Source organism: Bradyrhizobium manausense (genome assembly GCF_001440035.1).
Classification (GTDB): Bacteria; Pseudomonadota; Alphaproteobacteria; order Rhizobiales; family Xanthobacteraceae; genus Bradyrhizobium; species Bradyrhizobium manausense.
This window is the reverse complement of the sequence record NZ_LJYG01000051.1, coordinates 1-57671: the sequence shown is the minus strand read 5'-3', so window position 1 is coordinate 57671 and position 57671 is coordinate 1. Positions and strand designations below refer to the sequence as shown.

The window sequence follows — 57671 nt, the reverse complement described above, 5'->3', positions numbered from 1 at the left end:
GTCGAGCGGTTCGGGATGATGGTGTATTCGATGCCGTCGAGATAGGGCAGGTCCTTCTTCCAATAGTCCGGATTCCGCGTCAGCTTGATCGATTCATTGGCCTTGAACTCGACGAATTTGTAGGGGCCGGTCCCGATCGGGTGGGTGCGCATGTCCGCCGGCGAGACGTGGCAGGGATAGATCGGCGTATAGCCGGAGGCGAGCATCGCCAGCAGCGAGGGCTGCGGCCGCTTCAGGTTGAAGGAGACCTCGAAGTCGCCGTTTGGTGTGACGTCGTCGACATCGCTGTACCAGGCCTTGCGCGGATTCTGCCGCAGCTTCTGCTGCGACTTGCCCATGAGGAGGTCGAATGTGCATTTGACGTCGGCCGACGTGAACGGCTTGCCGTCATGCCATTTGACGCCCTGGCGCAGCTTGAACGTCAGTCTCTTGTTGTCACTGCCCCAGGACCAGCTCTCGGCCAGCTCAGGCCTGAGTGTATCAGGACTGTTCTGCGCGATATGCTGATCATAGATGACGAGATTGTTGAACACCCCCATGAAGGGCACGTTGACCGAATAGGTCGCGCCCTCGAGGATCGACGCATTCGCCGGGCTGTCGCGGTGATACATCCGCAGGATTCCGCCCTGCTTGGGCTCGCCGGCGAAAGTCGTGGTCGAAAACGCCAACAAAGACAACGCCGCCGCCGCGGCGAGTGCCCGCACGCTCCGCATCCTCGGTCCTCCCTGGACACCAGTCTCTTGGGCCGTTTACGGCCTGTTTGACCGGACGATAGCCGACGGGTGCAAGGTGAGGCAACGGGCTAAAGCGCTTGAGGGCCTTGGTAATTTGGATGACGTAACGCCGCAGGCATTCACATTTTCATAATGGGAAAGTGCAGGTGCGAAGGGTTCCGGAGCTGATGTCGTGCAATCCTTAACCAACAAACTCGATCGTCGTCCCTGCCCCCGTGCGGAATTGCGCACTAGGCCGGGACGACACCGAGTTTGTTGCGCCTAGCCGGGCAGGCAACGCAGTAGCAGCAAGCTTTCACACAATCCTTGACGTCTTGTTGCCCCAATACCGGTCCCGCAGCAGCCGTTTGTACAGTTTTCCCGTCGGCAGCCGCGGCAATTCCTTCTCGAAATCCACCGAGCGCGGCACCTTCTGCCGCGACAGCGATTTTGCGCAGAAGGCGATCAGCTCCTCCGCAAGCGCCTCGCCAGGCATTACGCCCGGCATCGGCTGCACGACGGCCTTCACCTCCTCGCCGAGATCGGCATTGGGCACGCCGAACACGGCGGCATCCGCAACCTTGGGATGGGTGATCAGCAAATTCTCGCATTCCTGCGGATAGATGTTCACGCCGCCGGAGATGATCATGAAGGTGGCGCGATCGGTGAGATAGAGGAAGCGGTCCTCGTCGACATAGCCGACATCGCCGACCGTGCTCATGCTGCCGTCGGCCGAGCGCGCCTCCTTCGTCTTCTCGGGGTCGTTGAAATATTCAAACGGCGACGCCGTCTTGAACCAGACTTGGCCCGGCGTGCCGGTCGGGCACTCCCGCATATTCTCGTCGAGAATGTGGAGGTCGCCCAGCAGCACCTTGCCGACGGTGCCGCGATGCGCCAGCCATTCCTCGCTGTTGCAGGCGGTGAAGCCGAGGCCTTCGGTCGCGCCATAATATTCGTGGATGATCGGGCCCCACCATTTGATGATGTCATCCTTGACCAGCGCCGGGCAGGGTGCCGCGGCGTGGATCGCGATCTCCAGCGAAGAAAGGTCGTAGCGCTTGCGCACCTCTTCCGGCAGCTTCAACATCCGTGAGAACATCGTCGGCACCAGCTGGGTGTGGGTGATGCCCCATTGCTGGACGAGTTGAAGGTAACGCTCGGGATCGAACGTCTCCATGATGATCACGGTGCCGCCCATCCGGATGGTGAGATTGACGGCAGCCTGCGGTGCGGAGTGGTAGAGCGGCGCCGGCGACAGATAGACCATGCCCTCGCGATAGTGCCAAAGCCTTGTCAGAAAATCGAACAGCGGCAGATTGTGTTTTGGCAGCTCTTCCGGCAACGGCCGCAAGATGCCTTTCGGCCGCCCCGTCGTGCCGGATGAATAGAGCATGGCCGTGCCGAGCCATTCATCCGCGATCGGCGTCTTCGGCAGGTCGGCGGTGACGTCGGCAAGGCCCACAATGCGATCGCTCTCCCCCGGGCCGTCGGCGACGATGCAGAGCTTGACATCGGGGCAGGCCTGGATCGCCTCGCGCGCGATGCCGAGCTTTGCCACCGACGTGATCAGGATCTTGGACTGGCTGTTGACGAGGAGATAGGCAAGCTCCCCCGGCGTCAGGAACGAGTTGATGCAGGTATAGTACAGTCCGGACCGCTCGCCCGCGCCGCAGGCTTCGAGATATCGGGAGTTGTTCTCCATGAAGATCGAGTAGTGATCGAGCCGTTTCAATCCGTGCTTGCGAAACAGATGCGCCAGCCGATTGCTTCGCGCGTCCAGCTCGCGATAGGTGACGGCCTCGCCGGTCGCCGCCATGATGAAGGCGGGCTGCAGCGGGCGCAGGCGGGCATGCAGACCAGGGTACATCAGTCCTCCTGCCTTAATATCATGCAGCGAGATCCAGGATTTCGCGTATCTGCGGCGGGCTCTCGATCTTGCGCGGATTATGCGGAATCCAGTTCGTGCGCATCGCCTGCTCGGCGATGGAGTCGAAATGCTCGGGCGAGACACTCACCTCAGCGAGGCTGCGCGGCATGCCCAGCGAGCGGATGAAGGCGTCGAGCACGTCGGCGGCGTTGTGACCGGGAAAGCCCATCGCGGCGGCGACGATCATCTGGCGCTCGGCATTGGCGCTCGCGTTCCAGCGCATCACCGCCGGCAGCATGATGCAGGAGGTGTGGCCATGCGGCACGCCGAAGGCGGCGCCCAGCACGTAGCCGATGCCGTGGCTCGCGCCCATCGGCACCCCGGCCGCGAGCGCGCCCATCGACAGCCAGGTGCCGATCTGCGCGTCCATCCGCGCGTCGAGATCTCTGGGGTCGGCCTTCACCCGCGGCAACGCGTCGGCGAGCATGGCGAGGCCCTTCACCGATTGCGCGTCGGCGTAAGGGTGGGTCTCGTGCGAGCAGATCGCCTCGACGCAATGGTCGATGGCGCGGATGCCGGTGGAGAGAAACAGCCATTCCGGCGTGTGCACGGTGATCGCAGGGTCGAGAATGGTCGCGCGCGGCACGGTGAGCGGATGCCGCAGCATCTGCTTCACATGCGTGCTGCTGTCGGTCACGCCGGCGATCGACGAGAACTCGCCGCCGGCAATCGTGGTCGGCACGCTGATCTGGCGCACGGTCGGCGCGGTCATCTCGGGCGCGACGCCCTTGCGCACACGGATGCGGTCGATGCCTGCGATATCGTCGATCCCATTGGCAAGGCAGAGCTGCACCGCCTTGGCGCCGTCGGTGATCGAGCCGCCGCCGACAGTGACGATGAGATCTGCGCCGGCCTCGCGTGCCGCATTGGTGGCCGCGATCACCGCCTCGCGCGGCGTGTGCGCAGGCATCGCATCGAACAGCCCGACACAGCGCGAGCCCAGCGCCTGCACGATCCTCGCGATCTCATCGGTCTGGCGGTTGAGCGTCCCTGACACCATCAGGAAGGCGCGGCGTGTTCCCAGCCGGTCCATCTGCGCGACGAGGGCCTCGGCCGCCGGATGGCCGAACACGACCTCCTCGATCGCGCCGTAAACGACACGTCCCTGGTGCACGCCTGTCCTCCCCGGACAATTCGTTTTGATTTGTTGGGGGTAGTCTAGCCAAGCCGGCGGCCTCCGTCATGTGCGAAGACGCTGATCTCTCGTCTCCCTCCCCCGCGAGCGGGGGAGAGGCGAAGGCAATGTCAACCCGTCATCAGGCTAGGACATCCGGCGGAGCATTGCGGGTGACGTAGTCTTGAAGATTTCATCATCGCCACCCATCTTGTGGCGCCCGCGGGTAGAGGACTACGCTGCATTTTCCGCGGCTTTCATGCGAGGACCAGGGATGAGTGGATCGGACGAAAGCGAGCAATTTGTCAAAACGCACGATTTCGTTCGGCCCAAGCCTTATGACAAGCCCTACGCCATAGCCGGCCTTCTCGTCGCCGCCTTCGCACTCAGTGGCTGTGGCCAGCCCACCTCGCAAGCGGCTGCGCCGCCGCCTCCAGCGGTGACCGTCGCCCAGCCGGTCAAGCGCACCGTCACTGATTGGGATGAGTTCACCGGCCGCTTCGAGGCGGTCGAGGAGGTGCAGGTGCGTCCGCGTGTCGGCGGCTTCGTCAACTCGGTCGAATTCCAGGACGGTGCCATCGTGCACCAGGGTGATCTGCTTTACGTCATCGACCCCCGGCCGTTCGAGGCAGTGGCGGCGCAGGCCGACGGCCAGCTCTCCGACGCCCGCGCCAAGGTGGAGCTGGCCAAGCGCGAGCTCGATCGTGGCCTGAACCTGGTCCAGACCAGCGCGGTCTCCGAGCAGGTCGTCGACCAGCGGCGCCAGGCCTTGCAGGCCGCGCACGCGGCGGAAACCCAGGCCGAAGGCGCACTGCAAGCCGCCCGGCTCAACATCGAGTTCACCCATGTCACAGCGCCGCTGACCGGCCGCGTCAGCCGGCACCTCGTCAGCCCCGGCAACCTTGTGCAGGGCAGCGACACCGGCACCTCGACGCTGCTGACCTCGATCGTCTCGCTCGATCCGATCTACATCTATTTCGACATGGATGAGACGACCTTCATCAAATACAGCAAGCTGTGGTTTGAAGGGAAACGTCCGAGTTCGCGCGATACTGCGAACCCCGTGCAGGTGACGCTCGCAGGCGAGACCAAGCCGTCGCATGACGGCGCCATCAACTTCCTCGACAACCGCCTCGATGTCTCCACGGGGACGCTGCGCAGCCGCGCGGTGGTCAAGAACACCGACCTCTCGATTCTGCCCGGCCAGTTCGGCCGCGTTCGCCTGATCGGCAGCGCGCCCTACGAGGCGCTGCTGATTCCGGATGCAGCAGTCGCGACCGACCAGTCGCGCAAGATCGTGTTCGTGGTGAAGCCGGACGATACTGTGGAAGCGCGCCCGGTGGTGCTCGGGCCCCTCGATGACGGCCTGCGCGTGATCCGCGAAGGGTTGAGGGCCGAGGACCGCGTCATCGTCAATGGCATCCAGCGCGCCCGTGTTGGCGCCAAGGTCACCCCGCAGACCGCTCAAGCGCCGGCCGGTGGCAAGGCTGGTGACAAGTCATGAATCTTGGCCGTCTGTCCATCAACCAGCCCATCCTCGCGATGGTGCTGTCGATCGTGCTCCTGATCGTCGGTACGCTCGCTTATTTTACGCTACCAATCTCCGAATATCCGCAAGTGGTGCCGCCGACCGTCGTCGTCACCACGCAATATCCCGGCGCCTCGGCGCAGACCGTGTCCGACACCGTCGCTGCTCCGATCGAGCAGCAGATCAACGGCGTCGAGGACATGCTGTATCTCTACAGCCAGGCGACCTCGAACGGCCAGCTCACCATCACCGTCACGTTCAAGCTCGGCACCGATCTGGACAAGGCCCAGGTGCTGGTGCAGAACCGCGTCGCGATCGCGCAGCCGCAGCTGCCGGACGAGGTGCAGCGCAACGGCGTCGTCACCCGCAAGAACTCGCCCGACATCCTGATGGTCGTGTTCATGCTGTCGCCCGACGACACGTTCGACCAGCTCTATATCTCCAATTATGCGCTGCTCCAGGTCCGCGACCAGCTGCTGCGCATCGACGGCGTCGGCGACATCCAGATCTTTGGCGCGCGCGACTATTCGATGCGGCTGTGGCTCGATCCTGATCGCATTGCCAATCTCGGCCTGACCTCGGCCGAGGTGCTGGCCGCGATCCGCGCCCAGAACGTTCAGATCGCGGGCGGCCAGATCGCCGAGCCGCCGATCGCCGACCGCGCCTTCCAGCCGAACCTGGTATTCACCGGGCGTCTGAAAGACCAGAAGCAGTTCGAGGACATCCTGATCAAGGCCGGCTCCGACGGCCGCACGGTGCGCCTGCGCGACGTCGCCCGCATCGAGCTCGGTGCTTTGGCCTATTCGACCAACAGCTTCCTGCTGCGCAAATCCGCGGTCGCCATGCTGGTGACGCAGCGGCCGGGCTCGAATGCGCTCGCGACGGCCAAGAACATCTCCGACACCATGGCGAGGCTCAAGCAGAGCTTTCCGAAGGGCCTCGACTTCAACATCGGCTACAACCCGACCGAGTTCATCGCGCAGTCGGTCCACGAGCTGATCAAGACCATCTACGAGGCCATGCTGCTCGTGGTCGTCGTCGTGCTGGTGTTTTTGCAGGGGTGGCGGCCGGCGATCATCCCGATCATCGCGATTCCGGTGTCGCTGGTCGGCACTTTCGCGGTGATGGCGGCGCTTGGCTTCTCCATCAACAATCTCACGCTGTTCGGGCTCGTGCTCGCCGTCGGCATCGTGGTCGACGATGCCATCGTCGTGGTCGAGAATGTCGAGCGGCATCTCGAGCACGGCCTCAGCCGGCGCGACGCGGCGCTGAAGACGATGGAGGAGGTCGGCGGCGCGCTGGTCTCGATTGCGCTCGTGCTCTGCGCAGTGTTCGTGCCGACGGCGTTCCTGGGCGGCATCTCCGGGCAGTTCTTCCAGCAATTCGCGGTGACCATCGCGGTTGCGACCGCGATCTCCTGCTTCTGCTCGCTGACGCTGTCGCCCGCACTGGCCTCGCAGATCCTCACCCCGCATGAGGAGAAGCGGCCGCCCGCCGCCTGGAATCTGCTTGCGCGGGGTTGGAACGCCTTCACCGGCGCCTTCAATCGTGTGTTCGATCGGCTTTCGCATGGCTATGCCGGCCTCGCCAATTTCGTGATCCGGCACGCGGTGGTGATGCTGCTGATTTATGTCGTGCTGATTGGCAGCGCAGGCTGGTTGATCGGGACGACGTCGCAGGGCTTCATCCCGGCCCAGGACCGCGGCTACGTCATCATCTCGGTGCAATTGCCGGGGGCGGCCTCGCTGGCGCGCACCACCGAGATCGTGCGGGAGATCGAGCGGATCTCGCTGGACACGCCAGGCATCATCCGTGTTGCGGCCTTCGCCGGCTTCTCGGGCGCGACACGAACCCAGGCCGGCAATGCGGCGGCGCTCTTCCCTGTGTTCGATGAGCCCGAGGTGCGGCTGAAGAAGGGCCTGACGGCGAATGCGATCACGGCCGAGCTGCGCAAGCGCCTCGCCGCGATCCAGGGTGCCTTCATCATCGTGATTCCGCCACCGGCCGTGCCCGGCATCGGCACCGGCNCGCCATCCGCATCCAGGACCGGCAGGGCCGTGGACCGCAGCTGCTGGCGTCAGCGACCGACGAGCTTGTCGCCGCCGCGCGCAAATCGCCCGCGCTGCTTGCCCCCTCGGTGTTCTCGCCGTTCTCGGCCAATACGCCGCAGCTGTTCGTCGACATCGACCGCACCAAGGCGCAGAAGCTTGGCGTGCCGATCTCGAACATCAACGACACGATCCAGACCTATTTCGGATCGACCTATGTCAACGACTTCAACCTGTTCGGTCGCACCTATCACGTCACCGCGCAGGCTGATTTCCCGTTCCGCAAGGAGCCTGCTGATCTTGCGCGGCTGCGCACGCGCAACGCCTCCGGCGACATGGTGATGCTCGGCAGCGTGGTCGACTTCAGGGACGTCTCGGGTCCGGATCGCGTGGCGCGCTACAATCTCTACGCGGCGTCCGAATTGCAGGGCGAGCCGGCGCCGGGGACGAGCTCGACCACCGCGCTCAACGCCATCAAGAAGCTCGCCGACGACACCTTGCCGAGCGGCTTCACCTTCGAATGGACCGACCTGTCCTATCAGCAGATCACCGGCGGCAATGCCGGCCTCTACGTGTTCCCGATCTGCGTGCTGTTCGTCTATCTCGTGCTCGCCGCGCAATATGGCAGCTGGACGCTGCCGTTCGCGGTGATCCTGATCGTGCCGATGTGCCTGCTCGCTGCCACCATCGGCGTGCGCATCATGGGCCAGGACGTCAACATCCTGACCCAGATCGGCTTCGTCGTGCTGGTGGGGCTCGCGGCCAAAAACGCGATCCTCATCGTCGAGTTCGCGCGCGACATCGAGAAGGAAGGCAAGCCGCGGCTGGAGGCCGTGATCGAGGCCTGCCGCCTGCGCCTGCGGCCGATCCTGATGACGTCCTTCGCCTTCATCCTCGGCGTGCTGCCGCTGGTGATCTCGTCCGGTTCAGGTTCCGAGATGCGCCAGGCCGTCGGCGTCGCCGTGTTCTTCGGCATGATCGGCGTCACGCTGTTCGGCCTGCTGTTCACGCCGATCTTCTATGTGGTGGTGCGGAACCTGGCCGAGGGGCGGAACGAGAAGGGCGTGGTCTCGTCATCTTGACCATCAGCCTATCCGCAATCTCGATGTCGTCCCGGCCTAGTGCGCTATTGCGCAAGGGCGGCCGCGACGACACCGACTGTTGGGCGTGCAGAAGCCATACTAACGACCAACACGAACCCCATGGGCACGCCCGTTGTTCTTCACTACACTCCGCGCGATTTCAAAACAGAACACTGCTGGGAGATAACGAATGAAATCAGGACTTTTGGCCGCTGTCGCAATTTCGGCTTTGTTGCTGGCCGCGCCGGCCTTCGCGCAGGGCGTCAAGATCGGCATTCTCAACGATCAATCCGGCGTCTACGCCGACTACGGCGGCAAATGGTCGGTCGAGGCGGCCAAGATGGCGATCGAGGATTTTGGCGGCGAGGTGCTCGGGCAGAAGATCGAGCTCGTCACGGCCGATCACCAGAACAAGCCTGACCTCGCCACCTCGATCGCACGGCGCTGGTACGACGTCGAGAACGTCGACATGATCACGGAGCTGACCACCTCCTCGGTCGCGCTCGCAATCCACGAGCTCTCCAAGGAAAAGAAGAAGATCGACATCGTGGTGGGCGCGGCGACATCGCGCCTTACCGGCGATGCCTGTCAGCCCTACGGTTTCCACTGGGCATTCGATACGCGCGCGCTTGCGGTCGGCACCGGCGGCGCGCTGGTGAAGGCAGGCGGCGACAGCTGGTTCTTCCTCACCGCCGATTACGCCTTCGGCTATGCGCTGGAGAAGGACACCAGCGAGATCGTCACCGCCAATGGCGGCAAGGTGCTGGGCTCGGTCCGCGTGCCCCTGAACTCGTCAGACTTTTCCTCCTTCCTGCTGCAGGCGCAGAGCTCGAAGGCCAAGATCGTCGGACTCGCCAATGCCGGCCTCGATACGACCAACTCGATCAAGCAGGCTGCGGAGTTCGGCATCGTCTCTGGTGGCCAGAAGCTCGCTGGTTTGCTGATGGTACTCTCGGACGTTCATGGTCTCGGGCTTCAGGTTGCGCAGGGCCTCGTGCTCACCGAAGGCTATTACTGGGATCTCAACGACAAGACGCGCGACCTCGGCGAACGCTTCTTCAAGCGCACCGGGCGGATGCCCAACATGATCCAGGCCGGGACTTATTCGGCTACGCTGAGCTACCTGAAGGCAGTCAAGGCGGCCGGCAGCAAGGACACCGAGGCCGTCGCCAGGAAGCTCAAGGAGCTGCCGGTCGACGACGCTTTCGCCAAGGGCAAGGTGCTCGAGAACGGCCGCATGGTCCACGACATGTATCTGTTCGAGGTCAAGAAGCCCTCGGAGTCGAAGAAGCCCTGGGACTATTACAAGCAGCTCGCCGTCGTCCCCGGCGACCAGGCGTTCTTCACCGCCAAGGACAGCGGCTGCCCGCTGACGAAGTGACGCGCGGCGTCATTCCGGGGCGATGCGAAGCATCGAGCCCGGAATCTCGAGATTCCGGGTTCGGCGCTGGCGCGCCGCCCCGGAATGACAGCTTACGATCATCCCTCACACCAACCTCATCACCACCGCCCCGAGCGCTCCCACCCACAGCGCAATGGCTGCCACGCCCTGGATCGCAAACCCCGGGCCGCGCTTGGCGGCGGCCTGCGAATAGCCGGTGAAATAGGCGATGCGGCCGATGATCCAGATCGCGCCGATCGCGGCCGCAATGGGATCGCTGATATAGATCGCGAACAGCCATAGCGACGGCAGGAAGATCGGCATCCATTCCAGCGTGTTCATCTGGATACGAAAGGCGCGCTCGAAGTCCGGATGGCCCGAAATGGCCGGCGCCTTCACGCCGGTCCTGGTCCGCGACCGCGAGACATTGATGCAGGTGAAGAAATAGAATGCCAGCGACAGCAGCGTGACGAGGGCGGTGAGGCGGTACATTGCGGGATCCCCCTAAACAGACCGCGCTTCAATAGCCGGTCAGCTCGAGATAGCCAACGCCATCATGCGTGCCGGTAAAGCTGATCGGTCCTTCCCAATATGAGAAGCCGGTGCCCATCCACGCCTTCGGATTGAGCGGCTTGCAGGAAATCGAGAACGAGCGCGACGGGATTGCGATCTGCCATTCCACCGGCAGCTTGCGGCCCGCCACGTCCGCATTTGCCTTTGGCGTCATCCGGATATCGCCTGCCGCGATCATCTGCGTCTCGCCGGTGGCGCTGATCCAGTTGCCGAACGGATGATCCTTGCCGTCCTTCTGGCGCAGCCGGTACAGCATCAGCTTGGCGCCGGAGGACAGATGCAGCGACAGCCAATCCCAGCCGGTCTGATCGGTGTCGAGCGGCTGGCTGCTCCATTCGCGGTCCATCCAGGCCTGGCCCGAGACCTCGACCTGGATGTCCTCGACGATGAGCGTGCCGCGCGCGCGGTAGAACGGCTGGCTGTAATAGTACGACGCCTGCCCGCGCTCCGACTTGCGGCTGTAACCGGCCTCGCCCTGCAACACGACCGGGCGATCGGCCTCCAGCGTCAGCGCGTAGCTGAAATCGTTGCCCGATGCCTTCAGCGTCACCGGTGACAGCGTGCGATCGTCGGTGCGCTCAACGCCCTTCATCTCCCAATCGTCGATCCACGCCGCGAACGGCTTTGCCGCGACGCCCGCCTGTCCGATGCCGCCGCGCGCAAACGCCTCGCTGAACCGATGGGTGTCGGCGCGCGTCACGGCGGCATGCGCCATCCAGATCTGCTGATTGGCCCAGCCTTCTGCTTGCGGCCCCGGCTTTGCGGCCTGGCGGAACAGCGTCCATTGCAGCCCGCAGGCCGCGCCGCTGCTGTCGACGAGGTTCGCCGTCAGATACCACCACTCGATGCGAAAATCCGGATGCGGCCCGTGATCTCCGGGGAAGGTGAACAGCCTTCCAGGCGTGACCTTCGCAAAGCCGTCGGCGGTCTCGCCCAATCCGGCATAGCCTTGCGCCTTGGCGCGATGCGCGAGAGCGAGCGTGGCGATGCCGCCGGCGAAAGCTCGCCGAGAAATCCGATCACCGCTCATTGGCAAACACCTTGACGAGGCTCGACGGCTGCATCCGCGCCAGCCGCAACACCGGCAGCAGCGCGGCCAGCAGCGAGGCGACCAGCGCCACCGCGACCAGCTCGACCAGTTGCAACGGAAACACATGGAACGGCAGCCGCCAGCCGAACGCCTTCACGTTCACGATCGCAATCAGGCACCACGCCACCAAAAGCCCAAGCGGCACCGCGAGCAGCGAGGTGAACAGCGCCACCGCCAGCGTCTTGGTCAGCTCGATGGCAGCGAGGCGCGGCCGCGTGATGCCGATCGCCCAGAGCGGCGCGAGCTGCGGCAGCCGCGAGTTCGCCAGCGTCAAGAGGCTGGTCAGGAGCGCAATGCCGGCGACCCCCAGCGTGAAGGCATTGAGTGCCGACGTCACCGCAAAGGTGCGGTTGAAGATGCGGATCGATTCCGCCTTCACCGTCGCCTGGTCGGCCACCGCGCGGTCATCGAGCGCGAATTGCTTCTGCAAGGCCGCGATCAGGCCGGGAATGTTATCCCGTGAAACGATCAGCCCGATCCGCGTCTGCGGCGTTTGCGGAAACTGCCGGATCAGCGCGGCGACGTTGACCGCGAGCTGGCCCTTGGGATTGCCGTAATCGGCATAGATGCCGACGATGTCGAGCTCCCAGGCCCCGCCCGGCGCCGGCACCTCGATGACATCGCCGACGCGGATATTGAGGCGGCGGCTGAGCTGCTCGCTGATGAAGGCGGCATTGCCGGGCACGAGCTGCGTCCAGGCGCGCGGCGCGGTCTCCAGCAGCGGCCAGCGCTCGCGGTAGAGCGGGTGATCGGGCAGGCCGAGCAACTCCACCGGCTGGCCCTGAACCTGCGTCTCCGCGCGCCCGCCGGACAGGATCGCCTGCACCTCGCTGCGGTCCTTCAGCCAATTGCGGATCGCCGCGCCTTGCGCGTTGTCGGCGGCGCTGATGTAGACATCGGCCGCAAGCCGTCCGTCGAGCCAGCCGACAAAGGTGCGGCTGAACGTTTCTACCATGGTCGAGACGCCGACATTGACTGATAGCGCGAGCAGCAGCGCCATCAACGCCAGCGATAGTCCCGAGAGCTGCTGCCGGCTGTCCGCCCAGAACCACATCGCCAGCGGCCGGCGCGCGAGACGCTGGCCGGTAAGCAGGAGGATCTCGAGGAAGGCCGGCAGGATCAGCGCCGCGCCGAGCATCAGCGCGGCGAGCAGGCCAAACCCCGCGATCAGCGATTGTCCGTAGAAGAGCAGCAGCGACGCGACCGCGAACACGGCGCAGGCAGCAAGGCTCTGCAGGATCAGCCACCGGCGCTGCCGCTGCTGCCAGGCCCGCGGCTGCGCCGTCGCCAGCACCGGCATCCTGATCGCCTTGATCAGGCTGGTCGCGGCCGCCACGATCGCACCCAGAACGCTGATGCCGACACCTGCGAGCCACCACTCGGGCCGAAGCGTCAGATGCCCCGGAATCTGCGCGCCATAGAGCCCGCGCAGCGACGCCGCGACATCGGGCAGCAGCGCCGCCGCGATGACATAGCCGCAGACCAGCCCGATCAAGCCGGCGACCAGCGCCAGCGCCACCAGCTCGACCACCAGCACGGTATTGACCAGCCGCGCCGAGGCGCCGCAGGCACGCAAGGTGCGCAGCATCGGCAGGCGCTGCTCGAAGGCGAGGCCAACGGCCGAGTTGACGATGAAGAGGCCGACGAAGAACGACAGCAGGCCGAAAGCGGTGAGGTTGAGATGGAAACTGTCGGTGAGCCGCTCCAGCTCGGTCTCCGCGGTCGGCTCTATCAATTGCAACTGATCGCCGACGATGCTTTGCAGCGCCGCCGGCTTGCCCCTGGCCTTGCCGATCAGCAGCCGCGAGACCTGGTTCGGCTTGTTGAGAAGCCGTTGCGCCACGCCGATGTCGACCACCAGCACATCAGGCACCAGCTGCGGCTGCACATGCAGCGGCGGCAGTCTTGCGCCGCTGCTGATCGACGGCGCCGCGCCTTCGCCTTCGTGCAAATCGGCCAGCGTCTCCCGCGCCACCAGCGTCTGCCCGGGCGCGGCCACGAAAGTGCCGAGATCAGCCGCCCCAAGCCGCGGCGCATTGCCGACGTCAACCGGCAGCGTCACCGGCTCGATGCCGAGCAGCCGGATCGAGCGCCCATTGATCTGAACCCGGCCTTCCAGCACCGGCGAGACCGGCCAGCCGGCGCGGCGAAGCTTGATGAAAAGCTCCTGCGGGAACGTCGCCGTATCAGGCGCGACCAATGTCGCCGTGCGCACGCCGCCAAAGGTCGCCGCCGCGCGGTCATAGGCGCTGCGGGCCTGCTGGTTGATCGCCTGCACGCCGCTCCACAGCGCGGTCGCCGCGATCAGCCCGATCAGCAGCGTGGCGAATTGCATCCTGTGCCGGCGCCAATGGCTCAGCAGCACCGCCAGCACCCACAGCGCGCGCTTCATGCGATCCGCCCCGCATGGAGTACGATGTGACGGTCGAGCGTGCCGGCCAGATGCAGACTGTGCGTCACCATCAGGAAGCCGCAGCCGGTGCGCGCGACGAGATCGCGCGTCAGCGCCAGCACCTCGTCGGCGGTGGCTTCATCCAGATTGCCGGTCGGCTCGTCGGCAAGCAGCAGCGACGGTCTTGTCGCCAGCGCCCTGCCGATTGCGACCCGCTGCTGCTGGCCGCCTGACAATTGCTCGGGATAACGTTTGAGCAGGCCGCCGAGGCCGAGCCGCTCGACCAGCTCTCTGGTCCAGGCCGCTTCATGCCGACCGGCGATGCGCGCCTGGAAGGCGAGGTTGTCGGCGACCGACAGGCTCGGGATCAGGTTGAATTGCTGAAACACCAGGCCAATCCGGTCGCGGCGCAACTCGGCGCGGCCGGCGTCCGCAAGCCTGGTGACCTCGGTGTCCTCGAGCCGGATCGTGCCGCCATCGGCGGCATCCAGCCCTGCGATCAGATGCAGCAGCGTGCTCTTGCCGCTGCCGGATTCGCCTGTCAGCGCGACGCGCTCGCCGCCGGCGAGGTCCAGGTCGACGCCGCGCAGCACATGCACGGGCTCGTCGGCCGAGGTGAAGGTTTTGGAGAGGTTGCGGATGCTGAGCAAGATCTGTGCACCGGACGGAATTAACTCCACGCTGCGTAGCACACTTGGCGCCACACTTGGCACCTCACTTGGCACTACACTTGGCGCGGAAATGCCGGGGTTGCGTTGCCGTTCAAGCCGTTGTTAGCTCTCAAGACGGCCAAATCAAACGTGCCGACGATAAAGACATACGGGGAGAATGATGAGCGCTCAGGCAACGCCGTCCGCGGCAGCCAAGACGGTAGGGACGTCCAAGGGAGCATCCAAGGGAGCATCCAAGGCAACGCCGAAGGGCGCCTGGACCATCGTTTTTCTCCTCTTTCTCTTGATGGTGGTGAACTTCGCGGACAAGATCGTCGTCGGCCTCGCCGGCGTGCCGATCGTGACCGACATGAAGCTCGAGCCCGCGCAGTTCGGCCTGCTCGGCTCCGCGTTCTTCTTCCTGTTCTCGATCTCGGCCATCGTGGTCGGCTTCCTCGTCAACAAGGTGCCGACGCGCTGGGTGCTGCTGACGCTCGCCGTGATCTGGGCGCTGGCACAGTTTCCGATGGTCGGCACCGTCAGCTTCACGACGCTGTTGATCTGCCGCATCGTGCTCGGCGCGGGCGAAGGTCCCGCGGCTTCTGTCGCGATGCACGCGATCTACAAATGGTTCCCGGACGAGAAGCGCGCGTTGCCGACCGCGGTGCTGACGCAAGGCTCGGCCTTCGGCGTCATCCTGGCCGTGCCGGCGCTGAACTGGATCATCGTCAATCACTCCTGGCACTATGCCTTCGGGGCGCTCGGCGTGATCGGCCTGATCTGGGTCTGCGCCTGGCTGGCGCTGGGCAAGGAAGGCCCGCTCGAGGACACGCAGACGCTTGCCGTCAGTGAGCCGAAAATTCCCTACATCCGGCTTCTGACCTCGCGCACCTTCCTCGGCTGCGTGATCGCGACCTTCGGCGCCTATTGGGCGCTGTCGCTGGGACTGACGTGGTTCACGTCCTTCATCGTCAAGGGACTTGGCTTCTCGCAGAGCGACGCCGGCTGGATCTCGATCCTGCCCTGGGTGTTTGGCGCCACCATCGTGATTCTGACCGGCTGGATCTCGCAGGTGATGATGGTGCGCGGCTACAGCACGCGCGTCTCGCGTGGCGTGCTGGGCTCGGTGCCGCTGATCGTCGGCGGCCTGATCCTGGCATCGATGCCGCATGTCGCGGGCTCGGGTCTGCAGATCGCGCTGCTCGTGGTCGGCGCGGGCCTCTGCGGCGCGATCTATGTCGTCTGCCCGCCGATGCTCGGCGAGTTCACCCCGGCCTCGCAGCGCGGCGCCATCCTCGCGATCTACGGCGCACTCTACACGCTCTCGGGCATCATCGCGCCCTACGTAATGGGCAAGGTGATCGAGCGCGCTGGCAGCACGATCGACGGCTACCTGACCGGATTTACCATCAACGCGGTGATCATGATCGGCTCCGGTGTGGTCGGCCTGCTGCTGCTCTGGCCGAACACGGAAAAGGCGAGGCTGACGCGGGGTGCCGCGGCGCAGCCGGCGCCGATGAAGCGTGCGGTTTCGCCGACGTAAAGGGGTGCGCTGGATAGACGCTGCCGGCTACACCCACACCTGTCGTCCCGGACAAGCGCGCCCCAGGCGCGCGCAGATCCGGGATCCATAATCACAGGGAGTGCTTAGGGGCGAAGCTGGTAACTCCGCGTCTTCGAAAAACGATTGCTGCGGCGTATGGGTCCTGGCCCCCCGCGCGCAATTGCGCGCTAGGCCGGGACGACAGTTGAGCTTGCAGCTACGCCCTGGCTTGCGCCTTCCGTTCCGTCAACGGCGACAGCACCACCGTCGCCAGCATGAAGATCACCGACGCCCCGAACACCCAGTGTGGCGCGCTTTGATCCATGATCCAGCCGAACAGCAGCGGTGAGACGATGCCGCCGAGATTGAAGCCGGTGGAGACGATGCCGAAGGCTCGTCCCGCGGCACCGGGAGGCGCGGCATTGCGCACCAGCATGTCCCGCGACGGTGCGATCACGCCGGAGAGGAAGCCCGCCGTCGCCATTGTGGCGGTGAGGGCCCAGCCCGGCAGCGTCACCAGCGCGATCAGCAGCACGATGGCGGCATTCGCGGCAAAGCAGGCGGCGGCGACATAGCCGTGGCGCTCGGTGTGGTCGGCGAGGAAGCCGCCCGCGAGCACGCCCGCGGCGCTGGAGCCGAGAAACGCCGTCAGCGCGACATTGGCGACGGAATAGCTTGCGCCGTAGCCGCTCATCAGCGCCACCACGCCGAAATTGTTGATGCCGGCCACCGACAGGCTCAGCAGCATGAACAGCGCGGTCAGCGTCATCAGCGCCGGCGTAATGACCGCCTGCTTCGGCGCATCGGCGTTTTCCGGCTTCGCCTTGTGCGCACCGGCATCGGGAATGCTCATCGCCACCAGCAGCAGCGCCACCAGCACGCCGATCGCGCCGGAAGCCAGCAGCGCGCCGACGCCGCCGGACAGCGTGATCAGAGCGGCGACAATCGCCGGCGCGACGGCGCCACCAAAATAGCCGGCAAAGGTGTGGACCGAGAACGCGCGGCCCATCCGCGCCTCGTCCATGTGCTCGGCGAGGATGGCGTAGTCGGCGGGATGATAGACGCTGTTGGCGAGCCCGAGCAGCACGGCGCAGGCGATCAGCGCGGCGTAGCTCAGGTGCAGGCCGAGCATGATCAGCGCGAGGCCGCCGAGTGTCAGGCCTGCGAGCAGGATCTTGCGCGCGCCAAAATGGTCGACGAGATAGCCGGTCGGTGCCTGCGTCAGGCCGGAGACCACGGCCGACACGGTCAGCGCGAAGCCGAGCTCGACATAACCGACGCCGAGCTGGTTCTTCAGGAATGGAAACAGCATCGGCAGGACCAGCAGATGGAAATGGCTGACCCAATGCGCGATCGAAATCCCGGTCAGCGTGCGCAGCGCGCTGTCCGCCTTGCTCTGTTGCGGTGCGGCGAGAACGTCGACCATTGCAGTTCCGTTTTGCGTCCGAAGGGAGGCGCAAAGTATCGGCGAGGCGGGTTATTTGTCCATGAACGCAGGCGCATGGCAGCTAGTGCGGGCGGGGGCGAAGGACCCCGAAATGCCTCCACATCGTCGTCCTGGCGAAAGCCAGGACCCATACCGCGTGATCTCTCGATTGTGCTCGATGGCAATACCGAGGCGGGCGTCTTCGCCAAACTGCTCTCTGGGGTAATGGGTCCTGGCTTTCGCCAGGACGACGGAAAGCCTCACAGCGGCTCGTCATCATTCCCATAGCGATCGCGCTTTGGCGTGGCGATGTCGCCGTCTTCGTAATCGTCGTCGGTGTCGCGTGGCGGCTGTGGCTTTTTGGCCGTCGCGTCCGCTGTCTTCGTCTTTGCCGATTCAACTTTGGGCGGTTCGCTCGGTTTGGCTGAATTGGCCATGGCGGGTCCGGGATGGTGAAGCGTCATCCGCTTCTAGCCGAAGAATCTATCCGGTTACTGACCTATCTCAAGGTGGCTGACGCTGTCGTCAGGCGTGCACCACCGGCCCGCCCGCCTTTTTCCAGGCATCGATGCCGCCGGCGATATGGGCTGTGTTGGAGAGGCCGGCCGCCTTGGCCGCCGCAACCGCCATCGCCGAGCGCTCGCCGAAGGCGCAGAAGAACACGACGCGGCGGCCGGTCGCGGCTGCAACCTCGCGCAGCATGCCGCCGGGCTTGAGGCTTTCCTCGATACCAGGATAGGGCGTGTGCAGCGCGCCTTCGAGCATGCCGTGCTTGATCCGCTCGTTGGTCTCGCGCAGATCGACCAAGAGGATGTCGGGCCGGTGCAGGATGCGGATCGCCTCGACGGCACTGAGCGCACGGCCCTCTTTCTCCAGCTCTTCCTGATGCAGGCCGACGTGCATGTTGGCGGGCACCGCCACGTCCATCATCTTCGGGTTGGGCAGCTTCAGATTGGCCATCAGCTCGATATATTCGTCGACCGAGCGCACCTGGAGCCTGGGATTGTAGCGCCTCTCCTCGCCGATGGTGGAGACGGTGTCGCCCTTGTAGTCATGGGCAGGAAACACCATCGTCTCGTCGGGCAACTTGAGCAGACGGTTGAATATCGAATCATATTGCGCCCGCGACGAGCCGTTCTGGAAATCGGTGCGGCCGGTGCCGCGGATCAAAAGCGTGTCGCCGGTGAAGACACGGTCGCCCATCAGATAGGAATAGGAATCGTCGGTGTGGCCGGGCGTGTACATCACGTCGAGCGACAGACCCTCGATGGTCACCTTGTCGCCGTCGGCAACCCGCATCGCCACCACGTCGGCCTTGGTCTGGTCGCCCATCACGGTCATGCAATGGGTGCGGTCGCGCAGCTCGCCGAGGCCGGTGACATGGTCGGCGTGCAGATGGGTGTCGACCGCCTTGACCAGCTTGAGATCGAGCTCGCGCAGCAGCTGGCAGTAGCGATCGACCTTCTCCAGCACAGGATCGAGGATCAGCGCCTCGCCGCCGAGGCGGCTGGCGAGGAGATAACTGTAGGTTCCCGAAACGCTGTCGAAGAGCTGGCGAAAGATCATGGCAGGATCCGTCGTGGAGTGACTTCGAGGGATTCTACTACGTCTGGGGGCAGGAGGAGAAGTAATGTACTGTTGAAACAAGAAAATTTAGAAGATTCTTATTGCGGCGCGATGGTCGCCTCAACCTCCGCCGTCATCGCCCGCGAAGGCGGGCGATCCGGTATTCCGTGACAGCAGTGATAGAGTCGATGGGCCGCGGCGTACTGGATTCCCCGCCTCCGCGGGGAATTGGCGCGGCGACGTGCCGAGGCGGCCTGCAGCCATCCCTACCCTGCAATGCCCGGGTTGCCTTCGACGCCCTTCAGCGTGACACCTCCGCCGAGCCGCTCCTGAAACATCCGGCCCGAGCGCAGATATTTGGCCACCACGTCCCACACCGCGGCGCCCTGCTGGCCGTTGACCGAGGCCCAGCCCGCAACCTTGTAGCGATGGCTGGCGCTGATCGCCCTGCCATTATCGAGCTTCAACTCGGAGATGCGGCTGCCGATCGTGTTGGTCGGGCTGCAGGCGTAGCTGAGCCCGCCGGCGCGCACCATGTCGCCACCCTGCTGATGATAGGGATCGGCGTTGAAGAGATTGTCGCAGATGTCTTCCAGCACGTCCTTGATCTCGGCGCCCGTCATCTCCTGCACATAGGTTTCGGGATAGGTGATCGCGGTCTCCGCGAGCACGTCTTCCATGGTGATAGGCTGGCCGGACAACGCGGTGGTGCCCCAGCGGAAGCCCGGCGACAGCGCGATCTCGGCATCGAGCTCGGTGCGCAGCGCAGTGCAGATCAGCTCGTCGACGGAGCCGGCGAAATTGTCGCGGCGATAGAGCAGCCGGTCCGGCGTTGCGATCTTCTCCGACCAGTCGGTGACGTGAGGCGCGCGCAGCTTGCCGATCAGCTCGGCCATGGCCGGATCGGGCTTCAATAGCTCGGAATAAACCGGCAGCAGATGATATCTGGCGTCGCTGACCTTGCCCTTGTCGAGCGCGAGATCGAGCACGGCAAGAAACTTTCCGTTGGAGCCGGCATTGGTGACGAGCGTCGTGCCGCTGGCGTTCTTCACCGGGATCGGCTGCGGCACCGCGTCATGGGTGTGTCCGCCGAGAATGGCATCGATGCCGGTGACGCGGCTTGCGAGCTTGAGGTCGACATCCATGCCGTTGTGCGAGAGCAGGATCACCGCATCGACCTTGTCGGCGCCCCGCAAGGCATCGACATGCTTCTGCAGCTCTTCCTCGCGGATGCCAAAGGTCCAGTCCGGCGTGAACCGCTTGGGATGCGCGATCGGCACATAAGGAAAGGCCTGGCCGATGACGGCGAGGCGATAGCCGCCGAGCTCCTTGATGATGGACGGCTTGAACACGCGCCCTGTCGCCTTGTCGAAGGCCGGGGCGTCGTTGAACGCGGCTTCCTCGGTCAGGAAAACGTTCTGCGCCAGAAACTCGCCCTTGAAGTGCTCGAGATTGTCGCGCAGCGCCTGCTCGCCATAGGTGAACTCCCAATGCCCGGTCATCGCCTCGATGCCGAGCAGATTGGCGACCTCGACCATGTCGCGGCCCTGCATGATGTTGGCGAGGCCCGTGCCCTGCCAGAGATCGCCGCCGTCGACCAGCATGGCGCGCTTGTCGCCGACATCGTTGCGCAAGCGGTCGACCAGCGTCTTCAGATGAGCGAAGCCGCCGAGCTTGCCGAACCGGCCGGCAGACTTCTCGAATTCGACGGAGGTGAAGGCATAGGCATCCGCGCTGTCGGGCCGGATTCCGAAATGCTCCAGGAACGCGCGGCCGACCAGATGCGGCGGTCGCCCGGCCATCTCGCCAATGCCGATATTGACGCTTGGCTCGCGGAAAAAGACCGGATTGAGCTGCGCATGCGTGTCGGTGGTGTGCAGGATCCGCGCATTGCCGAAGCGCTCGATGTCGTAAATGCTGGCGGCTTCAGCGCCGCGCGCGAGCCGCGGCAGGCTGAGCGATACGGCAGCGATTGCCGAGCTCTTCAGGAATTCACGGCGGCGGATCGCCATCACACATTCTCCGCGCCGGTTCTCGGCAGTTCCGCGAGCATGCTCCGGACCCGAAGGGCCGCGCCAGCGCAAAGTGTGTCGCGGTTTTCCAACAAGATCATGCTCAAACAATAGTCAGTTTAGCGCATTTGCATCGCTTTCCAGGCTTCCTTTTCCGAGGTTGCCTGGAAGATTGACGCTTTCGCCAGCGCCTCAGCCTCCTTGGCTGCAGCCACGGCGCCGTCGAAATCGCCGCTGTCGCCCGCCTTCTTGGCGGCGGCCAGCGTCGCGACGGTCGTGGTCCATTGGTTGCGCATGCCGGCAGCCTCCTTGGACGCAGCCTCCGCGGCAGCATAGGCGGCCTTGTAGTCTGCTTCGCTTGCCGCGTGCGCGGACGGCGCGAGGCTCAACGCCAGCAACATGGCGAGGGGAAGTGTCCGCTTCATGGCCGGGCTCATGGTCGTGCCCCTGGACCTGATATCGGCAGGCCGTTGGCGACGTAGGAGAGGAAATATTCGACGTCGCGATATTCATCCGCCTGTGGCTCGAGCGGAACCGCGCGGGTCTGGCTGTTGCAGGTGATGAAGCGGCGGCTGGTCGTCCCCATGCCGCCCCATTCGGAGCGGTAGATCGGCAGGGCATTCAGGATGCCGAGCGCCGGCGCCAGAACCTCGGCGCGAATGCGTTCGCCTGGGCTCTGCACGTGGCAGCTCGCGCAGGAGAAGTTCAGCTGGCCGCGGCGGGTGTAGAAATAGCGCTTGCCGTTCTCGAACGCCTCCAGCGCGCGCGGATCATCGGGGATCTTGATGTCCATCGGCTTGCCGCGCGAGGTGAAGGCCATGTACGCCGTCAGCGAGGCCATCTCGTCCTTGACGTAGGAGTAAGGTTGCTCGCCATTGGCCTCGCGGCAGCGGTTGAGCGCCAGCTCCAGCGTAACGACCTTGCCTTCCCCGGTGTCGAAATAAGGATAGTTCTGGCGGATGCCGATGCCGCCGTTCGGGAAGCAGTCGGCATAGGTCTTGCCGTTCTTGAACGGCGTTGCAAACATCTCCTTGCCGGTGTCGAGTGCGAACTCGTAAGGCGGGAATTCCTCCTTCTCCCGCCACTGCCGCTTCATGTCCTCGTTCATGGAATAAGGACCGTTGGAGAAATCCTCGTGCTTCACATCGGGAAACTTCTGGAAGAAGTAGTTCTGGAACGCCCTGGCGTCGGCGACAGGGTCGACCTTGTCGGCTGCGATCACGCGCACAGAGGTGAGCGCCAACGCGACGAGCGCGGCGCTCAACGAGGACAGCAGGAGGGCGGCGCCTGCCTTCATCACGCGATCTTCGCGGTGATCTGGTCCGAGCCGCCCTTGTTGTCGGTCCAGGAGATCGTGAGGTCATCGCCCTTCTTGGCGCCCTTGAAGCTGAACTTCACATAGGGATCCTTGGAGATCGCGGTGCCCCAATTGGCGACGAAGACGTCCTTGCCGTTACAAGCGAACTTCAGTTCCTGGATGTAGTGCGCCGGGATCGTTTCACCCTTGGAATCCCTCACGAGGCCGGTGTCCATGGGGTGCTGGATCAACGTCTGCACCTCGGTGACATCGCCATTGGATGTTGCGCGGACACGAATGCTGGATGCCATCTCCGATCTCCCTTAGCCGCCGCAGCCGCCGACGGTGACCTTCACTTCCTTGGTCGCGCTGTAGAGCTTGCCGTCGGCTTCCACGATCGCGGTCACGTTGCTGGTCTTCGCCATCTTCAGGCGGTTGGCGACAGCGGGGATCGTGCCGTCAGGGAATTTGTAGCTTGCCGCCAGCGCGTTCGGATTCTCGGCGACGAAGAACGAGATCGAGGTGACCTTGTCCAGCGTCGTCGTCACCGCCATCGGCACCACGCCGCCGTTCTCGGCGATCTCGGGCGCGTCGAGCTTGACCTTGTCGGATGGCTCGGCGGTCTTGCCGTAGAGCGCTTTGATCGCCTCCGCCTCGTTCTTCAGCTTGAACGCCTCTTCCGGATATTTGTCGTTGGCCGCGGCGTGCACGGGGACAAACGGCAGATTGCCAAGGCCGATCAGCGCGACCGTAACAGCGCCCTGCAGGATCAGGCGCCGCGTCGGAAGAGGGCCGGTATGAACAGTCATGTCGAGTCTCCTTGAGCCCGCCGTTACAGCGTCTGCAGGAAATCAACGATCGCGTTGATCTCCTGCTCCGTCAGGATGCGGTTGCGGCCGAACGGCGGCATCATGGTCTGCGGATTGCGTTTGGTCTCGTCGAACAGGATCGCGACCAGCTCGTTGCGATCAGGGTATTTTGCCTTGAGATCCCTCAGCTCGGGGCCGATCGTGCCGGGCAGATCGCCGCCCTTGATGACATGGCAGGTCAGGCAATTGCCCTTGCCGCGGTCAAAGGCGAGCTTCCGGCCCTCTGATATCGCGGACTGCGCCCACGCCCGGGGCGCGCCGAGGCCTGTGAGGACGGCCAGCGCGAGAAGCAGGGCGGGCTTGCGGGGAAAAGCGGTCAAAGCATCGTTCCGAGGCTTATCATGTCTGCAAAAGATAGTGTTCAAAAGCACAAAGGACATGCCCTGACAATCAAGACTATGCAGGCCGCAAAATGCCGTTAATATCTTCCGCATTGCAACTGATGAGATAGATCGTTCATCAAGCCGGCTTTATCAGGCAAATTGTTCGGGGCGTTTTGCCGTTGCTCGCGTTTTCGACCGCATTCTCATTTTCCGGGGACATGAATTGGCTGAATATGTCGTTGAATTTGGCAGGGACGGCGGGCGGGTTGAGCCCGATGGTCGTCTCGATGCACCGGCCTTCCATCGCAATCACGAGCCGCTCTGGGCGGCGCTCGAAAAGCACCTCGCCGGACGGTCCGGCGACGTCGTCGAGGTCGGCAGTGGAACCGGCCAGCACGTGGTCCATTTCGCCCGCCACACGCCTGATCTGGTCTGGTGGCCGAGCGACCTCAACCAGCGCCATGTGAAAAGCATCGAAGCCTGGCGCGTGCATTCGGGCCTGACAAACGTCCGCAGCCCCCTGCGCATCGATCTGTCCGATCCCGATTGGTGCCCGGAAATGCGAAGCGGGCAGGGGCCGCACGATCTCGCCGCGGTGTTCTGCGCCAATGTCATTCACATTGCGCCCTGGACCGTGGCCGAGGGCCTGTTCGCCGGCGCCGGCCGTTATCTACGCGCCGACGGCGAGCTGTTCCTCTACGGCCCGTTCAAGCGCGACGGCAAGCATACCGCGCTGAGCAACGCCGTGTTCGACACCTCCTTGCGCGAAGGCAATCCCGAATGGGGCGTCCGCGACGTCGCCGACGTCGAGGCCCTCGGGAAGGCTGCTGGCTTTCGTCTCATCGATACGATCGAAATGCCGGCGAACAATCTGACCCTGGTGTTCGGGCGGGGATAAAGCGAGGCCGTTAGGCCTCGCCATCCCTCCATCCGATCTTCTCCTTCAGGAACTGAAACCCCAGCACCTGGAAGCCGGCGCGCTCCTTGTTGTCCTTGCCGTAGCCGTGGCCGCCGGCGGCGGGCTCGTAGAACCAGGCTTCATAGCCCATGGCCTGGAGCTTTGCCGCCATCTTGCGCGCGTGGCCGGGATGGACGCGGTCGTCGCGCCGCGTCGTGGCGATCAGGATCGGCGGATAGGGCTGGCCTGGCTTTGCGTTATGATAGGCCGAGTAGGTCTTCAGCCATTCCCACTCCTCGGACTTGTCGGGGTCGCCATATTCCGCGATCCAGCTCGCGCCCGCCAGCAGCTTGGTGTAGCGGCGCATGTCGATCAGGGGGATGGTGCAGAACAGCGCCCCGAACCGCTCGGGGTAGCGCACCAGCATGTTGGTGATGAGGATGCCGCCGTTCGATCCGCCCTGGGCCGCGATGCGCTTCGGCTGCGTCACGCCGCGGCGGACGAGATCGGCGGCCACGGCCGCGAAATCATCATGCGACAGCTTCTTGCCGGCATGGCGGCCGGCATCATGCCAGCGCGTGCCGAACTCGCCGCCGCCGCGCAAATTCGCCTGCACCGTGGTGCCGCCGCGCTCCAGCCACAGCTTGCCGAGCGATGAATTGTATTCTGGCTTCACCGCGAGGCCGAAGCCGCCATAGGCGCTCATATAAACCGGCGCATCGCCGCTTTCGCCAGCCGGGCCGGTCTGCACATAGGGAATGCGCTCGCCGTCGACAGAGATCGCCTCGTGCTGGGTCACGACGAGCCCGTCCGCGTTGAAAATCTTCGGGGCCTGTTTCAGGACCTCTGGACTTTCGACGCCGCGCTCGATCAGCATCAGCGCCGGCGGCGTCAGCGGGTCCTGCACATTGGCGAGCAGATCGCCGTTGCTTTGGGATTCGTGGCGGTCGGGACTCCAGACATCGACGACGCCGATATCGGGCAATCCTTGCAGCCGCTGTTTGCTCCAGCCCGATGTCGATGGCGTGCAGATCTCGAACACCGGCCGTAGCTCGTCGAGGATCGAGAGCACGAGCTTGCCGCCGCTCCAGAAGAAACCCTGCAACGCTCGCCGCGGACCCGGCTCGAACAGCACGGCGAAGTCGCGATTGCCGGCCAGGAACGCGGAGAGCGAAATGCCGAGCATCGCGTCGGCCTGATAGCTGCGTCCCGCGACCGTCCAGGCCTCGCGCGGCTTGACTGACAGCCAGTCGGCATGGGTCTGCATCCAGATGTTGCTGGGCAGGTCGAGTTTTGTGATCGCGCCCGATGTGGCGCCAATCGAGCTGCGGAAGTTGAAGAAGTCGGACTGGTCGATGAACCAGATGCGTTGGGGCGGGACGGTGTCGTCGACATAGCTGTACACCCGCATGTGGTCGGGGGTGGTCTCGAACACGACCGGCGCCTGCTCGACGCTGGTCCCGCGCCGCCACAGCCGCACGGTCCTTGCATAGCCCGATGAGGTCGCCATACCCTCGCCAAGCGCGCTCGACAGCAGCAGCGTGTCGGCATCGACCCAATCGACGCCGCTCTTGGCCTCCGGCAGGACGAAACCGTCGGCGACGAACTCCTTCGTCGTGATATCGAACTCACGCAAGGTGACGGCATCGCTGCCGCCGCGCGACAGGCTCAGGATGACGCGCGTGCTTCCGGCTCGCGTGGATGCTCCGCCGAAAAGCCAGTCCGCGCCTTCGGTCGCGGCAAGCCGATCGATATCGAGCAAGGTCTCCCAGGCCGGTTCGGCCTTGCGAAACTCCGCCAGCGTGGTGCGCCGCCACAGGCCGCGCGGGTTCGCGGCGTCCTTCCAGAGATTGTAGAGAAAGCCGTCGCGGCGGCTGACATAAGGGATGTTGTCCGATCGGTCGTAGATCGCGGCAAGGATGGCGGTGTCGCGTTCGAACGCCGCGCCGCCGAATTGCTGCAGCGTCGCCCGGTTCTGCCGCTCGACGAATTCGAGCGCGCGGGCGCCTTCGATCTCCTCCAGCCAGAGCCAGGGATCGTCGTCGGGAGCTTGAAGCGTGGGCCTGTCATTGGCGGACATGAACGAAACTCCCAAAAATCGCGGCGGATAGGATTTGATCGAGAGCAAGCCGTCAAGAGCGCGGGCCGGATATCATCGGTCCGATTGCGTCAGAGGCATGGCCTGCGCCCGCTTGCGCCGGTTGCCCGGCCCTTTCGACCCCTCCATAGTGCCCGGGAATCAACGAGTTTTTTCGGCGGAATGCCAATGCTGGACGTGACCACTGCCAACGAGATCGCCGACGATGCCCGCGTGCGTGCCAATGTGGTGCGCCTTGCCGCGGCGCAGGCGCTGACCGGCGCCAATTCGGCCGTGATCTTCGCCACTGGTGCGATCGTTGGCGCCACGCTCGCTCCCGACATGTCGTTCGCGACGGTGCCGATCTCGATGTATGTGGTGGGACTTGCCGCCGGCACGCTACCGACAGGCGCGATCTCGCGCCGGTTCGGCCGCCGCGCAGCCTTCATCATCGGCACCGGCCTCGGCACGCTCACCGGTCTCACCGGCTCGTTCGCGATCCTGCACGGCTCGTTCGCGCTGTTTTGTCTGGCAACCTTTCTCGGCGGCCTCTACGGCTCGGTGGCGCAATCCTATCGCTTTGCCGCGGGCGACGGCGCCAGCGCGGCCTATCGGCCCAAGGCTGTGTCGTGGGTGATGGCAGGCGGCGTGTTCGCCGGCGTGCTCGGTCCGCAACTGGTGCAATGGACCATGGACGTCTGGTCGCCCTATCTGTTCGCCTTCAGCTTCCTGGTGCAGGCCGCGGTCGCATTGATCGCGATGGGCATCGTCGCCGGCGTCGATATGCCCAAGCCAGCGCCGGCCGATCTGCATGGCGGACGGCCGCTGCTGACGATCGTGAGCCAGCCGCGCTTCATCGCCGCCGCGCTGTGCGGCGTCATCGCCTATCCCATGATGAACCTGGTCATGACCTCGGCGCCCCTAGCCATGAAAATGTGCGGGCTGTCCGTGTCGGATTCCAATTTCGGCATCCAATGGCACATCGTCGCCATGTACGGGCCGAGCTTCTTCACCGGCGCGCTGATCGCCCGCTTCGGCGCACCCAGGATGGTTGCTGCCGGCCTGCTGCTGGAAGCCGGCGCCGCCACCATCGGGCTATCAGGCATCACCGCGATGCATTTCTGGGCCACGCTGTTCGTGCTCGGTGTGGGCTGGAATTTCTCCTTCATCGGCGCGTCCGCCCTGGTGCTGGAAACGCACCGCCCGCAGGAGCGCAACAAGGTGCAGGCCTTCAACGATTTCCTGGTGTTCGGCATGATGGCGGTCGGCTCGTTCTCCTCGGGCCAGCTGCTCGCAAATTTCGGCTGGTCCGCGGTGAACATGGTGGTGTTCCCGCCTGTTGCACTCGGCCTCGTCGCGCTCTCGCTGGCGTCCTGGGCCCGCCGCCGCAAGGCGCGGCTCGAAGCGGCCATGGGCGAGTTCCCGGACGCGATCTAACGCATGATCCCGAAAAGTGCACAGCGGTTTTCGGAAAAGATCATGCGCAATAAGTGGCAGGAGCTTGTCAGCAGTCTCGATACTTCGATCGCGGTCGAAGTGATTTCCGGAGACGATTTACTAGATGATGCGTCATGGCCGGGCTTGTCCCGGCCATCCACGTCTTTCAAGTTCTGCCGTCATTCCGGGGCACCCGAAGGGTGAACCCGGAATCCTGAGATTCCGGGTTCGATGCTTCGCGTCGCCCCGGAATGACGGCGAGGAGCAAAGAAATGCTCGACAATCCCCAGCACACAGCTCCCGACGATGAATCCTCCCTCCGCTACGAAGGCTGGCGCATCGTCGCGGTCTGCTTCCTGCTCGCGACCTTCGGCTGGGGCCTCGGCTTCTACGGCCAGAGCGTCTATGTCGCCGAGCTGCAGCGCGCGCGGGGCTGGCCGGCCTCGCTGATCTCGTCAGGCACGACGTTCTTCTATCTGTTCAGTGCGTTGCTGGTCGTTTTTGTCGGCGAAGCCGTCCGAAAATATGGTCCGCGCCCCTCTCTGATTGCTGGCACGCTGGCGATGGCGGCAGCTGGCGTGGCGATCGGCGCGGTGCGCGAGCCCTGGCAGCTTTGGCTTGCCGATGCCGTGCTCGCCTTCGGCTGGGCCGGCACGAGTCTGGCCATGATCACCAACACGATCAGCCTCTGGTTCGACCACAAGCGCGGCATGGCGATCAGCCTCGCGTTGAACGGCGCCAGTTTTGGCGGCATCGTCGGCGTGCCGCTGCTGGTGGTGATGATCAGCCATATCGGGTTTGCGAACGCCATGTTCGCGACATCGGGCGCCATGCTGGTGCTGCTGGTGCCGCTCATCCTGCTGGTCGTCGGTCGGCCGCCGGATCTCCACGGCTGGCGGGCGGCAGCAGAGACAAAATCATCGACGGAGATCCGCAAGCATGCGCTGCGCGATGTCGGCTTCCTCACGGTGACCGTTGCCTTCTCGCTGGTGCTGTTCGCGCAAGTCGGCTTCATCGTGCACCTGATCTCGTTTCTCGATCCCGTGATCGGACGCGAGCGCGCCGCCGTGGCGGTCGCGGTGCTGACCGCGATGGCGGTGGTCGGCCGTGTCCTGTTCTCGATGGTGATCGACCGGCTCAACCAGCGCCTTGCCTCGGCGCTGTCGTTCCTGAGCCAGGCGGCGGCGCTCGGCGTCGTCATCGTCATGCACAACGACTATGTGCTGATCGCGGCCTGCGCGGTGTTCGGCTTCTCGGTCGGCAATCTCATCACGCTGCCGTCCCTGATCGTGCAGCAGGAGTTCGATAGCGCCGCGTTCGGCGTGCTCATCAGCCTCAACACCGCGATCAACCAGGTGACCTATGCCTTCGGTCCCGGCGTCGTCGGCTTCTTGCGCGATTGGTCCGGCGGCTATTCGCTGCCGTTCTATCTCTGCATCGCGCTGCAAGTGACGGCGGCGGCGCTGATCATGGTGCGGGGTGCTCCGCGGGCGAAGTCCGCGTAGCGACGCGACGCTGCCTCCACAAACTCCGTCATTGCGAGCGCAGCGAAGCAATCCAGACTGTCTCCGCGGAAAGATTCTGGATTGCTTCGTCGCAAGGGCTCCTCGCAATGACGGGGAGAGAGCGGGGGCTCACACCTCCCGCTGCCTCAACAACCCCTCCACATCCAGCCGCTTGGTAAACATCGCGAGCTTGCCATCCGGCCCGAACGGCCATTGCTCCCGCGGCTTGTCCCAATACAGCTCCACGCCGTTCTGGTCAGGATCGCGCAAATACAGCGCCTCGCTCACGCCATGGTCGCTGGCGCCATCCAGCGCAATGCCTGCTGTCAGCACCCGATGCAGCGCATCCGCCAGCGCCGGGCGCGTCGGATAGAGGATCGCGGTGTGAAACAGCCCGGTGGTGCCCGGCGGCGGCGGCGAGCCGCCCTTGCTTTCCCAGGTGTTGAGCCCGATGTGGTGATGGTAGCCGCCGGCCGAGATGAAGGCCGCACCCGAGCCCATGCGCTGCATCAGCTCGAAGCCGAGCACGCCGCAATAAAAGCCGAGCGCACGATCGAGATCGGCAACCTTGAGATGGACGTGGCCGATGCGCGTGCCGGCGGGGACGGGTGATGTTTGCGACATGTGGCTGCTCCGTGTCTAAACCTCACTTAAGCCGGGGTTCGGCACACCGCCACTGGCTGATCCCGAAACCCAGCGTTTCCAGATGCGAGACTCAAGTCAGCTCCGGCACCTCGCCCTCCGGCAGCCCGAACTCGAACGTGTTCAGCGTCATCGACACCATCGTGTAATAGCCGCACAGCCCGATAACCTCGACGACGCCGCGTTCGCTGAGCAGCTTCACGGCCTCGTCATAGAGGCCCTTCTCGACACCGTGGCCCTCATGCAGCGACTTCGCGAGATCGTAGATCATCCTTCCCTTGGGGTCGTCGAACTCGGGCGTGCGGCGATCGCGGATCGCGTCGATGATGTCCACCTTCATGCCGCCGGCAAGTGCAAGCCGCTTATGCGCATACCATTCGTAATGCGCGGTCCAGTGCCGCGCCGTCACCAGGATCGCGATCTCCGAAAGTTTTGCCGGGAAGATGGTATCGTAGCGCAGCACCTCGCCGAGCCGCGTGGCGTGACGGGCCATGTCCGGGCTGTTCAGCCAGGCCATCATCGGCGCCGGCGGCTTGCCGCGTTTGCCGGCAATCGACTCGTCATAGGTCTGCCGCTGGCTCTCGTTCATTTCGCCAGGCGAAAGAAGCTTTAGGCGCATCCTCGTTTCCTCTTTGTTTTCAAACACCATCGCGCCACGACTATAGCCGACAACGCCCTACGGAAGTGGTTGAATTCCGCGAGGGCTTGGCCCAGAGTCGCGCCCAACAAGGGTTGCATCGATGGAAACGACCAATGACTGACGCCAAAACCAGCGAAATTGAAAGCGCCGATCTCGACAAATTCCGTAGCGAGACGCGCGCCTGGCTCGAGGCCAATTGCCCGCCGGAAATGCGCAAGCCCGCAACCTCCGACGCCGACGTGTTCTGGGGCGGACGCAACGCAAAATTCTCCTCCGAGCCGCAGCGCGTCTGGTTCGAGCGCATGCGCGACAAGGGCTGGACCGTGCCGGATTGGCCCAGGGAATATGGCGGTGGGGGCTTGAGTGCTGCCGAGCACAAGGTGCTGCGCTCCGAGATGGCCCGGATCGGCGCGCGCCCGCCGCTGTCGAGCTTCGGCATCTGGATGCTCGGACCGGCGCTGCTGAAATACGGCAACGAGGCGCAGAAGAAAGAGCATCTGCCGAAGATCGCCGCGGGCCTGATCCGCTGGTGCCAGGGCTATTCCGAGCCGAACGCCGGCTCCGACCTTGCCTCGCTGCAGACCCGCGCCGAGAGCGATGGCGACGACTTCATCATCAACGGCCAGAAGATCTGGACGTCCTACGCGAACTACGCGGACTGGATCTTCTGCCTCGTGCGTACCGATCCCGCGGCGAAGAAGCACGACGGCATCAGCTTCATCCTGTTCGACATGGCCTCGAAGGGCGTCACCACCAAGCCGATCCTGCTGATCTCGGGCTATTCACCGTTCTGCGAGACCTTCTTCGACAATGTCCGCGTGCCGAAATCGCATGTGGTGGGCCAGATCAACCGCGGCTGGGACGTCGCCAAATATCTGCTGCAGCACGAGCGCGCGATGATCTCGGGGATGGGCGAGCGCGGCGTCGGCCGTCCGCTCGGCCAGATCGCGGCCGATTCCGTCGGCACCGATGCGCTGGGGCGGCTCGACGATGCGATGCTGCGCGGCCAGATCGCAACCTTCGACGTCGACGAAGCCGCGCTCGCCGCCTGCGCCGAGCGCGCGGTCGATCTCGCCAAGGCCGGCCAGGCGCATCCGGCGTTCTCGTCGGCGATGAAATATTACGGCACCGAGCTCAACAAGCGCCGCTACGAGATCCTGATGTCGGCCGGCGGCATCGACGCGCTGGAATGGGAGAGCGAACGCTCCAAGCATGGCGCCCGCCCGCGCGCCTGGCTGCGCACCAAGGCCAACTCGATCGAGGGCGGCACGTCCGAGGTCATGCTCGGCATCGTCGCCAAGCGCATCCTGGATCTGCCGGGGGCCTAACCGTCGTTCCGGGGCGGTCCGCAGGACCGAACCCGGAACCTCGAGATTCCGGGTTCACGCTTCGCGTGCCCCGGAATGACAGCAAAAACATGCATTCCACGCGATACCAGAGACTTAAGCACATGGCCCTCGTCCTCACCGAAGAACAATCAATGCTCCGCGACTCCGCGCGCGGGCTGATCAGCGACAAGGCGCCGGTGTCGCATCTGCGGCACCTGCGCGACAGCAAGGATCCCACCGGCTTCTCCAAGGAGCTCTGGCAATCCTTCGCCGAGATGGGCTTTGCCGGCCTGCTGGTGCCGGAAGAGTTCGGCGGCAGCGGCCTCGGCTTCATGGAGGCCGGCGTGGTCATGGAGGAAATCGGCCGCACCTTGATGCCGTCGCCTTTCCTCGCCACGTCCGTGGTCGCAGCATCTGCGCTGAACCGTGGCGGCAATGCCGCGCAGAAGGCGGAGTTCTTGCCCTGGATTTCCAACGGCTCGCTGCTGGCGACGCTCGCAATCGACGAAGGCGCAAAGCACCGCCCGCTCCACACCGCCTTGCAGGCCGTGCGCGCCGGCAACGGCTTTAAATTGTCCGGCGCCAAGGCGCTGGTGGTCGACGGCCACGTTGCCGATCTCTTCATCGTCGCCGCGCGCACTGCGGGCTCGGCCGGCGAGCGCGACGGCCTGACGCTGTTCCTGGTCAATCCCAAAGCCAAGGGCGTGTCGATCGAGCGCACCATCATGGTCGACGCACACAATGCGGCGCGGATCGAGCTCGCCAATGTCGACGTCAACGCCGACAGCGTGCTCGGCGAGATCGACCAGGCGGCTGGCCTGCTCGACGGCGTGCTCGATATCGGCCGCGGCGCGGTCGCCGCCGAAATGGTGGGCCTCAGCGACGAGGTCTTTGGCCGCACCATCGAGTATCTCAAGAGCCGAAAACAGTTCGGCAAGCTGATCGGCGAATTCCAGGCGCTGCAGCACCGCGCCGCCGAGCTCTATGTCGACATCGAGATCACCCGCGCCGCCACCATGAAGGCGCTGCAGGCCCTGGACGCCGATGTGACGAAGGCTGCATCAAGCGTTGCGGTCGCCAAGGCCCGCGCCGGCACCACCGCCACCCGCGCGGTGCAGGAGGGCGTGCAGATGCACGGCGGCATGGGCATGACCGACCAGTTCGACATCGGCTTCTTCATGAAGCGCGCACGTGTGTGCGAGGAATTGTTCGGGGATGCGAACTACCACACCGAGCGGCTGGCGCGCGCGCGGGGGTATTGATCCCGTAGCCCGGATGGAGCGTAGCGAAATCCGGGTTCTGTCCACGCGGCGAGACCACCCCGGATTGCGCTGCGCTCCATCCGGGCTACCGCTCTCCTAGGGTGGGTTAGCGCTGCAGAAGCGCAAAGCGCATCTGCGGCGCGTAACCCACCAACTTTGTTCGGCGAACGCGGAAGCATGGTGGGTTAAGCCCTGCAATTGCGCCTGGCGCAATTGCAGGGCTAACCCACCCTACGAGGTGCGCCGGAGAGCCCTCACCGCATCGGCGGCGCATACTGCACGCCGCCGGCATTCCACAGCTGGTTCATGCCGCGCGGGATCTTCAGCTGCGACTTCTCGCCGATGTTGCGCTCGTACATTTCGCCGTAATTGCCGACATGGCGGATGATGCGCACGGCCCAGTCCTTGGTCAGGCCAAGCTGCTCGCCATAATTGCCTTCGGTGCCGACGAGGCGCATCACCTCGGGCTTCTTCGACTTCAGCGCTTCGTCGATGTTCTGCGAGGTGACGCCGAGCTCCTCGGCGTTGATCATCGCGTAGAGCGTCCACTTCACGATCATCATCCAGTCGTCGTCGCGCTGGCGCACGACGGGGGCGAGCGGCTCCTTGGAGATCATGTCGGGCAGGATCATGTGATCGCCGGGCTTGGACAGGTTCAGCCGGAGCGCATAGAGCTGGGAGACGTCGGCGGTGAGCGTGTCGCACTTGCCGGTATCGTAGGCCTTCACCACGTCTTCCAGCTTGTCGAACTTCACCAGCTCATACTTCATGTTGTTGGCTTTGAAGTAGTCGGCGAGGTTGAGCAGCGTGGTGGTGCCGGATTGCACGCAGACCTTGCTGTCGGCGAGGTCGAGCGAGGTCTCCTTGTTGCGGGAGCGCGGCACCATGAAGCCTTCGCCGTCGTAATAGGCGACGGCCGGGAAATACAGATCATATTCGAGCTCGCGCGACATGCTCCAGGTCGAGTTGCGCGAGAGGATGTCGACCTTGCGGCTCTGCAATTCCTTGAAGCGCTCGCTGGCATCGAGCGGGACGAACTTGGCCTTGCTCGGATCGTTGAAGATCGCCGCCGCGACGGCACGGCAGAAATCGACGTCAAAACCGGTCCAGTTGCCCTTGTCGTCGGGAATCGAGAAGCCCGGCAGGCCCTTGTTGACGCCGCACAGCACCTCGCCGCGGCGCACGGTGCGCTTCAGGGTGCGGGTGTCGTAGAATTCGTAGGTGATGGCCAAGGCGGCGACCAGCACGGCGACCGCGAGCCCGATCAGCAGGCCGCCTCGAAATGTGCGCATCATGTTGCTCTCTCGAAAAAATCGGGACAAGGAAATTTGGAAGAGGCGGGAAGCATGATCCCAAGGAAATTCCAAGGAAATTCCAAGGGATCATGCTCGAAGGACGAGCTTAAAGTTCGGGCTTCTGCCGGATGACCACCTTGGTCCCGACAGGAACGCGATCATAGAGATCGGCGACGTCGTTGTTGACCAGGCGGAAGCAGCCCGAGGACACCTTGGTGCCGATCGTGTCAGGCCGGTTGGTGCCGTGGATGCGGTAGACCGTGGTGCCCAGATACATGGCGCGGGCCCCGAGCGGATTGCCGGGGCCGCCGGCCATGAAGCGCGGCAGATAGGGCTGGCGCTGGATCATCTCCGGCGGCGGCGTCCAGTCCGGCCACTCCTTCTTGTTGGTGATCTGCACCAGGCCCTGCCACTGGAAGCCGTCACGACCGACGCCGATGCCGTAGCGGATCGCGCGCCCGCCCGGCTGGATCAGATAAAGGTGCCGCTCGGCGGTCGAGATGATGATGGTGCCCGGCGCTTCGGTGGTGCGATAGTACACGACCTGCTTCTGCCATTCCGGATCGAGCTCGTAGCTGTCGTCGGCGATCAGGCCGGGCTCGTCGCCGCGATCAGGCTGCTGGGCGAACGCCTGCGGCGCGGACAGGATCAGGCCCATCGCAGCCAGCAATGTCCCGGTCAGGCGACGAAAATCCGTCATTTCAAGCTCTCCCCGCTGCCACAGCGCAAATCGTCAGGTTGCATCTGAACTCAGGGGCAGCTTCGTGGCAAGTTCAAGGCGCCGCCGATTCGTATGTCACGAGAATGCTTTGGTTTTTTGACGTAGATCAACACCATGAACAGGGTGGGTTGGCGCGAAAAGCAGTGGTGAGGCCGCTAAATCCGATTAGCCTCCTCCCCGATCCCGAGCCGCCGCACGATCTCGGCGCCCACGGCGCGGGCTTCGTTGCGCGAGCCGATGCGGGGGCTGCGAAAGCGTCGCCCGGAGTGCAGGCGGATCACCACGATGCAGTGCTCATCCTCGGACCGGCCGCGGCGTTCGACCGTGATCGCCTTGACGTCGTGCCCTTCGATATGGTCCGCGCGCGGCTCGCCGCTGCCCCAGAGGCGTTCGACGCGGATGTCGCCCTCGCGGACAATCCAGAAGGCGCCCGTGACGAGATTGGCAAATCTGGTGACCGCGAACGCCGCGACCACGCCAAGCGGCAGCAGCATGAAGTCGATCCAATTGGGCGGCAAACCCCGCCAGAGCTTGTAGGCGTAGGGTGCGGCACTCACCGCGACGGCGATCACGGCCGCGATTCGGATGTCTCTTTGGGAAAACGGCTCGACGGGTTCGCCAAGCCGCATTTCGGGATTGCTGGCATCGAGCGGGTTGAGGGGCGCCTCGACATCGGGGACGTCGAACTGCGCCGCAATCCGCGCCACGGTGTCATGAACATGGGTGACGTCGGACAGCGGCGGGGAGGTCAGGCGCTCGCCCGAGGCCAGCGTGAAGGCCAGTTGAAATCGGGCCTTGGCGGTCTTGCTGCCGGGAACCTGGAGCCCAGTGATCTCGTCTTTCGCGACGACCCTGGTCTGGAGCTTCCCGAACGGACGTTGCCGTCCGATCAGGATCTCGTCAGGGGTGATGATCCACACCACCGCCGGCGTCAGCATGACCACACCGACAAACGCGGTGCCCGCCAGCAGCGCGACCACGGAGATGATCACCTCAAAGGCGTCATGGGTGAACAGGCCCGGCGTGAAGCACAGCGCAACAGCCGCCGCCGAGCCGGCCACGACCAGCCGCTGCGCGATCGAGGAGCCTTCGCGAAGGCGGATGTCGTTGCTGGTGGTCGCGTCGTTCATTGCGGCGGCTGATTGCGTCGCGCGCGAAACTCCACGGACGGGTCCGTGGAGTCAAGCAGCAACGCAACAGCATGATCCGGAAAAGTGCGACGCGGTTTTCCCTCGTGACATCAGCGGAACACGTTTGCGCGGAGATCATGCTCAAACAACAACCTGAAGCGCGATGATCTTCATCGCGCTTCAGCCGCCGCAGATCGGCCTAGCTGCTAGCGTTCAGCAGCTTGGCGACCGTGCGGTCGATCTCGTCGTAGCGGCCTTCGCCTTCATGCTGGAACACGATCTTGCCGCTCTGGTCGATGATGTATTGCGCCGGCCAATATTGGTTGCTGTAGGCGTTCCAGGTCTTGGAGTCATTGTCCTGCGCCACCGGGTAGGTGATGCCGTGACGCTTCAGCGCCGCCTGCAGGTTGGATGCCGAGCGCTCGAACGGGAATTCCGGCGTATGCACGCCGACCACGACGAGACCCTGGTCCTTGTACTTGGCATAGAGCTCGGTGACGTGTGGCAGCGTGTTGACGCAGTTGACGCAGCCATAGGTCCAGAAGTCGACCAGAACGACCTTGCCGCGAAGATCGGCGACATGAAGCGGCTTGGAGTTGAACCAGTTGCTGATGCCGGTGAAATCGGGCGCGCTCACCGCCTGGCTTGCGGCCGCGACCTTGACCGGCGCCGCTTGTATGGCCTCGTCGCAAATGCCGGGGATGACGGCGCCGGTCACGGTGAAGCCGATCAGGGCGGCGGAGACGGCGAGCAGCTTGAAAGTCATGGTCATGTTCTCCGTTTGAGAGGTGAGGGATCACAGGCCGATCTGGCCGGTGGGATAGATCGAGGTGAGCCACGCCACGATCAGCGTGTCGTATTGGAAGTAGGCGGCGAGCGCGAAGGCGATCACGACCACGCCAAAGCCCTGCTGCATCAGCGGCGAGATGCGCGACAGGCTGCGCACGCGCGTGGTCGCGGCCTGTCCGCCATAGGCGATCGCCAGCATCGGGATCGCAGCGCCGATCGCATAGGCAACCAGCAGCGTCCCGGCCCAGGCCAGATTCCTTGACGTCGCAACCAGCGTCAGGATCGAGCCGAGCACCGGGCCGGCGCAGGGCGTCCAGACCAGCCCGAGCGTGGTGCCGAGCAGGAGCCCGCCAAGCGCGCCCTCGCGCGGCGCGCCGCCGGCGGCGCCGAGATTGAGCCAGCCATTGAGCCGGATCGACAGAAATTCGAACGGCGCCGGCCACAGCATCAAGAGGCCAAAGCCGAGCAGCAGGATCGCCGCCGCCTCGCGCAGCAGATTCGGATCGAAATCGAACAGTCTTGTCAGCGCACCGAGCAGCAGCGCGACCGCGGAGAACGAGACGACGAAGCCAAGCGCGATCATCGCAGGCCGCGCCCGGGAGGAATGCCCGATCGAGGCGCCAAGCAGGATCGGCAGCATCGGCAGCGTGCAGGGAGCGGCGATGGTGAGGATGCCGGCGAGGACAGCGAACAGAATCTCAAGCATGGGGCACTCGTGAAGGAGGTCACGAGAGCAGTTCGCGATGCAGATGCCGGTCGTTACGCGCCGTCACGCGGTCGTGACGGGGCGGCCCTCCCCACCCCAAATATAAAACGACCCGGAGGGGGGCATCCCGTCCGGGTCGTTTTAGGTCGTTTTCGGTCTTGGGAGGGTTTAACGAAACCGTATGGGAGCTTTATAGGGACGAAGTTTTTCCGCCTGATGTTGTGCTTTGTTTCATTTGCTTCGTCGGCGGTAACGCTTTCGTGTCCTGGGACGGGGCCGCAAATCCGCCCCTATCCCATTGAAATCGCTTGGCTTAGGCCGCGAAACGGTCGACGCCGCAAGTCTTAAGCAAATCGGCCAGTTGCTTGCGGGCGTAGAACATCCGCGTCTTCACCGTGCTCTGGGGGATGCCGATGATCTGACCGACCTCCTCCACCGACTTCTCATGGTAGTAGACGAGGTTGATGATCTCGCGATGCGCCGGCGACAGCTTCTGGACGCAGGCGCGCAGGATGGCGCTGGTGTCGCTGCGGTCGAGCGAGGTCTCGGGCGTGTCGCAATCGTCGGGGATCTGGCGCACGTCCTCCTGGTCGATGTCCTCGAAGCGGCGCTGGCGCATCGCGGTCAGCGCCTTGAAGCGGGCGATCGAGAGCAGCCAGGTCGAGACCTGCGAGCGGCCCTGGAATTGGCCGGCGGTCCGCCACACGTCCAGGAACACCTGGCTGACCAGATCTTCGGCCGTGGTCGCGTCACGCACCATGCGCAGGATGAAGCGGTACACGCGCACGTTGTGACGGCAATAGAGGATGTGCATGGACGTCCGGTTGCCGTCGGCAATGCTTTCGAGAAGCATGTCGTCCGAGGTCGCCTGGGCAGCGATGATGCTCTGGCTGGCTTGGGCGTTGATGGCGATGACGTTCGGCATTGACTTGGCTCCCCGGTGCGCCGCAACCGAGCGGCGTTTCCTTGAGCCAAAGTGTTAATCAGCCATCGTTTCGGGACGTCTGCACGAAAAGGGAAAAATGGTTTCGTGCGCCGCCAAATTGTTTCGTCGTTCAAATCGCGACGAAACATCAGGACCAAAAAAGTGTGGAATTTCAAGGCTTGGAAAATACGGCGCTGCGGAATTGGACTGGGAGGAACGAATTTCCGGGGCTTGCGTTTCGTCGCGCCGCACCCACTGCCGTCGACACGACGCAGGTCCGGCTCCAAACACAGTGCCGTAGGTTGGGCAAAGGCGCCCTTCGCGCCGTACCCACGTTCATTCCGAGATTCGAGAGAGATGGTGGGCACGGCGCGTTGCGCCTTTGCCCACCCTACAGCCTAGGCCTTCTCGCCCTGCGGCGAGAACAAATAGCCGCCGCCGCGGATGGTGCGGATCACGGCGGGCTTGGTCGGGTCGGGCTCGATCTTGCGGCGGATGCGCATGATGCGCAGGTCCACGGCGCGGTCGAAGGCTTCGGCATCGCGCGCGTTGGCAAGCTCCAGCAGCCGCTCGCGCGACAGCACGCGCTTCGGATTGGCCGCGAACACTTTCAAAAGCCCGAACTCGGACGCGGTCAGCGGATGCTCATTGCCCTCGTCGTCCCGCAGCGCCTGGGCTTCGAGGTCGAGCCATTTTGTCCCAAAGCGTACCAGCTGATCCTTGTCGGATTTCGCCGGCGCCGCATCGCTGCCGGCTGACTTCGCCGGCGTGCTCCGCCGCAGCACCGAGCGGATCCGCGCCATCAGCTCGCGCAGCTCGCAGGGCTTTGCCACGTAATCGTCGGCGCCGAGCTCGAGGCCGACGACGCGGTCGATCGGGCTCGCGGTCGCCGTGAGCATGATGACGGGCACGTTGCTGCGGCTCTTGAGGTCGCGAATGATCGAGAGGCCGTCCTCCTCGGGCATGTTGAGGTCGAGCACGACGAGGTCGGGCATGCTGCCGTCGATCGCGGCGCGCAAGCTCTTGCCGCCGTCGCACAGCGTCACCGTGAAGCCGTGCATCTTGAGGTAATCGCCGACCATCTCGCGGGCCGGGGCCTCGTCGTCGACGATCATGATGTGCGGGCTTTGTGTCATGTCACGCTCGAATCACGGCATCTCGGTCGCGGGTAGGGTGATGGTGAAGGTCGAGCCCTTGCCCGGGCCGTCGCTGTCGGCGGTTACCTCGCCGCCATGCATGTCGATAATACGCTTGACGATGGACAACCCAAGCCCCGTCGAGCTCTCACCCGCCGTCGGTTTTGCGGAGAGCCGCTGGAACCGGCCGAACAGGCGGCCGAGGTCTTCCGGCGACAGGCCTGCGCCCTCGTCGCTGACGCGAATGATGGTGTCGTTGCCCTCGTGGCTGACCGCGACGGTGATCTTGCCCGCAAACGGCGAGTATTTGATGGCGTTGCTGATCAGATTGTCGATCGCCTCGCGGATGCGGTCGGTGTCGCACATGGTGACGATGTTGGTGGGCGCGCTGACGCTGATCGACTGTTGCTTGTTGACGGCGAGGGGCTGGTTGGCCTCGGCGACCTCCTTCACCAGCGCGGCGACGTCGACCGGCTCGCGGCGGATGGTGATGTCGAAGGCATCGGCCATCGCATCCGAGATCAGATGGTCGACCATCGTGGTCAGGCGCTTGGTGGCGTCTCTGATATGGTCGACCTGGGAGACCACGCCTGATGCCGAGGCGCCGGTCGAGATCAGCTCCTTCAGCATCTCGGTGCGGCCGAGGATGACGCCGAGCGGGTTCTTTAGATCGTGCGCGACGGTGCCCAGGATCTCGTTCTTGAAGCCGTTGGCGCGCTGCAGCCGCAGCCATTGGGCCGACAGCCGGCGGTTGGCCTGCATCAAGGCGCGGGTGCGCTGGGCGACGCGGTCCTCCAGCTGGGTGTTGGCGTCCTGGAGCTGCTGATAGAGGATGACGTTGTCGAACGCGATCGAGAGCCGGCTCGAGAAGATCTCGACCAGCGAGCGGTCGGTCTCGGACAGATCGCGCTCGGACTGCAGCAGCACCACGACCTCGCGGCCGCTTCCGGTGCGCAAATAGATCACGCTGCGATGGTCGGCGAATTCGTTCTTGCGGCGCTGGAACGCGTCCTCCACCAGCTGGCGCAAATCAGGATCGAGCGCCTTCGACGAGGTCGTGCCGATGAAGCGGCTGTAGCAGCCGCTGCCGGCCAGCACCGAGAGTTCGGCATCGACGCCGCCATTGTCGCGCAGCACCAATATGCCGGCGCAGTCGACATTGAGCAGCGAGGCGAGCTGGGTCAGCACGCCCTCGGCGAGCCGCTGCATCGACTTGAAGTCGTACAGGGTCGAGGCCGCATCGATGATGATCTCGAGACCGCGCCGCGTCTGCACCATGCGCTCGAGCTGCTGGTAGGAGCGTAGCGCCGCGGTCAGCGAGGTGAACAGCTTGTCGGCGGTGAGCTCGGTCTTGGCCTTGTAGTCGTTGATGTCGTACTGCACGATCACGCGCCGCTCCGGCGCCTGGCCCGGCTGTCCGGTGCGCAGGATGATGCGCACGGTCTCGTTCTTGAGCACGTTGCGAATGTATTCGACCAGCTCGAGGCCGGCGACGTCGGTCTCCATGATGACGTCGAGCAGCACCGCGGCGATGTCGCTGTGCGCGGCCATCAGCTTGCGGCCTTCCGCCGCGGAATGGGCGGAGAGGATCTCCAGTCCCTGGCCGTTCAGGCTGTAATCCGAGAGCGCAAAACGGGTGCCGTCATGCACGGCCGGATCGTCGTCGATGACGGCGATCTTCCATTTCCGGACGTCCGTGTCCTCCGACGCGGTACCGGTATCGTCGATCAGGTGGAGGACATCGTCCTGTTCGGCCATTGAGAAGTCCCGTCACTTTCTGTGCTTTGCGCCCCGCCCTTGGCGATGCGCGGCATGATAATCCGAAAAGTAGTGCCTTGTCCCAGCTTGGATTCCAGCATCATCCGCCCGCCGAGCTGCTGGGTGACAAGGTTATAGACGATATGCAAGCCCAGGCCCGTGCCACCTTCGTTGCGCCTTGTGGTAAAGAATGGGTCAAAGGCCTGGCGCTGCACGTCCGGGGTCATGCCGGCCCCGTCATCGGCGAAGATGATCTCGATATCCTCGGTGCCGCGCGGCCGGGCCGAGATCGCGATGGTGCCGGCGCGGGCGTCGGCAAAGGCGTGGTTGGCGGCGTTGAGGAACAGGTTGGTCAGGATCTGGCCATAGGAGCCTGGATAGCCGTCGAGCAAGAGCCCCTCGGGCACGTCGACCTGCAGCGTGATCGGCGAGCGCTTCAGCACGGGCCGCAGGCTCGCGATGATCTGGTCGGTGGCTTCGCTGAGCGAGAACTGCCGCCGCTCGGCATGGGAGCGGTCGACCGCGACCTGCTTGAACGACTGGATCAGCTCGCCGGCGCGGGCGAGGTTGGCGACCAGCTGCTGGGATGCATCGCGCGAGGACTGCACGAATTCCTCCAGCTGCGAGCGGCGCAGGCCGCCGTCGCCCTTCAGCTGGGCCTCGAAAATCTCGGTGCGCCTCGCAAAGCTCGAGGCCACCGTCAGGCTGATGCCGATCGGGTTGTTGACCTCGTGCGCGACGCCGGCGACGAGGCCGCCGAGGGCTGCGAGCCGTTCGGCGTCGATCAAGTTCTGCTGCGCGGCGTTGAGCTCGAGCAGCGCGCTTTCGGCCTTTTCCTTGGACGCGCGCAGCTCGTCCTCGGTCTGGCGCTTGGCGATCGCGTTCTCGCGGAACACTTCCACCGCGCGCGCCATGGCGCCGACCTCGTCGCGGGCCCTGGTGCCCTGCACCTCGCGGCCGAGATCGCCGAGCGTGATCGCGCGCATCGCGGTCATGATCTGCTGCAGCGGCAGCCGGATCGACAGCGCGATCAGCACGCCGGCGGAGAGGATGATGCCGAGGAAGATCACCGCGATGGAGAGCACGCGACGTGAAATGTCCGCCAGCGTGCGGTCGAACGTCTCCTGCGCCTTCTGCTCGCGCTGGCGCATCTTGGTCGAGAGATTATCGATGGCGCCGATCGCCTCGGCCTGGCTGGCGTCGATGGTGTTGCGCAAGAGCTCGTTGCGGTTGGTCAATTGCTCCGAGAGTTTTGCAAAGCCCTCGCGCAGCGCGATGGTGCGGGTCGCGAGCTTTTGCAGCGCCATCTTCTGCAAATCATTCTCGGCGAGATCGATCATGACGGGAATCGTCTTCTCGATCGTCTCGGTGTGGCGGCGCGCGTCGTCGGCGGCCGCGACCGACTGCGACAGATAGTAGGAATTGGCCGCGACCAGCATCGCGGTGAAGGCCTCGCGCGACTTGCCGAGCGAGGGCCAGATCAGCGCGTCGCGATGGCCGGTGGCGCCCTCGATGATGGAGTACAGGCCCGCCATGTCCTTGGCGGGGCCCTGCACCTTTTCCTCATAGGTCCTGGCGATGGTCGCCTGCACGCTGCGCAGCTCGCCGAAGCCGTTGAGGAAGCGGTCGGTGGTGCGCTCCAGCTCCTCGACCGAGCCTGACAGCATCGGGTCCTTGGCGGCGCGGTCGGTCAGCGTGCCCTGCACGGCCTCGCGCAGCAGCAGGATCTCGGCGAACAGGTCGGGGCTCGGCTGGTTGATGTAGCGATGGATCAGGTTCTGCAGCCGCCCGGTCTCGCTCTCGAGCAGGGCCAGGATCCGGTCGGATTCCCGCACCTGCCGCACGTCGTCCCAGGCCGAGCTCAGCACCTGCGCGCCGTTCCAGATCATCGCCACCAGCACGATCACCACGGCGGAGTTCAGCGCCGCGATCGACAGGATGCGCCAGCGGATCGGCACTGCCCGCAGCACGCCGACGAGGCGCGCGCGCAGCCGCCCGATCGGGCCGGGCGGCCGCTCTGCACTCTCGCTGGTGCCGGGCGCGATCAAACAGCGTCACTCCACCTTGCGAATGCGTTCGATCAGCGCCGCCGCGGCGGGATCCTGCGCGGCCTTGGCGTAGATCGGCGCCATCGCATCCTCGAACGGCTTGCGGTCGATGGTCTTGATCACGGTGATGCCGGCGGCGTCCGCCTTGCGCTGCGACTGCTCCTCGAGGTCGCGCCATTTCTCGCGCATGTACAGGCTCGAACGGGCGGCGGCTTCCCTGAAGATGGTCTGGTCCTCAGCCGACAGGCTCTGCCAGGCCTTGAGCGAGATCACCAGCACCTCCGGGCTCATCGTGTGCTCGGTGAGGGTGTAGTAGGCGGCATGCTTGTAATGGTCTGTGGTCACGAAGGAGGGCCAGTTGTTTTCGGCGCCGTCGATCAGATGGGTCGAGAGCCCCGTGAGCACCTGCCCGTAGGGCAGCTCGACCGGCTCGGCGCCGAGCGCGCGGATCATCTGGCTCATCAACTCCGATTGCTGCACCCGGATCCGCAATCCCTTGAGGTCGGCAAGGCTCCTGACCGGACGGACGTTGTTGTAGATCGAGCGGGCCCCGGAATCGTAGAAGGCGAGCCCGACAAAGCCGTAGGGCTCGAAGCTGCCGAGGATCTCCTTGCCGATCGGCCCGTCCAGCACCTTCTGCATGTGCTCGATGGACCGGAACAGGAACGGCATGGCCAGCACGTTCATCGCCGGGACGAAATTTCCGATCAGGGCCACATTGGTCCGGTTGAGGTCGATCGCGCCGGCGCGGGTCTGCGCGATCGTCTCCTTCTCCTCCCCGAGCTGGCGGGAGTGAAACACCTTGATCTGGTGCCGGCCGCCGGTGCGCTCAGAGATCAGCGCGCCCATGTAGCGCAGCGCCTGGACGGTCGGATAGTCCTCGGTCTGGGTGTCGGCGGCGCGGAATTCACGCGCAACGGCGCTCGTCGCGCAAATGGCGAGCAGCAGCGCGACGAAAATCACCCCGGCCCGTGAGCGTTCGGCACGGTTTAACACTGGCACACTCAACCCCTCGGTGATGGAGTCTATGGCGGGACCAAAAGGTTCAACGCAATCTAGCAGATGGTAAAGGGAAGGCCATCCCGGCCGCCGGGGCCGATTGTGCGCCGCCGCACGTCGTCATTCCCGGTTGAAACCGCTTCTCGCGCGCCTTAAGCAGGGTGTGGCCGCCTTTTGCCGCGTCATACGGGAAGAGCCATCGTGACTTCAGCATTGCGCCTTTTGCAGGTCGCCGCCGCCGCCTTGGCCCTCGCCTTGAGCTGCGAGGCGCGTGCCACGACCGACATCGCGTTGTGGCACGCCATGTCGGGCGAGCTCGGCAGGCAGCTCGAGAAGCTCACCTCCGACTTCAACGCCTCGCAGTCGGATTACCGCGTCGTGCCTGCGTACAAGGGCAATTACACCGAGACGGTGACGGCCGCGATCTTCGCCTTCCGCTCGCGCAGCCAGCCTGCGATCGTCCAGGTCAACGAGGTCGCCACCGCGACCATGACCGCCGCCAAGGGCGCGATCTATCCGGTCTACAGCATGATGCGCGACATGGGCGAGCCGTTCTCGCTGAACGACTACCTTCCGGCGGTCTCCGGCTATTACACCGATGCGTCAGGCAATCTGCTGTCCTTCCCGTTCAACTCGTCGACGCCGATCCTCTACTACAACAAGACCATGTTTCGCGACGCCGGCCTCGACCCGGAGGCGCCGCCAAAGACCTGGCCCGAGCTTGGTCAGGCGGCCAGGCGCCTGCGCGAGCGCGGCGCCGTGTGCGGCTTCACCACGTCGTGGCCGTCCTGGATCCACATCGAGAATTTTTCGGCGTTTCACAATCTGCCGGTGGCCACGCGCGCGAACGGCTTTGCTGGTCTTGATGCGGAATTGACCATCAACAATCCGGCCGTGATCAAGCACGTCGCCCAGCTCGCCGAATGGCAGAAGACAAAACTGTTCGACTATAGCGGCCGCGGGCAGGCTGCCGAGCCGCGTTTCCAGAACGGCGAATGCGGCATCTTCATCGGCTCGTCGGCGACGCGCGCCGACATCAAGGCCTTCTCGAAATTCGAGATCGGCTACGGCATGATGCCGTATTGGCCCGATGTTGCGGGTGCGCCGCAGAATTCCATCATCGGCGGCGCCACGCTGTGGGTGCTGCGCGACCGGCCGCGCCAGGAATACAAGGGCGTGGCGCGGTTCTTCGCCTATCTGTCGCAGCCCGGCGTGCAGGCCGCCTGGCACCAGAACACCGGCTACCTGCCGATCACCCGCGCCGCCTATGAGCTGACGCGCGCGCAGGGCTTCTATGAGCGCAATCCGGGCTCGGCGATCTCGTTCGAGCAGATCACCCTGCATCCGCCGACGGAAAATTCCAAGGGCATCAGGCTCGGCTCCTTCAACCTGATCCGCGGCACCATCGAGGAAGAGCTCGAGCAGGCCTTTGCCGGCCGGAAGAGCGCGCAAGCCGCGCTCGATGCCGCCGTCGAGCGCGGCAACAAGCTGCTGCGCCAGTTCGAGCGTGCGAGCCCGGAGCAGTAATGGATCTTGCGAACAGCACTCGCAAGCCATTGCCGGCCTTCGCGGACGCGCAGTCCTTCCGCACCTTTCGCTCCGATCCGCAGCAATGGCTGCCGATCGCGCTCGACATCGCGCGGAGCCACGGCGTCGACACCGGCGCGCCTCACGTGTTCTCGACCGGCACCAATCTCGTGATCGGCTTCGGCCACGCGTTGATCCTGAAAATCTTCCCGCCGCTGCTGCGCGCACAATTCATCTCCGAGCGCGGCTCGCTGATGCAGCTTGCGGGCCGCCTCCATCTGCCGATCCCCGAGATTGTCGCGGAAGGAAGCCGTGACGGCTGGCCCTATCTGATCATCACACGGCTATCAGGCACGCTCGGCTCGGAGGTCTGGCCGCACCTGCCGGAAGCGCAGAAAGAGCGCGTGCTGCGCCAGATCGGCGAGGCCATCGCCGCCGTGCAGCGTGCGCCGCTTGGGCCGCTCGCTGAGCTCGAGCCACGCTGGGATGCCTTCATGCGCGCGCAGATGCGTGCCTGCCGCAGCAGGCACGAACACCTCGGCCTTGCGCCGAAATTCCTCGCCGGTCTCGACGATCTCCTGCGCGATGCGGCGACGCTGATCCCGATGGACGCGCCGCCGGTGATCCTGATCGGCGAATACATTCCGGAAAACTTCCTGCTCGCTTGCCACGACGATCAATGGGCGCTCGCCGGCCTGTTCGATTTCGGCGACGTGCGCGCCGGCTTTCGCGATTACGACCTGCTCGGCCCCAGCGCCTTCATGGCGGCGGGCCGGCCGGGCCGGGTGCGCAGCCTGCTCGAAGGCTTCGGTTACGCAAAGCCCGATTTCGCGCTCAAGCGCCGCCTGATGGCCTTGATGCTGCTGCACCACGCCAGCGACCTCAACAGCCACATCTGCATCGAGGGTTGGCAGGAGCAGGTGGACGATCTGGTCGAGCTGCAGGAGCTGATCTGGCCGGAGTGACTGCGCTCGCTCTACGCCTCGCCTGTCGTTCCGGGGCGCCGCAAGGCGGCGAGCCCGGAATCCATTTTTCCGCGCGTGCTGCGGCCCGATGGATTCCGGGCTCGATGCTGCGCATCGCCAGGGAATGACGGGCTTTGCCTGTTAAGCGTGCCGACCTCAAGCTTAGCCTATTAAATGAGCAAATGTTTTTCTTTGCATGCAATTCCTGGCGCTCAAGCTTCGAAGCCCGGCTCGCCAGAATCGACAATATGTAAGTGATACCAATAATTTACATTTGATTTAACCTCCCGCTAACCCTTGGCACGAACCTTGCGAATCCGGTTCCAACCAGAAACTCCTGCGTTGGAGCACCCGTCATGAAGCGCCGCGATTTCCTCAAATCCGTTTCCGGATTGGCCGCTGGCGCGGCGCTTCCGGCCGTGCCGCAGGTCATCTCATCGGCCTATGCCGATGCCCGCTCCGAGACACTGCTGATCGTCTCGGAAGGCGGTCCCAACAATCTCGACATTCACGGCGTCGGCACCAACGTGCCCGGCTACGAAGTGTCGTGGAATTGCTACGACCGGCTGATCAGCCATGAGATGAAAGCCGGCCCCGGCGGGGTGCCCTATTACGACCGCGACAAGTTCAAGGGCGAGCTCGCCGAAGAGTTCAAGATCGACGACATGTCGGTCACCTTCAAGCTGAAGAAGAACGCCAAATTCCATGACGGCACGCCGGTGACGGCGAAAGACGTGAAATGGTCGCTCGACCGCGCCGTCAGCGTCGGCGGCTTCCCGACCTTCCAGATGAGCGCGGGCTCTCTCACCAAGCCGGAGCAGTTCGTCGTGATCGACGACTACACCGTGCGGGTCGACTTCCTGAAGAAGGACAGGCTGACCGTTCCCGATCTCGCCGTCATCGTGCCCTGCATCGTCAACTCCGAGCTGGTGAAGAAGAACGCCAGCGAGAAGGACCCCTGGGGGCTCGAGTTCACCAAGCAGCAGACCGCGGGCTCCGGCGCCTACAAGGTGACGAAATGGACCGCCGGCACCGAAGTGATCATGGAGCGCAACGAGGATTGGGTCGGCGGTCCGCTGCCGAAGATCAAGCGCGTGATCTGGCGCATGGTGCCGCAGGCCGGCAACCGCCGCGCGCTCCTGGAGCGCGGTGACGCCGACATCTCCTATGAGCTGCCGTTCAAGGATTTCCAGGAGATGAAGGCGAACGGCAAGCTCAACGTGGTGTCACTGCCGTTCTCCAACGGCATCCAGTATATCGGAATGAACGTCACCAAGCCGCCGTTCGATAACGTCAAGGTGCGGCAGGCCATCGCCTATGCGCTGCCGTATCAGAAGATCATGGACGCCGTGCTGTTCGGCCTCGGCAATCCCATGTTCGGCGCGCCCGCGGACAAGGCCACCGAGGTCGCATGGCCGCAGCCGCACAAGTACAATACCGACATGGAGAAGGCGAAGGCGCTGCTGGCTGAAGCCGGCTATGCCAACGGTTTCGAGACCACGATCTCGTTCGATCTCAACTTCGCCGGCGTCAACGAGCCGCTCTGCGTGCTGGTGCAGGAGAGCCTCGCCCAGCTCGGCATCAAGACCACCATCAACAAGGTGCCCGGCGCCAACTGGCGCACCGAATTGAACAAGAAGGAGATGCCGCTCTTCACCAACGTGTTCTCGGGCTGGCTCGATTACCCCGAATACTTCTTCTACTGGTGCTATCACGGCAACAATTCCGTCTTCAACACCATGAGCTACAAGTCGGCGGAGATGGACAAGCTGATCGACGGCGCGCGCACGTCGGCTGCGACCGGGGACAAGGCGGCCTACGACACCGACGTGAAGGGCTTTGTCGATCTGGCCTTCACCGACGTCCCGCGCATCCCGCTGTACCAGCCCTTCGTCAACGTCGCGATGCAGAAGAACATCAGCGGCTACCAATACTGGTTCCACCGCAGATTGGATTATCGCGCGCTGGCGAAGGGGTGAGAGAGGCGAATAGGGAGTGGCGAGTAGCGAATAGGGAGCAGCGACAATGACCGGCAGTTGCGAGAATCCATTCGCCATTCGCCATTCGCGATTCGCCAGCGCGGAGCGCCAGCCATGCTCACCATGATCGGCAAGCGCCTGATGTTTGCGATTCCCTCGCTTATCGGCGTCGTCATCGTCACGTTCCTGCTGACGCGCGCGCTGCCCGGTGATCCCGCCGCGTATTTCGCCGGCCCCGCCGCCACCAAGGAAGCCGTCGAGCAGATCCGCAAGAAGCTCGGGCTCGACAGGCCGCTGATCGAGCAGTTCCTCCGCTACACCAACGATCTCGCCCATGGCGATTTCGGCAATTCGCTGACGACAGGCCAGCCGGTCGCGACCGAGATCCGCAACCGCCTGCCGGCCTCGGCCGAGCTGACATTGCTCGGCCTGATCGTCTCCATTGTCATCGCCATCCCGCTCGGCGTGCTGGCGGCAACGCGGCCGGGCTCCTGGATCGACCATCTCTGTCGCATCACGACGACAGCAGGCGTTTCGCTCCCCGTGTTCTTCACCGGCCTCGTGCTGGTGTACGTCTTCTACTTCCAGCTCGGCTGGTCGCCCGCGCCGCTCGGCCGTCTCGACGTGTTCTACAGCGCGCCGCCGACGGTCACCGGCTTCTATCTGATCGACACCCTGATCGCGCGCGACTTCGAGGCGTGGCGCTCGGCGCTGAGCCAGCTCGTCCTGCCCGCGACGACGCTCGCGATCTTCTCGCTGGCGCCGATCGCGCGCATGACGCGCGCCTCGATGCTGGCGGTGCTCGCGTCGGAGTTTGTCCGCACTGCGCGCGCCAGCGGCCTGTCGCCGACGACCGTGATCGTCACTTACGCCTTCCGCAACGCCATGCTGCCCGTCATCACCACGCTCAGCATGGTGTTCTCGTTCCTGCTGGGCGCCAACGTGCTGGTGGAAAAAGTCTTCGCCTGGCCCGGCATCGGCTCCTATGCGGTGGAAGCTTTGATCTCGTCGGACTTCGCGCCGGTGCAGGGTTTTGTCCTCACCATGGCGGTGATGTACGTGCTGCTCAATCTCGTGATCGACATCTTGTACGGCGTGATCGATCCGCGCGTCAGGTTGGAGGGCTAACGGATGCTCCGGAAACTTATGCCTCAACCTCGTCATTGCGAGGAGCGAAGCGACGAAGCAATCCAGGCCGTTGCCGGGGCGGACGGTCTGGATTGCTTCGCTTCGCTCGCAATGACGACGGGCAGCCAATCTTCGAACAACATAACGCGCAAAGGGAGCAGTGAACCATGAGCTCCGTTGCGCCTGCTGTTGAACCGGTCGGCCCCGCGCGCACCTCCGGCCTTACCGCCATGCTCGAACAGACCCGCTACGTGCTGAGCGAGAACAAAGTCACGGGCTTTGCTTTCGCGCTGCTGATCCTGATCCTCGCCGCCGCGATCTTCGGCCCCTATGTGGTGCCGTATGATCCGCTGGCTTCCGACACCGCTGCGGCCTTGAAACCGCCTTCAGCCGCGCACTGGTTCGGCACCGACCAGCTCGGCCGCGACATCTTCAGCCGCGTCGTGGTGGCGACGCGGCTCGATACCTTCATCGCGGTCGCCTCCGTCGTGCTGGTGTTTTTGATGGGCGGCCTCGCCGGCATCGCCGCCGGCTATTTCGGCGGCTGGACCGACCGCATTGTCGGCCGCATCGCCGACACCATCATGGCCTTTCCGCTGTTCGTGCTGGCGATGGGCATCGTCGCGGCGCTCGGCAACACCGTGCAGAACATCATTCTCGCCACCGCCATCGTGAACTTCCCGCTCTATGCCCGCGTCGCGCGCGCCGAAGCCAATGTCCGGCGCAATGCCGGCTTCGTGCAGGCGGCGCGTCTGTCCGGCAATGGCGAATTCCGCATCCTGCTGGTGCACATCCTGCCCAACATCATGCCGATCATGATCGTGCAGATGTCGCTGACCATGGGCTACGCCATTCTGAATGCCGCGGGCCTCTCCTTCATCGGCCTCGGCGTCCGCCCGCCGACGGCGGAATGGGGCATCATGGTCGCCGAGGGCGCGGGCTTCATGGTGTCGGGCGAATGGTGGATCGCGCTGTTCCCCGGCCTCGCTTTGATGATCGCCGTGTTCTGCTTCAACCTCCTCGGCGACGGCCTGCGCGACATCGTCGACCCCCAGCGGAGGACGTGATGGTCTGGCAGAAATCCTTCAATGACTTCAGCGGAGCTTCTACTGTGCATGGGGTTGTTTTCGCGCGTCGGAGCGACCGGAGGCGCTCGTGACCGCTCAGCCGCTGCTCGACGTTCAGGACCTCACCGTCGAATTCACCACCCGGCGCGGCATCGTGAAGGCCGTGCAGCATGTCAACATCTCCGTCGCCAAGGGCGAGACGCTCGCCATCGTCGGCGAATCAGGCTCCGGCAAGTCGGTGACGTCCTATGCGGTGATGCGCATCCTCGACCGCGCCGGCAAGATCGCCGAGGGCTCGGTGATGTTCTCCGGCATCGACGTCAAGGCCGCGAGCGAAGACCAGATGCGCGACCTGCGCGGCCGCGAAGTCTCGATGATCTTCCAGAATCCGCGCGCGGCGCTGAACCCGATCAGGAAAGTCGGCGACCAGATCGAGGACGTGCTGCGCACCCATGTGCAGCAGGCCCAGGTTACAGATGGCGGCGAGAAGGCGATCGAGGCGCTGGAGCAGGTCAAGATCGCCCGCCCGCGCGAGCGCTATCATGCCTATCCGTTCGAGCTGTCCGGCGGCATGTGCCAGCGCGTCGTCATCGCGCTCGCGCTCGCCTGCAACCCGCAGCTCCTGATCGCCGACGAGCCGACCACGGGCCTCGACGTCACCACGCAGAAGGCGGTGATGGACCTGATCGTCGAGCTGACCAAACGCAAGGCGATGTCGACCATCCTGATCACCCACGACCTGGGCCTCGCCGCCGCCTATTGCGACCGCGTCGTGGTGATGGAGAAGGGCCGCGTGGTCGAGACCGCGAAAGCCGCCGACATCTTCGCGAGCCCGCAGCACCCCTACACCAAGAAGCTGATGCGCGCGACGCCGCGGCTCGGCGTGTCACTGCGGGATCTGTTGCCGGAGGAAGAGGGCGCGACTGTCATGGCCGGGNCCATCCATCACGCTTCGCAGGATTCATCGCAATCGATGGACCCCCGGGTCAAGCCCGGAGGTGACGAGACTCCCAAGCCGCTCCTTCTCATCGAAAAGCTCGTGAAAGAATATCCGCGCCAGGGCGCCACCGCCACGCTCGGAAAACTGTTCGGCCGCAAGCCGCCGGTCGAGCAGGACGTGTTCCGCGCCGTCGATGGCATCAGCTTCGCGATCGGCCATGGCGAGAGCGTCGGCCTCGTCGGCGAATCCGGCTGCGGCAAATCGACCACCTCGATGATGGTGATGCGCCTGCTCGACCACACCTCCGGCCTGATCCAGTTCGACGGCGAGGACATCGGCGCCATCGCGCCAGCAGCCTTTGCCCGGCTGCCGCAGCGCAGCCGCATCCAGATGGTGTTCCAGGATCCGACCGACAGCCTCAACCCGCGCTTCACCGCCGCGCGCGCCATCGCCGATCCGATCATGCAATTGGGCGATATCAAGGGCCGTGACGCGCTCCGCGCCCGCTGCGAGGAGCTGGCCACCATGGTCGGCCTGCCGCACAATCTGCTGGACCGCTTCCCGCACCAGCTCTCAGGCGGCCAGAAGGCCCGCGTCGGCATCGCCCGCGCCATCGCGCTGCATCCGAAGCTGGTGATCCTGGACGAGCCGACCGCGGCGCTCGACGTCTCGGTGCAGGCGGTCGTCCTGAACCTGCTCCAGGACCTCAAGGCACGGCTAGGTATGAGCTATCTGTTTGTCTCGCATGATTTGAATGTAGTGCGCTTGTTGTGCGATCGTGTCATTGTGATGCGGACGGGACGGATCGTCGAGGAAGGCTCTTCCGAAAAGGTCCTGAGCGATCCGCAGGACGACTACACCAAGGAGCTGCTGACGGCGATCCCGCATCCGCCGTTGCAGGTCCACTAAGAGTGCACTGAGCTTGAGAGAGTGATGGCCGAGCCGCTGGACGACTATATCGACGCCGTATCGAAAGCGCTGGCGCTGCCGGTCGAGGAGGCCTGGCGGCCCGCGATCCGCGCCAATCTCGAGGTCTCGCTGCGGCTTGGCCGGCTGGTCGACGATTTCGCGCTGCCGGACGAGACCGAGCCAGCGCCGATCTTCACGGCCTGATGCTGCCATGACCACCAAGCCAGAGATGAGTGCTGCGGACATCGCAAAGGCGGTGGCCGGCGGCCAATTGTCCGCGCTCGATGCGACTGAAGCCGCGCTCGCACGTATCAAGCAGCACGACGCCATCCTCAACGCCTTCACCGACGTCACCGCTGATCGTGCGCGCGCGAGAGCGACAGCCATCGATGCCGACATCGCCGCCGGCAAGACCGTCGGCCCGCTCGCCGGCGTGCCGTTCGCGGTCAAGAACCTGTTCGACGTCGCCGGGCTTCCAACCCGCGCCGGCTCGAAGATCAATCGCGACCTCGCACCCGCCAAGCGCGACGCGACGCTGATCGAGCGCATGGAGGCCGCCGGCGCCGTCCTCGTCGGCGCGCTCAACATGGGCGAATACGCCTACGATTTTACGGGCGAGAACGTCCACGACGGTCCCTCGCGCAATCCGCACGACACCACGCGGATGAGCGGCGGCTCCTCCGGCGGTTCGGGCAGCGCCGTTGGCGGCGCGCTGGTGCCGCTTGCGCTCGGCTCGGACACCAATGGTTCGATCCGCGTGCCGTCGTCATTCTGCGGCATCTTCGGCTTGAAGCCGACCTATGGCCGGCTGTCCCGCGCGCGCTCGTTCCCGTTCGTCGCGAGCCTGGATCATCTCGGCCCGTTCGCACGCTCCGTCACCGACCTCGCGCTCGCCTACGACGCAATGCAGGGCCCGGATGCCGATGACGGCGCTTGCACGACGCGCGGATTGGAGCCGACGCTGCCGCTGCTCGCCAATCCGGTCTCGGATCTGCGCATCGCGATCGCCGGCGGCCACTTCCAGAAGAATGTGTTCCCGGAAGCGGTCGAAGCCGTCAGCCGCGTCGCCAAGGCACTGGGCGCGACGAAAGTCATCGACGTGCCCGAAGCCTCGCGCGCCCGCGCGGCGGCTTACGTGATCACCACCACCGAAGGTGCCTCCCTGCATCTCGATCGCCTGCGCATGCGTCCGAACGATTTCGATCCCGCCGTGCGTGACCGGTTGATCGCCGGCGCGATGGTGCCGGCGGCGCTGGTCGACCGCGCCCAAAAATTCCGCCGCTGGTATCGCGCGCAGCTCGCCGAGCTATTCAAGTCCGTCGACGTGCTGCTGGCGCCGGCAACGCCCTGCACGGCGCCAAAGCTCGGCCAGGTCAACTTCAATCTCGACGGTGTCGAGCTGCCGGTGCGCGCCAATATCGGCATCCACACCCAGCCGATCTCGTTCATCGGTCTGCCCGTGGTTGCGGTGCCCGTGCCGCTCGAGCCGCTGCCGATCGGAGTGCAGATCATCGCGGCGCCCTGGCGCGAGGACGTCGCGCTGCGCGTCGCATATGCATTGGAACAGATGGGCGTGGTCGCCGCGCCAGCCCCAAGGGGACTTTAAGAGGATTTTGAGATGGAGATCGATCTCCCCGATGTGATTGCCGAAGTCAAAGCCGCGTTTGAGCGTTATGAGCAAGCCCTCGTCAGCAACGACGTCGCCGTGCTCGGCGAGCTGTTCCGCAACGATCCCCGTACGCTGCGCTACGGCATCGGCGAGAATCTCTACGGCTATGAGGCGATCGCCGGCTTCCGCGCCGGCCGCTCGCCTGTTGGCCTCAACCGCCGCAGGGCGAAGACTGTCATCTCCAGCTATGGCCGCGACACGGCGGTGGCGTCCACCCTGTTCTATCGCGACACGGCTCCCGGCAAGGTCGGCCGGCAGATGCAGACCTGGATTCGCTTCCCGGAGGGCTGGCGCGTCGTCGCTGCCCATGTCAGCATCATCGACGAGTCGAAAGAAACCTGACCGTATGACGCTTGACGATTTTCCGCCCGGGACACTGCCGGCCGAACCGGTGGTGCCCCGCGTCGACCGTGCCTCACCGTCGGTGCAAAAGGTCACGCGCGCGGAGGAGCTGCGTCTCCAGCTTGCCGACGAGATCGTGCGGGGAACTCTGGCCCCTGGCACGCCACTGGACGAGACCGACATCGCACGGCGCTTCAGTGTCTCGCGCACACCGGTGCGCGAAGCGCTGCGTCAATTGGTCACGAGCGGCCTGGTCGAGGCGCGTCCCCATCGCGGCGCCGTGGTCGCTCAGCCCTCGATCGAGCGTCTCAAGAGCATGTTCGAGGCGATGGCGGAGCTGGAAGCATTGTGTGCCGGACTTGCGGCGGAGCGCATGTCGGCCGCCGAGCGTCACGGCCTGGAGGCGATCCACGAAGAACTGCGCGTGCTGAGTTACGCCGGTAACCCCGATCGCTTTCATGAGGTCAACGAGCGCTTCCACAACGCGATCTATGCGGGATCGCAGAACGGCTACATCGCCGAGATCACGCTGGCGACGCGCGTGCGGGTCCAGCCGTTCCGTCGCGCCCAGTTCCGCAATCTCGGCCGTCTCGCCAAGTCGCAAGCCGAGCACGACCGCGTCGTCGTCGCCATCATGCGCGGTGACAAGCAGGGCGCCGCCGCCGCGATGCGCGCCCATATCGAGCTGGTGCGCGGGGAGTATGAGATTTATGCGGTGTCGGTGTAGGGCGGCGCAATCGCTGCCGTAGGGAGGGCAAAGGCGCGAAGCGCCGTGCCCACGTTCTTTCCGATTGATGGTAATGGTGGGCACGCTTCGCTTTGCCCACCCTACGAGACTGTGAATCTTTTGTACCGCGTGTCGGGCGAATGTGATTCTCTAGGCAGACTGATCTGCTGGAGAGGATGATGGCTGACGAGGGACTTTTTGGCGAATTGCCGGATCAGTCGGCGCCACGAACCGAAGCGGTGCCGCGGGGTGCACCTCGGCTGCGCGAGCCCGTGCGCAATCAGGTCGAATTGCGGGCGGTCGATATCGACAGCCTGATCGGGCAGGATCATCTGGCCCGGGTGATCTGGGCTTATGTCGAGGGGCTCGACCTGAGCGAGCTGGAAGATCGGGTTAAGGCACGGGAAAACAGGCCGGGCCATCCGGCGCCATCACCCCGGCTGCTGCTGGCGCTTTGGCTGTACGCCACGAGCGATGGCGTTGGCAGCGCGCGGGCGTTGGATCGGCTCTGCGACAGTCACGACGTCTACCGCTGGCTCTGCGGCGGCGTGTCTTTGAACTATCACACACTGTCGGATTTCCGGGTCGGCTGCGCGGACCTGCTGGACCGTTTGCTGGTCGAACATCTGGTGGCTCTGAATGAGGCAGGGCTGATTGATCTGGAGAAGCTGACCCAGGACGGGGTGCGGATACGGGCGAATGCGGGGGCCGGCTCGTTCCGGCGGGAGGCAACGCTCGGCCGGCAGATGGCCCAAGCGAAGGCTGTGGTGGAAGAGCTCAAGCGCGAGGTCGATGCGGATCCGGAAGCCAGCAGCCGGCGTATCAGGGCGGCCAGAGAGCGCGCGGCACGCGAACGCAGTGAGCGGGTGCAGGCTGCGCAGAGGGCTTTGGACGAGATCAAGCGGAAGCGCAAGCAACTCGACGAAAAAGGCGGCAATGGCAAAAAGCCGAAGGAGCCCCGGGCCTCCACCACCGACCCGCAGGCAAGGGTGATGAAGATGGCAGATGCCGGCTTCCGCCCCGCCTACAATGTGCAGGTGGCCAGCGCGGCCGGCGAACTGATCGTGGTCACGGTCGACATCGACAACAACGGATCAGATCGCGGCTTGATGCGGCCGATGCTGGAGCGAACGCGCACTCGGCTGAAGCGCTTGCCGCGTCGCTACCTCGCCGATGGCGGGTTCTGCAGCGGCGAGGACATCGAATGGGCGCACGGTGAAGGCGTCGAGGTCTACTGTCCTCCGCCCAACTCCAGGAGCGGTGTCGATCCCTTTTTACCTCGGAGCAGCGACGGTCCTGGCGTCGCGGCCTGGCGGGCCCGCATGGCCAGCGAAGCCGGCAAGGCACAGTACAAAGCCCGCACGATCTGCGAATGCATCCATGCCCGGTGGCGGAACTGGGACCTCAGGCAATTGACCGTGCGCGGCATCGAGAAGGTCCGTGCCGTCGTGCTCTGGTACGCCCTCACCAACAACATCCTGCAAGGACACCAACTGGCAAAAGCATAGACAGCACAGCCATCCCCCGGCGGTTCGACATCGACGGCCCCCGACATCAGCGCGGGCGCTACCCACTCTTTAATATCGAA

The 57671-nt window shown here is 64.6% G+C and carries 49 protein-coding genes and 2 pseudogenes (1 of these 51 running past the window's edge); 22 read left to right on the top strand and 29 right to left on the bottom strand.

The features are described 5' to 3' along the window. From AOQ71_RS13660 to AOQ71_RS13650, 3 genes are all read right to left on the bottom strand, one after another. Positions 1 to 713, bottom strand: the beginning of a protein-coding gene (locus AOQ71_RS13660) for an ABC transporter substrate-binding protein (RefSeq protein WP_057747177.1). Its footprint begins 886 nt before the window's first position; 713 of the gene's 1599 nt are visible here — the first part of the coding sequence; it begins with the start codon at positions 711 to 713; the stop codon falls past the left edge of the window. Between the two features lie 316 nt (positions 714 to 1029). Then, positions 1030 to 2580 (bottom strand): AMP-binding protein, encoded by a 1551-nt coding sequence (locus AOQ71_RS13655; protein ID WP_057747175.1) that lies wholly within the window; start codon positions 2578 to 2580, stop codon positions 1030 to 1032. 19 nt (positions 2581 to 2599) lie between these two features. Further along, positions 2600 to 3754, bottom strand: a complete 1155-nt coding sequence (locus tag AOQ71_RS13650; protein ID WP_057747173.1) for an iron-containing alcohol dehydrogenase — start codon at positions 3752 to 3754, stop codon at positions 2600 to 2602. A 274-nt stretch (positions 3755 to 4028) separates the two neighbouring features. Here AOQ71_RS13650 and AOQ71_RS13645 point away from each other — a divergent pair, with 274 nt between their 5' ends. From AOQ71_RS13645 to AOQ71_RS13635, 4 genes and pseudogenes are all read left to right on the top strand, one after another. After that, on the top strand, positions 4029 to 5258 hold the full coding sequence (locus AOQ71_RS13645; protein WP_057747171.1) for an efflux RND transporter periplasmic adaptor subunit: 1230 nt from the start codon (positions 4029 to 4031) through the stop codon (positions 5256 to 5258). Then, positions 5255 to 7309 (top strand): annotated as a pseudogene (locus tag AOQ71_RS13640) (efflux RND transporter permease subunit); the annotation flags it as partial. The gene AOQ71_RS13645 and the pseudogene AOQ71_RS13640, both read left to right, overlap by 4 nt. Position 7310: 1 nt before the next feature. Continuing rightward, on the top strand, positions 7311 to 8412 hold a 1102-nt coding region (locus AOQ71_RS47750), incomplete at its 5' end, for an efflux RND transporter permease subunit (protein ID WP_245316870.1). A gap of 190 nt (positions 8413 to 8602) precedes the next feature. After that, the gene (locus tag AOQ71_RS13635; RefSeq protein ID WP_057747169.1) at positions 8603 to 9793 is read left to right on the top strand and encodes an ABC transporter substrate-binding protein; all 1191 of its coding nucleotides are present in this window, start codon (positions 8603 to 8605) and stop codon (positions 9791 to 9793) included. Positions 9794 to 9898: 105 nt separating this feature from the next. On the opposite strand, the gene AOQ71_RS13630 is transcribed toward AOQ71_RS13635, so the two are convergent. The 4 genes from AOQ71_RS13630 to AOQ71_RS13615 are packed head-to-tail and all read right to left on the bottom strand — an operon-like array spanning position 9899 to position 14498. Further along, positions 9899 to 10285, bottom strand: coding sequence for an MAPEG family protein (locus AOQ71_RS13630; RefSeq protein ID WP_057747167.1), 387 nt, complete (start codon positions 10283 to 10285; stop codon positions 9899 to 9901). 28 nt (positions 10286 to 10313) lie between these two features. Then, the gene (locus AOQ71_RS13625) at positions 10314 to 11396 is read right to left on the bottom strand and encodes a lipocalin-like domain-containing protein (protein WP_057747165.1); all 1083 of its coding nucleotides are present in this window, start codon (positions 11394 to 11396) and stop codon (positions 10314 to 10316) included. Further along, on the bottom strand, positions 11386 to 13848 hold the full coding sequence (locus AOQ71_RS13620; protein ID WP_057747162.1) for an FtsX-like permease family protein: 2463 nt from the start codon (positions 13846 to 13848) through the stop codon (positions 11386 to 11388). The genes AOQ71_RS13625 and AOQ71_RS13620 overlap by 11 nt, the downstream gene beginning before the upstream one ends. After that, entirely contained in the window at positions 13845 to 14498 is a 654-nt protein-coding gene (locus AOQ71_RS13615; RefSeq protein ID WP_057747160.1) for an ABC transporter ATP-binding protein, read from the bottom strand. Before AOQ71_RS13615 ends, AOQ71_RS13620 begins: the two co-directional genes overlap by 4 nt. A gap of 181 nt (positions 14499 to 14679) precedes the next feature. Here AOQ71_RS13615 and AOQ71_RS13610 point away from each other — a divergent pair, with 181 nt between their 5' ends. Continuing rightward, on the top strand, positions 14680 to 16041 hold the full coding sequence (locus tag AOQ71_RS13610; RefSeq protein WP_057747201.1) for an MFS transporter: 1362 nt from the start codon (positions 14680 to 14682) through the stop codon (positions 16039 to 16041). 217 nt (positions 16042 to 16258) lie between these two features. Here the strand turns inward: AOQ71_RS13610 and AOQ71_RS13605 are convergent, their stop codons facing one another. The 9 genes from AOQ71_RS13605 to soxX all read right to left on the bottom strand — a co-directional run bounded on the left by AOQ71_RS13605 (position 16259) and on the right by soxX (position 23531). Continuing rightward, positions 16259 to 17467 carry an MFS transporter gene (locus AOQ71_RS13605; RefSeq protein WP_057747158.1) on the bottom strand — a complete coding sequence of 403 codons (1209 nt, stop codon included), beginning with the start codon at positions 17465 to 17467 and terminating at the stop codon, positions 16259 to 16261. 260 nt (positions 17468 to 17727) lie between these two features. After that, positions 17728 to 17904 carry a hypothetical protein gene (locus AOQ71_RS46290; RefSeq protein ID WP_083514177.1) on the bottom strand — a complete coding sequence of 59 codons (177 nt, stop codon included), beginning with the start codon at positions 17902 to 17904 and terminating at the stop codon, positions 17728 to 17730. A gap of 88 nt (positions 17905 to 17992) precedes the next feature. Then, on the bottom strand, positions 17993 to 19033 hold the full coding sequence (locus tag AOQ71_RS13595) for an MBL fold metallo-hydrolase (protein WP_057747154.1): 1041 nt from the start codon (positions 19031 to 19033) through the stop codon (positions 17993 to 17995). Positions 19034 to 19299: 266 nt separating this feature from the next. Beyond that, entirely contained in the window at positions 19300 to 21045 is a 1746-nt protein-coding gene (gene soxB / locus AOQ71_RS13590) for a thiosulfohydrolase SoxB (RefSeq protein ID WP_057747152.1), read from the bottom strand. A 119-nt stretch (positions 21046 to 21164) separates the two neighbouring features. Continuing rightward, positions 21165 to 21470, bottom strand: a complete 306-nt coding sequence (locus tag AOQ71_RS13585; RefSeq protein ID WP_057747199.1) for a hypothetical protein — start codon at positions 21468 to 21470, stop codon at positions 21165 to 21167. Between the two features lie 8 nt (positions 21471 to 21478). Next, positions 21479 to 22342, bottom strand: a complete 864-nt coding sequence (gene soxA / locus AOQ71_RS13580; RefSeq protein ID WP_057747150.1) for a sulfur oxidation c-type cytochrome SoxA — start codon at positions 22340 to 22342, stop codon at positions 21479 to 21481. Next, on the bottom strand, positions 22342 to 22653 hold the full coding sequence (soxZ, locus tag AOQ71_RS13575; RefSeq protein WP_057747148.1) for a thiosulfate oxidation carrier complex protein SoxZ: 312 nt from the start codon (positions 22651 to 22653) through the stop codon (positions 22342 to 22344). The genes soxA and soxZ overlap by 1 nt, the downstream gene beginning before the upstream one ends. A gap of 12 nt (positions 22654 to 22665) precedes the next feature. Further along, positions 22666 to 23151 carry a thiosulfate oxidation carrier protein SoxY gene (gene soxY / locus AOQ71_RS13570; protein ID WP_057747146.1) on the bottom strand — a complete coding sequence of 162 codons (486 nt, stop codon included), beginning with the start codon at positions 23149 to 23151 and terminating at the stop codon, positions 22666 to 22668. 23 nt (positions 23152 to 23174) lie between these two features. Continuing rightward, a complete protein-coding gene (gene soxX, locus AOQ71_RS13565) occupies positions 23175 to 23531 on the bottom strand; it encodes a sulfur oxidation c-type cytochrome SoxX (protein ID WP_057747144.1) in 357 nt (118 codons plus the stop codon). 226 nt (positions 23532 to 23757) lie between these two features. Here soxX and AOQ71_RS13560 point away from each other — a divergent pair, with 226 nt between their 5' ends. Further along, positions 23758 to 24432, top strand: a complete 675-nt coding sequence (locus AOQ71_RS13560; protein WP_057747142.1) for a DUF938 domain-containing protein — start codon at positions 23758 to 23760, stop codon at positions 24430 to 24432. Between the two features lie 10 nt (positions 24433 to 24442). Here AOQ71_RS13560 and AOQ71_RS13555 read toward each other — a convergent pair whose 3' ends face one another. Next, complete coding sequence (locus AOQ71_RS13555; RefSeq protein WP_057747140.1) at positions 24443 to 26512, bottom strand: prolyl oligopeptidase family serine peptidase; 2070 nt, start codon at positions 26510 to 26512, stop codon at positions 24443 to 24445. 186 nt (positions 26513 to 26698) lie between these two features. Between AOQ71_RS13555 and AOQ71_RS13550 the strand changes: the two genes are divergently transcribed. Then, positions 26699 to 27946 (top strand): MFS transporter, encoded by a 1248-nt coding sequence (locus AOQ71_RS13550; RefSeq protein WP_057747138.1) that lies wholly within the window; start codon positions 26699 to 26701, stop codon positions 27944 to 27946. Positions 27947 to 28218: 272 nt separating this feature from the next. After that, positions 28219 to 29451 carry an MFS transporter gene (locus AOQ71_RS13545; protein ID WP_057747197.1) on the top strand — a complete coding sequence of 411 codons (1233 nt, stop codon included), beginning with the start codon at positions 28219 to 28221 and terminating at the stop codon, positions 29449 to 29451. Between the two features lie 129 nt (positions 29452 to 29580). Here the strand turns inward: AOQ71_RS13545 and AOQ71_RS13540 are convergent, their stop codons facing one another. Continuing rightward, on the bottom strand, positions 29581 to 30075 hold the full coding sequence (locus AOQ71_RS13540; RefSeq protein WP_057747135.1) for a VOC family protein: 495 nt from the start codon (positions 30073 to 30075) through the stop codon (positions 29581 to 29583). Between the two features lie 91 nt (positions 30076 to 30166). Then, complete coding sequence (locus AOQ71_RS13535; RefSeq protein ID WP_057747195.1) at positions 30167 to 30712, bottom strand: carboxymuconolactone decarboxylase family protein; 546 nt, start codon at positions 30710 to 30712, stop codon at positions 30167 to 30169. A 134-nt stretch (positions 30713 to 30846) separates the two neighbouring features. On the opposite strand from AOQ71_RS13535, the gene AOQ71_RS13530 reads away from it, so the two are divergent. Beyond that, positions 30847 to 32061 carry an acyl-CoA dehydrogenase family protein gene (locus AOQ71_RS13530; RefSeq protein WP_057747133.1) on the top strand — a complete coding sequence of 405 codons (1215 nt, stop codon included), beginning with the start codon at positions 30847 to 30849 and terminating at the stop codon, positions 32059 to 32061. Positions 32062 to 32183: 122 nt separating this feature from the next. Next, entirely contained in the window at positions 32184 to 33323 is a 1140-nt protein-coding gene (locus AOQ71_RS13525) for an acyl-CoA dehydrogenase family protein (RefSeq protein ID WP_057747131.1), read from the top strand. Between the two features lie 254 nt (positions 33324 to 33577). On the opposite strand, the gene AOQ71_RS13520 is transcribed toward AOQ71_RS13525, so the two are convergent. The 10 genes from AOQ71_RS13520 to AOQ71_RS13475 form a co-directional block, all read right to left on the bottom strand. Next, complete coding sequence (locus AOQ71_RS13520) at positions 33578 to 34615, bottom strand: amino acid ABC transporter substrate-binding protein (protein ID WP_057747193.1); 1038 nt, start codon at positions 34613 to 34615, stop codon at positions 33578 to 33580. A gap of 109 nt (positions 34616 to 34724) precedes the next feature. After that, entirely contained in the window at positions 34725 to 35318 is a 594-nt protein-coding gene (locus tag AOQ71_RS13515) for a L,D-transpeptidase (protein ID WP_057747129.1), read from the bottom strand. A gap of 176 nt (positions 35319 to 35494) precedes the next feature. Then, complete coding sequence (locus tag AOQ71_RS13510) at positions 35495 to 36469, bottom strand: hypothetical protein (RefSeq protein WP_057747127.1); 975 nt, start codon at positions 36467 to 36469, stop codon at positions 35495 to 35497. Between the two features lie 199 nt (positions 36470 to 36668). Further along, positions 36669 to 37235: a thioredoxin family protein gene (locus AOQ71_RS13505; RefSeq protein WP_057747190.1), complete on the bottom strand. Its 567-nt coding sequence runs from the start codon at positions 37233 to 37235 to the stop codon at positions 36669 to 36671. Between the two features lie 30 nt (positions 37236 to 37265). Beyond that, on the bottom strand, positions 37266 to 37964 hold the full coding sequence (locus AOQ71_RS13500) for a cytochrome c biogenesis CcdA family protein (RefSeq protein WP_057747125.1): 699 nt from the start codon (positions 37962 to 37964) through the stop codon (positions 37266 to 37268). Positions 37965 to 38277: 313 nt separating this feature from the next. Continuing rightward, positions 38278 to 38889, bottom strand: a complete 612-nt coding sequence (locus AOQ71_RS13495) for a sigma-70 family RNA polymerase sigma factor (RefSeq protein ID WP_057747123.1) — start codon at positions 38887 to 38889, stop codon at positions 38278 to 38280. A 398-nt stretch (positions 38890 to 39287) separates the two neighbouring features. Beyond that, on the bottom strand, positions 39288 to 40025 hold the full coding sequence (locus AOQ71_RS13490) for a response regulator (RefSeq protein WP_057747121.1): 738 nt from the start codon (positions 40023 to 40025) through the stop codon (positions 39288 to 39290). A 12-nt stretch (positions 40026 to 40037) separates the two neighbouring features. Then, positions 40038 to 41783: an ATP-binding response regulator gene (locus tag AOQ71_RS13485; RefSeq protein WP_057747119.1), complete on the bottom strand. Its 1746-nt coding sequence runs from the start codon at positions 41781 to 41783 to the stop codon at positions 40038 to 40040. Then, positions 41753 to 43783 carry a sensor histidine kinase gene (locus AOQ71_RS13480; protein ID WP_057747188.1) on the bottom strand — a complete coding sequence of 677 codons (2031 nt, stop codon included), beginning with the start codon at positions 43781 to 43783 and terminating at the stop codon, positions 41753 to 41755. Before AOQ71_RS13480 ends, AOQ71_RS13485 begins: the two co-directional genes overlap by 31 nt. A gap of 54 nt (positions 43784 to 43837) precedes the next feature. After that, the gene (locus AOQ71_RS13475) at positions 43838 to 44833 is read right to left on the bottom strand and encodes a TRAP transporter substrate-binding protein (RefSeq protein WP_057747186.1); all 996 of its coding nucleotides are present in this window, start codon (positions 44831 to 44833) and stop codon (positions 43838 to 43840) included. A 198-nt stretch (positions 44834 to 45031) separates the two neighbouring features. Between AOQ71_RS13475 and ugpB the strand changes: the two genes are divergently transcribed. The 12 genes and pseudogenes from ugpB (at position 45032) to AOQ71_RS13420 (ending at position 57591) form a co-directional block, all read left to right on the top strand. Continuing rightward, a complete protein-coding gene (gene ugpB / locus AOQ71_RS13470) occupies positions 45032 to 46357 on the top strand; it encodes a sn-glycerol-3-phosphate ABC transporter substrate-binding protein UgpB (RefSeq protein ID WP_430648620.1) in 1326 nt (441 codons plus the stop codon). Beyond that, positions 46357 to 47322: an aminoglycoside phosphotransferase family protein gene (locus AOQ71_RS13465; RefSeq protein WP_057747115.1), complete on the top strand. Its 966-nt coding sequence runs from the start codon at positions 46357 to 46359 to the stop codon at positions 47320 to 47322. The genes ugpB and AOQ71_RS13465 overlap by 1 nt, the downstream gene beginning before the upstream one ends. 356 nt (positions 47323 to 47678) lie before the next feature. After that, positions 47679 to 49301 (top strand): ABC transporter substrate-binding protein, encoded by a 1623-nt coding sequence (locus AOQ71_RS13460; RefSeq protein WP_057747112.1) that lies wholly within the window; start codon positions 47679 to 47681, stop codon positions 49299 to 49301. Positions 49302 to 49415: 114 nt separating this feature from the next. Further along, positions 49416 to 50429 carry an ABC transporter permease gene (locus AOQ71_RS13455; protein WP_057747110.1) on the top strand — a complete coding sequence of 338 codons (1014 nt, stop codon included), beginning with the start codon at positions 49416 to 49418 and terminating at the stop codon, positions 50427 to 50429. A 167-nt stretch (positions 50430 to 50596) separates the two neighbouring features. Beyond that, complete coding sequence (locus tag AOQ71_RS13450) at positions 50597 to 51496, top strand: ABC transporter permease (RefSeq protein WP_057747108.1); 900 nt, start codon at positions 50597 to 50599, stop codon at positions 51494 to 51496. 88 nt (positions 51497 to 51584) lie between these two features. After that, positions 51585 to 52433, top strand: a pseudogene (locus AOQ71_RS47745) (ABC transporter ATP-binding protein); the annotation flags it as partial. Between the two features lies 1 nt (position 52434). Beyond that, positions 52435 to 53345, top strand: a 911-nt coding sequence (locus AOQ71_RS47740; RefSeq protein ID WP_245316868.1) for an ABC transporter ATP-binding protein, incomplete at its 5' end; no start/stop codon positions are given. Between the two features lie 24 nt (positions 53346 to 53369). Continuing rightward, entirely contained in the window at positions 53370 to 53549 is a 180-nt protein-coding gene (locus AOQ71_RS13440; RefSeq protein WP_057747103.1) for a DUF4089 domain-containing protein, read from the top strand. A 7-nt stretch (positions 53550 to 53556) separates the two neighbouring features. Further along, on the top strand, positions 53557 to 54951 hold the full coding sequence (locus AOQ71_RS13435; protein WP_057747101.1) for an AtzE family amidohydrolase: 1395 nt from the start codon (positions 53557 to 53559) through the stop codon (positions 54949 to 54951). Positions 54952 to 54963: 12 nt separating this feature from the next. Beyond that, a complete protein-coding gene (gene hpxZ, locus AOQ71_RS13430) occupies positions 54964 to 55356 on the top strand; it encodes an oxalurate catabolism protein HpxZ (protein WP_057747099.1) in 393 nt (130 codons plus the stop codon). A gap of 4 nt (positions 55357 to 55360) precedes the next feature. After that, positions 55361 to 56083, top strand: coding sequence for a GntR family transcriptional regulator (locus AOQ71_RS13425; protein ID WP_057747096.1), 723 nt, complete (start codon positions 55361 to 55363; stop codon positions 56081 to 56083). Between the two features lie 176 nt (positions 56084 to 56259). After that, the gene (locus tag AOQ71_RS13420) at positions 56260 to 57591 is read left to right on the top strand and encodes an IS1182 family transposase (protein ID WP_057742559.1); all 1332 of its coding nucleotides are present in this window, start codon (positions 56260 to 56262) and stop codon (positions 57589 to 57591) included. Positions 57592 to 57671 lie beyond the last annotated feature (80 nt).

Bases quoted from the DNA above. Each gene is read 5' to 3' on its own strand.
- AOQ71_RS13655 (WP_057747175.1), bottom strand. From the start codon at position 2,580: ATGTACCCTGGTCTGCATGCCCGCCTGCGCCCGCTGCAGCCCGCCTTC.
- AOQ71_RS13645 (WP_057747171.1), top strand. From the start codon at position 4,029: ATGAGTGGATCGGACGAAAGCGAGCAATTTGTCAAAACGCACGATTTC.
- AOQ71_RS13635 (WP_057747169.1), top strand. From the start codon at position 8,603: ATGAAATCAGGACTTTTGGCCGCTGTCGCAATTTCGGCTTTGTTGCTG.
- AOQ71_RS13630 (WP_057747167.1), bottom strand. From the start codon at position 10,285: ATGTACCGCCTCACCGCCCTCGTCACGCTGCTGTCGCTGGCATTCTAT.
- AOQ71_RS13625 (WP_057747165.1), bottom strand. From the start codon at position 11,396: ATGAGCGGTGATCGGATTTCTCGGCGAGCTTTCGCCGGCGGCATCGCC.
- AOQ71_RS13620 (WP_057747162.1), bottom strand. From the start codon at position 13,848: ATGAAGCGCGCGCTGTGGGTGCTGGCGGTGCTGCTGAGCCATTGGCGC.
- AOQ71_RS13610 (WP_057747201.1), top strand. From the start codon at position 14,680: ATGAGCGCTCAGGCAACGCCGTCCGCGGCAGCCAAGACGGTAGGGACG.
- AOQ71_RS13605 (WP_057747158.1), bottom strand. From the start codon at position 17,467: ATGGTCGACGTTCTCGCCGCACCGCAACAGAGCAAGGCGGACAGCGCG.
- AOQ71_RS46290 (WP_083514177.1), bottom strand. From the start codon at position 17,904: ATGGCCAATTCAGCCAAACCGAGCGAACCGCCCAAAGTTGAATCGGCA.
- AOQ71_RS13595 (WP_057747154.1), bottom strand. From the start codon at position 19,033: ATGATCTTTCGCCAGCTCTTCGACAGCGTTTCGGGAACCTACAGTTAT.
- soxB (WP_057747152.1), bottom strand. From the start codon at position 21,045: ATGGCGATCCGCCGCCGTGAATTCCTGAAGAGCTCGGCAATCGCTGCC.
- AOQ71_RS13585 (WP_057747199.1), bottom strand. From the start codon at position 21,470: ATGAAGCGGACACTTCCCCTCGCCATGTTGCTGGCGTTGAGCCTCGCG.
- soxA (WP_057747150.1), bottom strand. From the start codon at position 22,342: ATGAAGGCAGGCGCCGCCCTCCTGCTGTCCTCGTTGAGCGCCGCGCTC.
- soxZ (WP_057747148.1), bottom strand. From the start codon at position 22,653: ATGGCATCCAGCATTCGTGTCCGCGCAACATCCAATGGCGATGTCACC.
- soxY (WP_057747146.1), bottom strand. From the start codon at position 23,151: ATGACTGTTCATACCGGCCCTCTTCCGACGCGGCGCCTGATCCTGCAG.
- AOQ71_RS13555 (WP_057747140.1), bottom strand. From the start codon at position 26,512: ATGTCCGCCAATGACAGGCCCACGCTTCAAGCTCCCGACGACGATCCC.
- AOQ71_RS13550 (WP_057747138.1), top strand. From the start codon at position 26,699: ATGCTGGACGTGACCACTGCCAACGAGATCGCCGACGATGCCCGCGTG.
- AOQ71_RS13545 (WP_057747197.1), top strand. From the start codon at position 28,219: ATGCTCGACAATCCCCAGCACACAGCTCCCGACGATGAATCCTCCCTC.
- AOQ71_RS13540 (WP_057747135.1), bottom strand. From the start codon at position 30,075: ATGTCGCAAACATCACCCGTCCCCGCCGGCACGCGCATCGGCCACGTC.
- AOQ71_RS13535 (WP_057747195.1), bottom strand. From the start codon at position 30,712: ATGCGCCTAAAGCTTCTTTCGCCTGGCGAAATGAACGAGAGCCAGCGG.
- AOQ71_RS13530 (WP_057747133.1), top strand. From the start codon at position 30,847: ATGACTGACGCCAAAACCAGCGAAATTGAAAGCGCCGATCTCGACAAA.
- AOQ71_RS13525 (WP_057747131.1), top strand. From the start codon at position 32,184: ATGGCCCTCGTCCTCACCGAAGAACAATCAATGCTCCGCGACTCCGCG.
- AOQ71_RS13520 (WP_057747193.1), bottom strand. From the start codon at position 34,615: ATGCGCACATTTCGAGGCGGCCTGCTGATCGGGCTCGCGGTCGCCGTG.
- AOQ71_RS13515 (WP_057747129.1), bottom strand. From the start codon at position 35,318: ATGACGGATTTTCGTCGCCTGACCGGGACATTGCTGGCTGCGATGGGC.
- AOQ71_RS13510 (WP_057747127.1), bottom strand. From the start codon at position 36,469: ATGAACGACGCGACCACCAGCAACGACATCCGCCTTCGCGAAGGCTCC.
- AOQ71_RS13505 (WP_057747190.1), bottom strand. From the start codon at position 37,235: ATGACTTTCAAGCTGCTCGCCGTCTCCGCCGCCCTGATCGGCTTCACC.
- AOQ71_RS13500 (WP_057747125.1), bottom strand. From the start codon at position 37,964: ATGCTTGAGATTCTGTTCGCTGTCCTCGCCGGCATCCTCACCATCGCC.
- AOQ71_RS13495 (WP_057747123.1), bottom strand. From the start codon at position 38,889: ATGCCGAACGTCATCGCCATCAACGCCCAAGCCAGCCAGAGCATCATC.
- AOQ71_RS13490 (WP_057747121.1), bottom strand. From the start codon at position 40,025: ATGACACAAAGCCCGCACATCATGATCGTCGACGACGAGGCCCCGGCC.
- AOQ71_RS13485 (WP_057747119.1), bottom strand. From the start codon at position 41,783: ATGGCCGAACAGGACGATGTCCTCCACCTGATCGACGATACCGGTACC.
- AOQ71_RS13465 (WP_057747115.1), top strand. From the start codon at position 46,357: ATGGATCTTGCGAACAGCACTCGCAAGCCATTGCCGGCCTTCGCGGAC.
- AOQ71_RS13460 (WP_057747112.1), top strand. From the start codon at position 47,679: ATGAAGCGCCGCGATTTCCTCAAATCCGTTTCCGGATTGGCCGCTGGC.
- AOQ71_RS13455 (WP_057747110.1), top strand. From the start codon at position 49,416: ATGCTCACCATGATCGGCAAGCGCCTGATGTTTGCGATTCCCTCGCTT.
- AOQ71_RS13450 (WP_057747108.1), top strand. From the start codon at position 50,597: ATGAGCTCCGTTGCGCCTGCTGTTGAACCGGTCGGCCCCGCGCGCACC.
- AOQ71_RS13440 (WP_057747103.1), top strand. From the start codon at position 53,370: ATGGCCGAGCCGCTGGACGACTATATCGACGCCGTATCGAAAGCGCTG.
- AOQ71_RS13435 (WP_057747101.1), top strand. From the start codon at position 53,557: ATGACCACCAAGCCAGAGATGAGTGCTGCGGACATCGCAAAGGCGGTG.
- hpxZ (WP_057747099.1), top strand. From the start codon at position 54,964: ATGGAGATCGATCTCCCCGATGTGATTGCCGAAGTCAAAGCCGCGTTT.
- AOQ71_RS13425 (WP_057747096.1), top strand. From the start codon at position 55,361: ATGACGCTTGACGATTTTCCGCCCGGGACACTGCCGGCCGAACCGGTG.
- AOQ71_RS13420 (WP_057742559.1), top strand. From the start codon at position 56,260: ATGATGGCTGACGAGGGACTTTTTGGCGAATTGCCGGATCAGTCGGCG.